The organism is Rhizobium hidalgonense (genome assembly GCF_005862185.2).
In the GTDB taxonomy this organism is placed as follows: Bacteria; Pseudomonadota; Alphaproteobacteria; order Rhizobiales; family Rhizobiaceae; genus Rhizobium; species Rhizobium hidalgonense.
In genome coordinates this window covers 1,405,425-1,462,571 of the sequence record NZ_CP054027.1, presented here as the reverse complement: position 1 = coordinate 1,462,571, position 57,147 = coordinate 1,405,425, and the positions used below count along the sequence as shown (strand labels likewise).

Below are 57,147 nucleotides of genomic sequence, written 5' to 3'. Positions count from 1 at the left end.
CAGCGTCTCGCCGCCGATCGTCAGCCACAGCGTCGAATTCTCGTCCGAGCCGTTGAATTCCGCCAGCCGGAATTCAGCCTTGGCGTGCTGGCCGAAAGAATGAATATGCTCGATGCCGAGCGACTGCGCCGTACGATCGAGGAAATTAAACTGGTCGTTGTCGCGGTTGAGCACGACATGGCCGCCGGGCTCGAGCCCTTCGAAGATCTCCGCTTTGGCGGCAGCGATCTCCTTGATGTTCTTGAAATTGCCGAGATGCGCCGGTGCGATTGTCGTGATGATGGCGACATCGGGACGGATCATCTCGACCAGCGGCCGGATCTCGCCGGGATGATTCATCCCGACTTCGAAGACACCGTAATCCGTATCCTCAGGCATGCGCGCCAGCGTCAGCGGCACGCCCCAATGGTTGTTGAAGGAGGCGACGGAAGCATGCACCTTGCCGGAGGACGACAGCACGTGCCGCAGCATTTCCTTGGTGGTCGTCTTTCCCACAGATCCCGTCACCGCAATGATCCGGGCCTTGGAGCGCTGGCGCGAGACAAGGCCGAGCCGGCCGAGTGCGGCGAGCACATCTTCGACGACGATCATCGGCACCGTCAGCCGGCCCATGGCCGGAAGCCTCGCCTCACTGACGACGAGAAGGGAGGCGCCGTTCGCCATCGCCATCGATGCGTAGTCGTGACCGTCGACTCGGTCGCCCTTGATCGCGAAGAAGGCCTCGCCTGGAGCAATCGAACGGCTGTCGATGGAAATGCCGGTGATGCCTTCGGGCAGGGTGCCGAAGGGGCGCCCCGCCATTGCTGCGATCATATCTTCGGTCGTCCAGAGCCAGCTCAAGATTGCAGTTCCTCCAAGGCCTTGCGCACCTCCGCATGATCGGAGAATGGCAGGGTCACGCTGCCGATTGTCTGCCCTTCCTCATGCCCCTTGCCGGCGACGATCAGCGTATCGCCGGATCTCAACATGCCCACAGCCTCGCGGATCGCGGTGGCGCGATCGGCAATTTCCGAGGCGCCCGATGCTGCCGCCATGATCTCCGCCCGGATCGAGGCCGGCTCCTCCGAGCGCGGATTGTCGTCGGTGACGATAACGACGTCGGCAAGTCGGCAGGCGATTTCGCCCATGATCGGCCGTTTGCCGCGATCACGGTCGCCGCCGCAGCCGAAGACGACAACGACACGGCCTGTGGTGAACGGCCGGACCGAGCCCAGCACGTTTTCCAGCGCGTCAGGCTTGTGGGCGTAGTCGACATAGGCGAGCGCACCGTCTTTCGTATGGCCGACCAGTTCGAGACGGCCGGACGCGCCGACGAGTTTCTCGAGTGCGGCCATCGCAACCTTCGCCGCTACGCCGGTCGACATGGCAAGCCCTGCCGCAACCAGCGCGTTGGCCACCTGAAAATCGCCGGCCAGCGGAATGTCCACCTCGAAGATCTCGCCGCCGATATGGATCTCGGCGGTCTGCTTGTGGCGGAAGTGTTCGACGCGTTTCAGCGAGAGGTAATCGCCCTTCCGCCCGACGGTGCGCACGTCGTGACCGGCTTCGTCAGCCGCCTTGATCGCCTCAGCCGACCACGGATCGTCGGCGAAGATCACCGCCGGCGCACCCTTCGGCAGCAGCGTATCGAAAAGCCGCATCTTGGCGGCCATATAGGCCTCGACCGTGGGATGATAATCCATGTGGTCGCGGCCGAGATTGGTGAAGGCGGCGGCGGCAAGCTTGACGCCGTCGAGCCGGCTCTGGTCGAGACCGTGGCTGGAAGCCTCCATCGCCGCATGCGTGACACCTTCGCCGGCGAGTTCGGCCAGGAGCTTGTGCAGCGACACCGGATCGGGCGTCGTCAGCGAACCATATTCGTTGCGCGTCGGCGAGACGACACCGGTTGTGCCGATCATCGCCGCCGCATGTCCCGCATGCGCCCAGATCTGCCGGGTGAAGGAAGCGACGGAAGTCTTGCCCGCCGTGCCGGTGACGGCGACCATGGTCTCCGGCTGTCTGCCGAAAAAGCGCGAAGCGGCGATCGACAGGAAGCGGCGCGGCTCCCTGACCACAAGCACCGGGATGGAAGCCTCGACGGCCTGGGAGGCGACCGCGACGGCGGCACCCCGGCCGGCGGCATCGGCGATGAAGCCCGCACCATCAGCCTTGGTGCCGGCGACCGCCACGAAGACATTGCCCGGCGCCACATGACGGCTATCTGAAGACAGGCCTGAAATATCGAGCAGACCTGCCGGGCCTTCGAGCTGTGCTTCAATTTCCGGAAACTGATCTCCGGCCAGGTCTCGCAATTTCATCGAATGCATTTTTCTCTCTTGAAGCCGGTCCACCCCTCGCGAATCGGCGTCGATATTCATTCACACTCAATAAGACACCAGCAAGGCCGATCCGCCCTCCCCGAATTTCGGCTCGATGCCGAGGATAGGAGCTGCGCGGCTGATGATCTCGCGGGCGATCGGGCCTGCGGTACCGGCAGAGATCGTTCCGCCATATTGCTTCTCGCCGGTTTTCGGCTCGTCGCAGAAGGTGATCACCGCATATCTCGGATCGTTGATGGGGAATGCGGCAATGAACGAGTTGAAGTTCAAGGTCGCGGAATAGCGGCCGTTCACCACCTTGTCGGCCGTCCCGGTCTTGCTGCCGACGGCAAAGCCCGGCACGCGGGCGACGCGGCCCGATCCCTTGTATCCATTGAAATCGAGCAGATAGCGGATTTCGTCGCTGGTCGTCTTTTTGATGACCTGCGTGGCGATCTCATCGGCCTGGTCGCGCGTGCGCGGCAGGAATGTCGGCTCGATCAGCTTGCCACCATTGACGAGAGCCGCGGCCGCCACCCCTGTCTGCAGTGCCGTCGTCGAGACGCCGTGGCCGAAGGAAATCGTGATCGAGTTGATCTTCTTCCAAACCCTCGGCTGGCTCGGCATCTTCACCTCAGGCAGTTCGGTCTGCATCTTGGTCAGCAGGCCGAACTTGGTCAGATAGTCTTTCTGCGCGTCGATGCCGACGATGTCGATGACGCGCGCCGTGCCGATATTCGAGGAATACTGGAAAATCTCGGGTACGGTCAGCCAGCGGCGCTGACCGTGGAAATCGTGGATGGTGAAGCCGCCGATATAGATCGACTTGCTGGCATCGAAAGTGTCGGTCATCTTCACCTTGCCGGTGTCGAGCGCCATCGCCAGCGAAAAGGTCTTGAAGGTCGATCCCATTTCGAAGGTGCCGTTGGTCATCCGGTTGAGCCAGCCCTCTTTAGCCCCTTCCTGCGGATCGTTCGGATCGAAATCCGGCGCCGAGGCCATGGCCAGCACTTCCCCGGTATGCACGTCGATGACGGCAGCACCCGCCCCCTTAGACTGGAAGTTGTTGACGGCGTTGACGACTGCGTCCCGGACGATGTTCTGGACGCGCAGGTCGATCGAAAGCCGCACCGGTTCAAGCGGCTGGTCGCTGGTCATGCCGACCGAGGCCAAATCGGCAAGCCCCTGATCGTCGATATATTTCTCCATGCCGGCGACGCCGCGGTTGTCGATATTGACGTAGCCGAGGATATGCGCGGCGGTCGAACCGCCCGGATAGAAGCGGCGCTTTTCCGGCCGGAAGCCGATGCCGGGAATGCCGAGTGCCAGGATCTGGCTCTGCTGCTTCGGCGTCAGCTGCCGGCGCAGCCAGGCGAAATGCGAGGTTTTGACCGAGAGCTTCTTATAGGTATCCCGGACGTCGAGTTCGGGCAGAACAGTCGCAAGCTTCTCGACCGCCTCGTCGGCATCGACGATCTTGTTGGGTTCGGCAAACAGCGAGACGGTGCGGATGTCAGTCGCCAGCACCTCGCCGTTGCGGTCGAGTATGTCGGGGCGCGAGGCCATCAGCCGATCGGGCGGCAGGATGCTGGAGACGACTTCCTGATCCTTCATCGCATATTCGACGAGGCGGCCGCCGATAATCACGTAAATCCCCATGAAGCCGAGGATCAGCAGGCCGACACGGCTTTTTGCCTGCCCCGACTTCTTCTTGCGGGATCCTTCGATCGCTAGGCCGGCGGGCGAAGGACCGCCGAACCGGTTATAAACGCCGGCGGAGAAATGCGCTTGGCTCTTCAAAACCATGATGCGGGAAAGAAACGACATTATTCCACCGACCCCGTTTCGATCTCGTCTGCATCGTCCTCCGGCTCGGCGCGCGGCGCGGGCTTGGGAACGGGCTGCGCCTTCGTCGCGACCGTCGCGCCGGCCAGGCTCGCGCCTTTGGCGCCGGCCTTGGCCTCGGTCACGTCGGGCACGGGAACCTCGGACTTCAGCATCGGCAATTCCTTGGCATGCACCAGCGCCGTCGATTGCGTCGGTTGCAGCTGCAGTTCGTCGTCATAGGCCTTGACCAGCCGCTCCAGCCGGTTCGGCTGCGATTGCAGCGCCCAGTCGGCCTTGAGAAGGTCGATCGTGTCTTCCTCGAGCTTGATCTCGGCTTCGAGGCGATGAACCTCCTCGAGCTTCAATTCGGCGCGATGCTTGATCGTGTAGGTGACGGCGGCGGTGGCCGTCATGACGCCGATGAGTACGAGATCGAACGTTTTCAGCATATCAACCTCCAAGCTTTCCGAGACTGGCGAGATTGGGAAACCCGAAGAGCGACATATCCGCAGCCTCGGCGGCGGCATCCGTCCTCAGGCCGGCGCGCAGTTTGGCGGAGCGGGCGCGCGGATTGATCTCCGCCTCCGCCTCGCTTGCCGAAACCATCGGCTTGCCGATCGCCGCGAAAGTTGCCGCCCGCTCGTGCGCGACCGGAAGGTGCCGCGAGCCAGATGCCTTGCCGGCGCGGTCGGAGAAGAATTTCTTGACGATGCGGTCTTCGAGCGAATGAAAAGTGACGACAACGAGCCGGCCGCCCGGCTTCAGCGCCGCTTCCGCCGCAAACAGCGCTTGCGCGAGTTCGCCGAGCTCATCGTTGACGAAGATGCGCAAAGCCTGGAAGACGCGCGTTGCCGGGTGGATCTTGTCCTTCATCTTGCGCGGTGTGACCAGCTCGATGAGGCCGGCAAGATCGCGCGTTGTTTCGAACGGCTTTTCCTCGCGGCGCTTCTCGATCGCATGCGCGATGCGCGGCGACTGGCTTTCCTCACCGAGGAAATGAAAGATGCGGATGAGATCGGCGACCTTGGCGCGATTGACGACATCGGCCGCCGAAACGCCTGCAGCCGACATACGCATGTCGAGCGGCCCGTCCTTCTGGAAAGAGAAGCCGCGCTCGGCCTCATCGATCTGCATGGAGGAAACGCCGATATCGAGCACGACGCCATCAAGCCCACTTTGCGGCGCATGATCGGCAAGATGCGAAAATTGCGAATGAACGAGCTTGAGACGGCCACCATGGGCGGCAACCATTGCCTGGCCCGATGCAATCGCGCTGGGATCACGGTCGAGCGCGATCACCTCGGCGCCGGCCGCAAGAATGGCGAAGCTATAACCACCCGCACCGAAGGTACCGTCGAGGATGAGCTTGCCGGGCGCAGGCGCCAGCGCTGAAAGCACCTCATCGAGAAGAACAGGAATGTGACGAACCGGTCCGCCACCGGCATCAGTTGAACCTCCGCCAGGATTCGCCACCATTCCGTTCCCTCGTTCTTTCAGGAACGCTTGCCCGCCAGCTTGCGCTCCCCTCGTGCCTGCGCCTGCGCAGCCACAAAAGCCTGCGGCTGCCAGAGCTGAAAATGATCCGCCCGACCGACGAAAGTCACTTCGTCCGAGATGCCGGTAAAGCCGCGAATGAAATCCGTGACCATCAGCCGCCCCTCGGCGTCGAGCTTCATGAAGACCCCGCCTCCATGAATGAGAAGCGACATCTCGTTCGCATCCGGCGAAAACGGATCCTCCGCAGCAATCTGCCGTTCGAATCTTTCGAGAAGATCCGGACCCCCGACACTGATCGCCGGAAACACAAAGTCCTGGAAGCAATAGAGCTCCAGAACATTGCGCTGCACCAGCACGGAACGGAACGCCGAAGGCACGGAAACCCTGCCCTTGGCATCGATCCTGTTGGTCGCATTCGAAAGGAAGCGGCTCATCACACGAAACATCCGTTCCCGCAGGGATCCGGACCAAAAGACGCCCGAAACTCCCGATATCAGGCACAGCTTCGCAAGCCGGACGAGTGAAAACCCCTCCGACGCTTCCGGAGAGGAAGACGCCTTTGCTTTGCGATGAATGGGCAGGTGATTGCCCCGGTGCAGTGCACATTTGGGATAGCATGGGACCATATGGGCGTCAATGGGATACGCCCATTTTGCAATAGACGCATGATCAAAAATTTATAAGCCGTTAAGTTTAACAAAGGGTTAGGATCGCCCTCTCGCGATGGCGCGCAGCGGCGCTTTTAAAAAAAGAATTTTCAACAGGCGGAGTGCATAAGCATCCACTTGAAAACATTCTATTTCAGCAGTTTACGGGGAAGTGATTCTTGAAGTCAGGGCTTGATCGCGCCACAAGAGTTAATCGCCAGTTGGCCTGTAAGCCGGGTTCTGTATGGCTCCGGCGTGAACCGGAACGTGGCAGCCATTCCTCTGGGACAGCGCTCGCACGCTGCCTCGCGCAACCCACCCGGATGACTGGCCTGGAAACCGGCCGGAAGGCCTTTCGGCCGCCCGCGTCATCCCTATTCGGTCTTGCTCCCGGTGGGGTTTACCGTGCCATTTCCGTTGCCGGAGATGCGGTGGGCTCTTACCCCACCCTTTCACCCTTACCTGTCATGACAGGCGGTTTGCTTTCTGTGGCACTTTCCCTGAGGTCGCCCTCGCCGGACGTTATCCGGCACCGTGTTTCCGTGGAGCCCGGACTTTCCTCACCCTACCGCCTTTCGGCATTGATAAAGCGCGGCTGCCCAGCCAACTGGCAGGGCTCCCATAAACGACAGAAACGGTAATTGCCACCGAAATCAGAATTTAATTAGCGAAATTGCGGTGTGAAATCCGTGGAGTAGCCCTGTTCAGTGATTCTGCCTGCTAAAAGCAGCTCGGCCCCAAGCCGGCCGATTTCGTCCGAGCTCTTGGCCGAGGTGCCGGCGCAGCCCGTCAGCACCGCGATTCCAGGCGATGAAGTATAACCGATCATCGGGTAGCCGCTTTGCGTCTGCGACACGACGCAGGCTGCCGTCGAAATCGAGAGCGGCGCCATGTCGGGCACGAGAGCTTCGACGATGCGTTCGAGATATGCGCGAACGGTCTCGCGCCCCTCGGTTCTGAACCAGGCGCGCATCTCCATCTCGTCGCCGAGCGCCAGATCGTCTGGGTCACCGCCGATCTTAAGATAGTACTTGCCGTCGGGATAACGGATCGGCGGCAGCAGATAAATATGGATACCGGGCACATCGAGAATGAGCGAGGGCATGGCCGCAAGACGCGCCGCATCGGTCTCGCTCACCTCGAAAAGCGTTACCGTCCGACCATAAACCGTCATCGCAACCGGACGCGCCAACAGATTCTGCGCAATGGAAAATCCGCCCGCTGCCAGCAACACCTTTTCACCGCGATAGCTCCTGCCGCCTGCGGTCCGGACGACAGCCGACCCGCCCTCGCTGCGGATCGAGACGACATGGTCTCGAATGATGGCGGCACCTGCCTTTTCCGCCAACAGCGACTGTGCCTTGACCAGGCTGCGCGGGCTGATATGGCCGGCGCCCTTCGCCTCGAAGACACCGGCGGCGCCATCGGGAAAGACGAAGAAGGGAAAGGCGGTTTTCAATCCGGCCGCGTCGAGAAGACTGGTCTCGACGCCGAGCGAAACGGCGGCCTGCCGGGTTCTTTCGAGATAGTCGCTTCCGTCAGGCGCGACAACGACACAGCCGATTTCTCTATAGAAGTCGATGGCGCTGTCGCGGGCAATCTCGTCGTAGCGGCTGATCGAGCGATTGGCCAGCAGCGCCCAGTCGCGATCCGGATCGATGGTGCGGGTGATGCGGCCTTCGTCGTAATGACTGGCAAAGACGCCTTGATGCCTCCTGCGGTCATCGGGCTCATCAGGGCCGATGACGGCGACGCCATCCGTCTGGCGTGCCAGATATTTTGCGGCCGCGGCACCCATCATGCCGCGGCCGATAACGATGAACCTGAAATCGACTGCCATATCGCACCTCGCTAAATTCGAGCGATACCATGGCAATCATCCTGAATCATCCAGCTCTTGTCAGGGATAAACGCTTCAGGCTCAGAGTATTGCCAGAACCTTGCCGCAATAGGACTTGGACACCGGGTTCATGCGCGTGGCGCCATGGCCGGCATTGTATTTGAGGATGGTGTTGCAGGTCTCGCCACCACCGAGATCATGGGCGGCAGCCAGATATTTCATGCCGTACTTGATGTTGGTTTCCGGATCGAACAGGCCCTTGGCGGCGCCGGAATAACCCATCATGCGGGCCGTTGCAGGCTTGATCTGCATCAGGCCGATTTCACCGTGGCTGCCGCGCGCATTCGGATTGAAATTGCTTTCGACGCGGATGACCGCGGTCGCCAGGGCAACAGGTACATTATATTGGTTCGCATATTTGCTGATCAGCGCGGAATAGGAATTGGCGGAAACATCGGCGACGGGATAGCCGCTCTGGCGCTCGACCGTCTTCAGCGGGCGTTCCGCCGTCTTGAGCGGACGCTTCGCCGGCTTGACCGAACGTTCCGCTTTCTTCAACGGACGCTCTGCCTTCTTCGAAGGACGCTCGACCTTCTTCACCGGCGCATCGGATCGCACACCCCAATCATTCGCGAAGGCAAAGCTATTTCCCGCCAGCACCATGCCAACGCACGTTGCAGCAACAACAATCAGTTTTCTCATGTAGTCTTGAACACTCCGACCCAAAGAATTTCCAGACGGCGCGCCTCGCTGTCATAATGAATTCTAGATCAAAGAGCGATCTGAATTCACGGTAATTCTTATCGTTTCACATAACGCCCGCGGTTTAACTCGAAAACAACCACGAGACCGCTTGGCGGACGTTCTTAGACCATCGCAATGAGGAGATAATAGGGAAATGATGTGGCAGGCCGAATTTCGCGCTGCAATGCGAAATTCGGCGTTTCAGTAATTGCCGAGGAATCAGGAATAACGCGGCAGCGCCGACAGCAGCCGATGCAACGTGTCGATCGTCGAGAAATCGGCGATGCCATCCACCCGTTCAGGCCGGAAATGGCGCTGGAAAGCTTCTACGTCGCCCGCCGTCTTGTCGGAAAATTGGCCTGTGATTTCAGTGCTATATCCATAGAGAGACAGCATTGACTGCAGCGCTTCGACAGGCTGGCCGGCATCACCCCGCTGGAAGAAGCGCCCGCCGGTGATCGTTGCCGGCTCGACCCAGTGCCCGATGCCCGCCCTGTGGAGCTCGGCCCAGGGGAATTTTTCGCCCGGATCGACCTTGCGGACTGGGGCCACATCGGAGTGCCCAAGGACTCGTTCCGGTGCGATCGACCAACGTTTGACACAGTCGCGACACAATTCGATTACCGCGGCGATCTGTTCTTTCGGATAATCGGGAAGCCCGCCGGGGTGGCCGGCATTGGCGATCTCGATGCCGATCGATAGCGAATTGATATCCGTCTCGCCGTGCCAGCTGCTCTTGCCCGCGTGCCAAGCACGCCGGACCTCCGGTACGAGCTGCACCACCTCGCCGTTCTCATGCACGAAGTAATGGCTGGAAACCTGGCTCTCGGCGCGACAGAGCCAGTCGAGCGCGCCGAAAGCCGTCGGCATGCCGGTATAGTGCAACAGGATCATGTCCGGACGACGCCCGTCCGCGCGCTCGCCATGGTTCGGCGAAGGCTGCACGCGGGCACTCCCGCAGTCGGCCTCGAAAGAGGTCATGCGGCGCGGCGTTCCTTCTCGATCGCCTCATAGGCGGCGTTCAGCGCCGCCATGCGCTCATTGGCAATAACATGGAACTCCCTCGGCACGCCGCGCGAGATCAGCCGATCCGGATGATGTTCGCTGACGAGACCATGATAGCGGCGGCGGATGGTCGGGAAATCGTCCGAGGGCAAAACACCGAGCACCTTGTAGGGATCGCCGCCGGACGAGACGTGACGGGCGGCAATCTGCTCGAAGCGCGTCTCGCTCATCTGGAAGATCTCGCCGATATGACTGAGGAAATTCAATTCTTTCTCGTGGATCAGCCCATCGGCTTTGGCGATATGGAAGAGACCGTCGAGCACGTCTTCCAGTACCGTGCAATTGGCCGCGCAGGTAACGCAGAGCGTCGAGAGCCGTTCGGCATAGGCTTCGTAGCCGGCCACGTCCTGGCGTGCGAGGTTGTAAAGCCTGGCGACGTTCTTTGCCTGGTCTTCAGGGAATTCGAAGATTTCGCGGAAGGCTTCGACCTCCTTCTCGCTGACGATGCCGTCGGCCTTGGCCATCTTGGCCGACAACGCGATGATCGCCACGGAGAAAGCCACCTTGCGCCGGGTCTCGGGATCGCCTTCGAAAACCGTTCGGATAGCCTCGACGACCGCAGACAGCGCATTGCCCGCGGTATTGCCAATGGCATTCAACAGTTTTTCCCAGAAGGACATCGAAATCTCTCGCATGCTTGTCGACTTATATGCAAACAGCTTGACCAAAGAATCGTAGCCTTTGCAAGGCGACTATTGGTCGTAGGGCCGAACACAGTTTTCACGATTTGGTAATTGTCGCAACGCAGCAAAGGTTCCTCGTGCGCTCGGCACCTCCGCTTCGCAGCGCGCCGCGCCGGCAATTTCCACAAGAGTTCTCGGCAGTCAGAACGGGCTTGAAACGATTATATCAGCTCTTAGGGTCGCCGCGCGGCAGAAAGGCGCTTTTTCGTAAATTCTTTACTTTACAGGCTCCTTTCCCTGCCGCATCCATGCCCTCATGCATGTTGCCCGGAAGTGTGCAGCGGGTCCGGGATAACGACATGCATGAAAACAATGCACTGAAGCGCGTCACTCGAGTCGAATTCGATGCGACGCCTATAGCTGACGCCGCCGCACCGAAACGCCATAGGAGGGATCATGGCCAAGCAGAAAGTTGCAATGCTGACCGCCGGAGGCCTGGCGCCCTGTCTTTCCTCCGCCGTCGGCGGCCTCATCGAACGCTACAGCGACATTGCCCCCGACCTCGATATTGTCGCCTACAAGTCCGGCTACCAGGGCGTATTGCTCGGCGACAGCATCGCGATCACCCGCGAGATGCGCGAAAAGGCGCCACTGCTGCATCGTTATGGCGGGTCGCCGATCGGCAATAGCCGCGTCAAGCTCACTAATGCCGCCGACTGCGTCAAGCGCGGCCTGGTCAAGGAAGGCGACAACCCGCTCAGGGTCGCCGCCGAACGCCTCGCCAATGACGGCATCACCATTCTCCACACGATCGGCGGCGACGACACCAACACCACCGCCGCCGACCTTGCCGCCTATCTCGCCGCCAACGGCTACAACCTCACCGTAGTCGGCCTGCCGAAGACCGTCGACAACGACGTCGTGCCGATCCGCCAGTCGCTCGGCGCCTGGACGGCCGCAGAGGTCGGCGCACATTTCTTCGACAATGTCGGCAATGAACAGACGGCCGCGCCCCGCACCCTCGTCATCCACGAGGTCATGGGCCGCCATTGCGGCTGGCTGACGGCCGCTACCGCCGGCGCCTATCTCCAGCGCACCAGCCGCAACCAGTATGTCGATGGCCTGATGATGGACGCGCGTCTCAAAAGCATCGACGCCGTCTACCTGCCTGAAATGGCCTTCGACCTCGACGCCGAGGCCGCCCGCCTGAAGGAAAGCATGGACCGCAACGGCCACGCCACCGTCTTCGTCTCCGAGGGCGCTTGCCTCGACGCCATCGTCGCGGAGCGCGAAGCCGCCGGCGAGACCGTCAAGCGCGACGCCTTCGGCCATGTGAAGATCGACACGATCAACGTCGGCGCCTGGTTCCAGAAGCAGTTCGCCAGCCTGCTGAACGCCGAGCGTTCTCTCGTGCAGAAATCAGGCTACTTCGCCCGCTCGGCGCCTGCCAATAGCGACGACCTCCGGCTGATCCAGAGCATGGTCGATCTCGCCGTCGAAAGCGCGCTCAACAAAGTCTCCGGCGTCACCGGCCACGATGAAGCGCAAAACGGTAAATTGCGCACTATAGAATTCCCGCGCATCAAGGGCGGCAAGGCTTTCGACCTGTCGACGGCATGGTTTGCCGAAGTCATGGACAATATAGGCCAGAAATACAAAGAAGCGTGATTGACGGATGGTTAATATGGTGTCTTTGCTTGTTCCTGAGGAATAGGAGGAGACACCATGTCACTTGAAGCCTGGTTCGCTTTTGCGGCCGCATCCGCCATCATGCTGGCCATTCCGGGGCCGACGATACTGCTCGTCGTTTCCTATGCGCTCGGTCATGGACGCAGGACTGCGTTTGCGACGGTGGGCGGCGTGGCACTTGGTGACTTCACCGCAATGACCGCGTCTCTCTTTGGGCTCGGCGCCGTCCTGGCCGCCTCCGCCGCGCTTTTCACCGTCTTGAAGTGGATCGGCGGCGCCTACCTGATCTGGCTGGGAATCAAGCTGTGGCGGGCTCCAATCATCGGCGAACTTGTTGCCGACAACGACAATCTGCCGGAGGAAAAGTCGCTCAAGATTTTCCTCCACGCCTATGTCGTCACGGCGCTAAATCCGAAGAGCATTATCTTCTTCGTCGCCTTCGTGCCGCAGTTCCTCAATCCCGCCTTACCCTTCTTCGGGCAGATGGCGATCATGGAAGCGACCTTCCTGGTGCTGGCGATCCTCAACGCCGCCACCTACGCGTTTCTCGCCCATTCCGCTCGTGGACTGATTCGCAAGGCAAGCGTCCAGCGCGCCGTAAACCGGACGGGCGGCACTCTGTTGATCGCCGCAGGCGCCGTAACGGCCGGCTATCGCCGCATTGCGGCTTAGAAATCCGGGTATCGCCCTGTTTCAGCTTGGAAATAATCCGTGGTTGCCGGAATGCCACAAATAGGTTAATGGGGTCGGCAGGGTTTAAGCTTTTTAGTAACTTTTTTAACGCTGCCGGGGCGGCGCGATTTCACGAAAGTGGCGGAATGGTAGCGATCGGATTGTCCGGCCTGAAACGCAGTCTTGTCGTTTCGACGATACTCTGCGGCGTGATGACGGGATGCGCCAGCGTCGAATACACCTCCCAGGCCGAACTGACAGCCGCCCAGACTGTGGTGCCGATGCCGAAACCCGGTGAAGATGCCACACTTGCGGCTATCCCGACAGCGGAGGGCGCGGCCGGTCAGGTCGCCGGTGCCACCATTCCCCAGGCATCCCCCTCCCTGACCGCAACGGCGATGCCGAGCGTGACAGCCTCTCAGCCTGCCGATCTTCCCATGCAGCCGGCCGCCTATGCGCAGATCCCGCTGACGCCCGAGATGACGGCGATCCAGTCCGTGGTGCCGACGCCGCGTCCGGGAACCCCGGCGCAGCCGACGACGCAGCTCGCCTTTGCGGCGACACCGCAAAACAGTGCGCTTGCAGCACTTGCCGCAGTCGACACCACACCGCGTGCCAGCATGGATTACGGTTTCGACGAATCCGGGCCGATCGATCCGCCGACGGCACCGCCGATGTTCAGTGACGACGACAAAGACGATGCGCCGACGGTCGAAAAGAGCTTCGTCACCAAGCTCATTCAGAAATATTCGAAGCTCTACGAAATTCCCGAGACCCTGCTCCACCGCATTGTCCATCGCGAGAGCCGCTACAATCCCAAGGCTTACAACAAGCGCGGCTATTTCGGCCTGATGCAGATCAAGTACAATACGGCCAAGTCCATGGGGTATGACGGCGCTCCGGGCGGTCTCTTCGATGCCGAGACCAATATCAAATATGCCGCAAAATATCTGCGCGGCGCTTGGCTTGTCTCCGACAGCAGGGAAGACGATGCCGTGCGCCTCTATGCGCGCGGCTATTATTACGACGCCAAGCGCAAGGGCATGACCGACATCGCCCAGGGCAACTATTAAACAATAAACGACTGGAACGACGGAAGTCGCCTATGGCTGCGGCTGCGCTGGCTGTTGCGACACGGCCTGCTGTTGCGGTGCTCCCGTTTGCGGCAAGGCCCCCAGAACAGCCTTGAGAAGCGTCTGCGGCTGATAGCCGAGCCAGCTCGGTGTCAGGCCGAGTCTCACGACGACCAGATCGGCGGACGGCACGATCGCCATGCTCTGCCCATCATGCCCCGTCAGCCAGAACGTATCCTCAGGCAGCCCAGATTTAGCATTTGAACCGCCGGGCGCCAGCCAAGCCTGGCCCTGCGTATAGCGGCCGTTCGACGCTGCCGTCGGCGTGCGCATGGCGCCGACAAAACCCTCCGGCAGCAGCCGCTGGCCGTCCCAAACTCCGTCCTGCAGCAGGAACTGCCCGAAACGCGCCCAGTCATGCGCCGTCGCATAGAGATAGGAGCTTCCGGCAAAGGTGCCGCGCGCATCGAGTTCGAAGACGGCGCTCGTCATGCCGAGCGGCGAAAACAGCGCGTCGCCAGGATAGGAAAAGGCCGCCTGTGCATTGCCGACCCTATCCATCCAGATGCGTGACAAAAGCACCGCCGTGCCGCTCGAATAGCGGAAGCGCTTGCCGGGCTCTGCGTCCATCGGTGCGTTGGCCGGCAGCGATACCATGCCGGGATCGAGATAGAGCATGCGCGTCACATCGGCGACATCGCCATAATCCTCGTTAAAGGCAAGGCCGCTCTCCATGCCGAGCAGATCGGAGACCTTGATCTTGGCGCGCCCGTCGTTCTTCCACTGCGCCAGCAAATCGTCGTCGTCGAAGGAAATCTTGCCGTCGAGCATCAGCCGGCCGACGATCGCAGCATTCACCGTCTTCGTCATCGACCAGCCGATCAGCGGCGTCTTCGCGGAAAAGCCGGGACCATAGGCTTCGGCAACAATGCGACCATTGCGCACCACCACGATCGCCCGCATGGTCGGGCCGGCAAGCCGGGCATCGGTAAGCAGAGCGGCGATCTTCGCGTCACGCCGATCGCCGGCGCCCTCCCCCTCCGGCCATAGGGCCTCGTTCACCTCCACCCCCGCCGGCACATCGAAAGGCACCGCATTTGCCGCCGCCTCGAAATTGCCATCTGGCACGCTCGTACAGCCGAAAGCGCCGCGATAGAGCGCATAACTCGGTGCAAACAGTCCCAGGAAACGCGCCGTCACCCGGCCGTTGTCGCGGTCGACGCTGACGCGCACCAGCCGCAGCAGCGGATTTCCGGGCGCCTGAACATCATCTTCGAGCACCTCCTCGGCCTCCCGGCCGGCGATGAAGACATTGGAACAGACGATCTTGGCGGCATAGCCGTCGCCGACACGCAGCAGTTCCGGCGGCCGGACGAAGAGCCAGCCGCCGTCGCCGATAACGAAGAGTACGACAAGGAGAGCAAGCGCCTTCAGAATACGCAGAACAAATCGCATGGCATTCCTCCATGCCGTGAGAGAAGCAGGAATCACAGGCGCCGGAAAGAGGCTGCAGCCAAGAACAGCCGCCATTGCGATCACTTTACCAGGAGGGCGATCTTTCCGGAGAACGGCGCCACACAGCCCACGTCATCAAACTGTAGCAGTGGCGCGCTACACGCCCTGAACGCTAAAAAGGTGACAGACTCATGTCAGAATTTGCACCGGATGCCGGCTTCCGCAAGAACCGGAAACTCAAGGACGCCCTTCTCCGCCACAAGGCTTTTTCGAAGGATGGATTTTCCGAGCGTCTCTTCGGCCTTCTCTTCTCCGGCCTCGTTTATCCGCAGATCTGGGAGGATCCGGATCTCGACATGCAGGCAATGGAGCTGAAGCCCAACCATCGCATCGTCACCATCGGCTCCGGCGGCTGCAACATGCTCGCTTATCTCTCCAAGGCACCGGCCTCGATCGACGTCGTCGATCTCAACCCGCACCATATCGCGCTGAACCGCCTGAAGCTTGCCACTTTCAAGCATCTTCCCGGCCATACCGATCTCGTCCGCTTCCTGGCCATGCCGAACGAGAAGTCGAACAGCCGCGCCTATGACCAGCATCTCGCCGCCCAGCTCGACGAGGCGACCCGCAGCTATTGGAACGGCCGCAAGTTCGGCCGCCGCCGCGTCACCGTCTTCGACCGCAACATCTACGAAACCGGGCTGCTCGGCCGCTTCATCGGCGCAGCCCACCTTCTTGCCCGCCTGCATGGCGTCAAGCTGCGCGAGATGACCAAGACCCGCTCGATCCGCGAGCAGCGCCAGTTCTTCGAAGAGCAGATCGCGCCGCTGTTCGAAAAGCCGGTGGTCCGCTGGATCACCGGGCGCAAGAGCTCGCTCTTCGGCCTCGGCATCCCGCCGCAGCAATATGACGAGCTCGCAAGCCTCGCCGCCGATCATTCGATCGCCCCGGTCTTGAAGCACCGCCTGGAAAAGCTCGCCTGTCATTTCCCGATGCGCGACAATTATTTCGCCTGGCAGGCCTTCGGCCGCCGCTATGGCACGCAAGAGGAAGGCCCGCTGCCGACTTATCTGAAGTCGGAGCACTACCAGGTGATCCGCGCCAATGTCGATCGCGTCAACGTCCATCATGCAAGCTTCACCGAGCTTCTGGCCCGCGAGCCGGCCGCCTCGCGCGACCGCTACATCCTGCTCGACGCGCAGGACTGGATGACGGACGAGCAGCTGAACGACGTCTGGCGGGAAATCACCCGCACGGCGCGTGACGGCGCCCGCGTGATCTTCCGCACTGCCGCCGAAAAGAGCATCATCGAAGGCCGCCTGTCACCCTCGATCCGCGACCAGTGGGACTATTTCGAGGAGAAGTCGCGTGAACTGACGGCGCTCGATCGCTCGGCAATCTACGGCGGCTTCCACATTTACGGGAAGAAGGCGTGAGCAAGGTCGGTACCGAGACGGCAGGAAAGAGCAACGAACATGCCAGCCTGATGGATGGCATGTACCGCTACCAACGCCATATCTACGACCTCACCCGCAAATATTACCTTCTCGGCCGCGACAGCACGATCCGCAATCTCGACGTGCCGGACGGCGGCACCCTGCTCGAGGTCGGCTGCGGCACCGGCCGCAACATGGCCTTCGCCCACAGGCATTTCCCGACCGCCAAGCTGTTCGGCCTCGACATTTCTCAGGAAATGCTGATTTCGGCGCGCAAGACCTTCGCCATCAAGGCGACGATCCCGGAATTCCGCGTCGCCGACGCCACGGCGTTCACGCCGCGCGAATTCGGCGTCAGCGGCTTCGACCGCATCCTGATATCCTATGCCCTGTCGATGATCCCGGACTGGGAACGCGCCGTCGATGCATCGATCGCCGCACTCAATCCCGGCGGCCAGTTGCACATCGTCGATTTCGGCCAGCAGGAAGGCCTGCCGGGCTGGTTCCGGCGCATGCTGCAGTCATGGCTTGCGAAATTCCACGTCACCCCGCGCCCCGACATGCGCGAGGTCCTGGAAGCGCAAGCCCATGAAAACAGCGCAAGATTGGTGTTTGAAACCGTCGGCGGCGGTTATGCCTGGCGGGCGGCGATTGTCAGCAAGCGCTCATAATTCACTTGAAACTAACCGTTTTTTTACGTTGATATGGTGAAAAGAGGGTTATCCTCTGCTGACTCGTCATTTCCGAAGGTCAAGCTGTGGGGCAAAGAGATCATTCGAGTTACGACGGGACGCCCATGCGCCGGCTTTTGTTTTGCGTTTTGCCCCTGGCCATCATGCTGGCCGGCTGCACCTCCTCTGGTCATGACTATCTCGAAACGGCATCGATCAAGCCCAAGACGCGCTTCAAGGACACCGATCCTCAGGACTTCGGCCCAAAGCATCCGCAGCAGAATGCGATCCATGGCATCGACATCTCCAAATGGCAGGGCGATATCGACTGGGCGACGGTGAGGAATTCCGGCGTCGGCTTCGCCTTCATCAAGGCGACGGAAGGCAAGGACAGGGTCGATCCGCGCTTCGACGAATACTGGCGCGAGGCGCGCGCCGCCGGCATCCCGCACGCCCCCTATCATTTCTATTATTTCTGTTCTTCGGCCGACGAGCAGGCCGACTGGTTCATCCGCAACGTGCCGAAGGAGGCCATGCGCCTGCCGCCGGTGCTCGACGTCGAATGGAACGCCGAATCGAAGACCTGCCGCTACCGCCCCGACGCGGAAACGGTGCGCTCCGAAATGCAGCGTTTCATGAACCGGCTGGAGGCTTACTACGGCAAGCGTCCGATCATCTACACCTCGGTCGATTTCCACCGTGAAAATCTCGCCGGCTACTTCCAGGATTATCATTTCTGGGTCCGCTCGGTGGCAAAACACCCCGAAGTGACCTATTCCGACCGCCGCTGGGCCTTCTGGCAATATACCTCGACCGGCGTCATTCCCGGCATCAAGGGGCCGACCGACATCAACGTCTTTGCCGGCAGTGCAAAGAACTGGAACAATTGGGTCGCGGCCGTTTCCAAGGATAGAAATTCTTAGTAACGTCTTACAATGTTTCTTGCTTCCGTCACATTCCTCTGTGAAAGCGACGGCAATCTGTTTGATATAAGGACCGCATCCATGCACCGCTCGCTCGCAAGCCGCTCTGCACTCGCCCTTCTGTTTGCCCTCGCCCTCGCCGGCGGCGCGGCCGCCCAGCAGGCGCCGGACGCAGCCCCGGCCGCGCCTTGCGGCGGCGATCTTTCCGCCTTCCTTGACGGCGTCAAGAAAGATGCGGTTGCCACCGGCGCAAGTGCTGCAGCCGCCGACGCGGCCCTTGCCGGCGCCGAGATCGACCCCAAGGTCCTCAGCCGGGATCGGGCCCAGGGCGTCTTCAAACAGACCTTCCTCGAATTCTCCCAGCGCACCGTCAGCCAGGCCCGCCTCGACATCGGCCGCCAGAAGATGAAGCAATATGCCGACGTCTTTGCCCGCGCCGAGCAGGAATTCGGCGTTCCCTCCGGCGTCATCACCGCCTTCTGGGCGATGGAAACCGATTTCGGCGCTGTCCAGGGCGATTTCAACACCCGCAATGCCCTGGTGACGCTGTCGCATGACTGCCGCCGCCCGGAGCTTTTCCGCCCGCAGCTGATCGCCCTCATCGAGATGGTCCAGCACGGCGATCTCGACCCCGCCACCAATACCGGCGCCTGGGCGGGCGAGATCGGCCAGGTTCAGATGCTGCCGCGCGACATCATCGCCTATGGCATGGACGGCGATGGCGACGGCCATGTCCGCCTGAAGCAGAGCGGCCCGGACGCCATCCTGACGGCGGCGAAATTCATCCAGCATCTCGGCTTCGAGCGCGGCCAGCCCTGGCTGCAGGAAGTCACCCTGCCCGATAATCTGCCCTGGGAGAAATCCGGCCTCGGCGGCACGATGAAGGCAGGCGAATGGTTCGCGCTCGGCGTCAAGCCGCGCGACGGCAATACCGCCTTCGGCAACCTCGAAGGCGACCTGGTGCTGCCGCAGGGCCGCATGGGACCGGCCTTCATCGCCTACCCGAATTTCAAAATCTATCTCGAATGGAACAAGTCGTTCATCTACACGACCTCGGCCGCCTATTTCGGGACCCGGCTTTCCGGCGCTCCGACCTATCTCAAGGGTGTGCCGGAACAGGGGCTCGCCAACGACCAGATGAAGACGCTGCAGACCAAGCTGCAGTCGCTCGGTCATGATGTCGGCGAGATCGACGGCATCCTCGGCTCCGGCACGCGCGTCGCGATCCAGAAGGAACAGCAGCGTCTCGGCATTCCGGCCGACGGCTGGGCGACGCCTGCCCTGCTCAACGCCCTCTGATCCCACGGATGTCGCACCGCTGCCCGCTTCGCAAGAAACGGGTGGCGCTGGCCGCAGTCTGCCCTAAACATAGTGGTGAAGAATCGCCGCCCATTATCGGCAGACGATAGGGCGGCGAAGCGGCCTTGCGTGGAGGAACCGGCATGGACAGCAGGATGAATGCCTGGACCTGGAGCCTGCTGGTCCTGCTCGGCCTGATCTGGGGCGGCTCCTTCTTCTTTGCCAGCATCGCCGTCCAGCATGTGCCGCCACTGACCCTCGTCTTCCTCAGGCTGCTGCTTGCAGCCCTGGCGCTGCATCTCTATATCGCCGGCCGTTTCGACATCTATTCGATCCTCAAGGCCCGCTGGCGTGAATTCCTGATCCTCGGGCTGATCAACAATGCCCTGCCGCATGCGCTGATCTTCTTCGGCCAGACCCGCATCGGCGCCGGACTCGCGGCGATCCTGAACGCGACGACGCCGATCTGGACCGTGCTCATCGCCAATTATTTCACGTCAGACGAAAAGCTGTCGTCGGCAAAAATCGCCGGCTGCCTCGTCGGCCTGGCCGGAACGATCGTGCTGATCGGCCCCGGCATCTCAGCCGGTGGCGAGGCGCCGCTCTGGGCGCTGCTTCTGCCGGTACTGGCCGCCATCTCTTACGGTTTCGCCGCCACTTACGGCAAACGTTTCAAGACTATTCCCGCCCCGGTCACCGCCGCCGGCCAGCTGACCGCCTCCTCACTGATCACTTTGCCGCTATCGCTGCTGGCCGATCGTCCCTGGACGCTCCCCTTGCCGGAAGTCGATATCCTCCTCGCCATCCTGGCGCTGGCGCTGGTATCGACCGCATTCGCCTATATTCTCTATTTCCGGATCATGGCGGCAGCCGGTGCCACCAACGCCTCGCTCGTCACCCTGCTGGTGCCGCCGAGCGCCATCCTCCTCGGCGTGCTATTCCTTGGCGAAAGGCTGGCACTCGGCGAACTCGCCGGCATGGCGCTGATCGGTTTCGGCCTCGTCATTCTCGATGGCCGCGCCTATCGCCTGCTGATACGCACCGCCTGAAAGTCGGTTGCAGTTTCCCTATATTTTCAACCGCTTGCGCGCCGGCCATGTTTTAGGCGCATAGGTAAATCTGGATCGCCGGATTTAACGCCACGTTAAAAATTGTGAACAAAAATTTCGCGATAATTACATATTGATTTCAATGGCTTGCGGAAACGCTGTTCGACTTATCCACCGCACCCCTCTGCAGCGCAGCATAGAATTCGCTTTCCAACCGACATATTTCAGACATATTATCGACCGGTTAACGCGAGGAGACAGACATGGGACTCACGCAATCCTTGAATGTTCTGTTGGTCAGTGCAGCGTTTGCTTTCGTCTTGTCCATGCTCTTCATCTGAGCCGGCCGATACCGAGGCGTAATGACTGGTAGTACCTGAACTCCCCTGATCAATCCGCCAATAAAAAAGCGCATGTCCCGCCCGACATGCGCTTTTCACTTTTGAACTCGAAAGATCAGGCGGCCGCGCCCGCACTTTTCGCCGCCCGCCGCGAGAGACCGAGATTGTCGAGCACAGCGGAAACCAGCGGCGAACGGTTCATTGTATAGAGATGGAACTCATGAAGGCCCCGCCGGACGAGATCGTCGATCTGCTCGGCGGCGACATCGGCTGCGACCTTCGCCCGTTCTTCGGGCTTGTCGTCGAAGCCGGCGAAGCGCTCGTCGAGAAAGGCCGGGATGATCGTGCCGCAGGCACCGGCGAAACGCTTCAACTGCGTCAGGTTCTGGATCGGCATGATACCCGGCACAATCGGGATCGAGATGCCGGCAGCGCGCACCTTCTCCAGGTAGCGCTCGAAATTGTCGTTGTCGAAGAAGAACTGCGTCAGCGCCCGGTCGGCGCCATTATCGGCCTTGCGCTTGAGCATGTCGATATCGGCAGCCGTATCGCGGCTCTCCGGGTGTTTTTCAGGATAGGCGGAGACCGAAATCTCGAAATCGCCGACCGCCTTGAGGCCAGCCACCAACTCCGCCGCATTGGCGTAGCCGCCGGGATGCGGCTGGTAGGGCGCGCCTGCGCCTCCGGGCGCATCGCCGCGCAACGCCACGAAATGCGTCACGCCGACCTTGCGGAAGGTCTCGATCATCTGATGCGTCTCTTCCTTCGTCGCGCCGACGCAGGTCAGGTGCGAGGCGGTGGCAAGCGGCGTCTGCGACAGGAACCGTGTGACGGCAGTCAGCGTCGGCGCCTTGGTGGTGCCGCCGGCCCCATAGGTCACCGAGACGAAATCCGGATCCCAATCCTGCAGTTCGCTGACCGTCTGCCAGAGCTGGCCCTCCATCTCTTCCGATTTCGGCGGAAAGAATTCGAAGGAAATCCCGATATTGCGGCCGCGTGCCTCGTTATTCAAAGCCATGTCATACTCTCCCGGCAAATGTAGGTTCGGCGCCTTCGCTTAGTTGCGAAGCCATGAGGCGCCTCGGATCGCGCGCGAGCCAGACGGTGACCGTCAACCCCTGCCCGCTCTGCTGACCCGGATGAAGATCGACGACCTGCTCGACGTCGAGCCCGGCCCTGTGCAGCCAGTCGGATATCGCCTGGTGCGAAAAACCGAGACGGACATGCGCATGCTCGTCGCGGAGATATTCGAGCGTGTGCGGCGCAAGGTCGATGACCACGAGCCTGCCGCCCGGCCGCAGCATGCGCGCCGCTTCGGCGATCGCAATCTCCGGCTGGTCGAAGAAATGCAGTACCTGATGGATCGTCACCAGGTCGAAATCCTGGCCTTCGAACGGCAGGTTGAGGATATCGGCGTGGCGCACGGTGGCCTTGGTGATGCGGGATTTGTCGAGATTGGCGCGCGCCACGCTTAGCATGTCGCGGCTGGCATCGACGCCGATCGCCCGGCGGTAGAGCCCCGACAAAAGCTCGAGGATGCGGCCGGTGCCGGTGCCGAGATCGAGCAGCGAATCGATCGGCTGGCTGCCGAGCAGCCGGATGACGGCGGCGTCGACCTCTTCATCGGCGGCATGCAGGCGGCGAAGCTCGTCCCATTCCGCCGCGTTGCGGCTGAAATAGGCCTGTGCCCGCTCGGCCCGCTGACGCTTAACCTGCGACAGCCGTTCGCCGTCGCGAAGCACGGTCGGATCGTTTTCGGAGACATGCTTGAGCAATGCCCGCACCAGCATGGCCGCCTTGCCGTCCTGCTTGAGGCGGAAATAGGCCCAGGCGCCTTCCTGGTAGCGTTCGATCAGTTCGGCCTCGCCGAGCAGCTTCAAATGCCGGGAGATGCGAGGCTGGGATTGGCCGAGAATTTCGGTAAGATCGGTCACCGTGAGGTCGCCGCCGTCGAGAAGCGCCAGAAGACGCAGGCGCGTGGGCTCGCCGGCCGCCTTCATGACGTCCACCAGGCCATCCAGTCCTAGCTTCAAGGGTTCGCTCATCTCTAGTCCAATCAAGATATAAAGATATCTTTATGTGATTTGGATTACGGTGACAAGCGACAATTCGCACTTGAGCGAAATTGCCTGCTCAAATTGCGACAGCGGGAATACAAAAAAAGCCCCGGCCGAACCGGGGCTTCTCGACTGCAAAAACGGCTGCGATCAGCGCGTCAGGCGCTTATGAGCCTGGCTGCCTGGGTTGAGCGCGTCGGGACCGAGACGGCGAATCTTGTCCTGTTCATAATCCTCGAAGTTACCTTCGAACCATTCGACATGGCCTTCGCCTTCGAAAGCCAGAATGTGCGTCGCCAGACGGTCGAGGAACATGCGATCGTGGCTGATGATGATGGCGCAGCCGGCGAACGCCTCAAGCGCGCTTTCCAGCGCACCCAGGGTTTCCGTATCGAGGTCGTTGGTCGGTTCGTCGAGCAGCAGAACGTTGCCGCCAGCCTTCAGCATCTTGGCAAGGTGAACGCGGTTGCGCTGGCCGCCCGAGAGGTTGCCGACCTTCTGCTGCTGATCGCCGCCCTTGAAGTTGAAAGCGCCGCAATAGGCTCTGGAGTTCATATCGAACTTGCCGAGCTTGATGATTTCGGCGCCGCCCGAGATTTCCTCCCAGACGGTCTTGCTGCCATCCAGTGCATCGCGGCTCTGGTCGACGTAACCGAGATGGACCGTCTCACCGATGCGCACGGATCCGGCGTCCGGCTTTTCCTGGCCGGTGATCATCCGGAACAGCGTCGTCTTGCCGGCGCCGTTCGGGCCGATGATGCCGACGATGCCGCCCGGCGGCAGCTTGATCGACAGGTCGTTGATCAGCGTGCGGCCCTCGAAGCCCTTGGTGATGCCTTCCATCTCGATGACCACCTGGCCGAGGCGCTCGCTGACCGGGATGATGATCTGTGCGTCGCCGGGGCGCTGCTTTTCAGCCGCTTCCACCAGTTGTTCATAGGACTTGATACGCGCCTTGGATTTGGCCTGACGGGCTTTCGGGCTAGAGGCGATCCATTCCTGTTCGCGGCTGATCGCCTTCTGGCGTCCTGCCTCTTCCCGGTTTTCCTGCTGCATGCGCTTGGCCTTGGCGAGCAGGTAGGCCGAGTAATTGCCTTCGTAGGGAATGCCGCGGCCGCGGTCGAGTTCGAGGATCCAGCCAGTGACGTTGTCGAGGAAGTAGCGATCGTGGGTGATCATCATCACGGCGCCCGGATAGTCACGCAAATGCTTTTCGAGCCAGGCAATCGTCTCGGCGTCCAGGTGGTTGGTCGGTTCGTCGAGCAGCAGCAGGTCCGGCTGCGAAAGCAGCAGGCGGCAGAGCGCGATACGGCGGCGCTCGCCACCCGACAGGCTGGTGACATCGGCGTCGCGTGGCGGGCAGCGCAAGGCTTCCATCGCCATCTCGACCTGGCTTTCCAGATCCCAGAGGTTCTGGCTGTCGATGATGTCCTGGAGCTTTGCTCCCTCTTCCGCCGTCTCGTCGGAATAGTTCATCATCAGCTCATTGTAGCGCTCGAGTACGGCTGTCTTCGAGGCAACGCCTTCCATGACGTTTTCGAACACCGTCTTGTTGGGATCGATGTGCGGCTCCTGCTCGAGGTAGCCGACCGTCGCTCCTTCGGCGAGCCAGGCTTCGCCGGTATATTCCTTGTCCTGGCCGGCGATGATGCGCAGCACAGTGGATTTACCGGCGCCGTTTGGCCCGAGAATACCGATCTTGGCATCCGGGTAGAAGGAAAGGTGGATGTTCTCCAGGATCTTCTTGTTGCCATAGGCCTTGTTGAGGCCGGACATATGATAGATGAACTGACGTGCCATGCTGCGCTGCTCCGGGCGGGAAACTTCGATTGTGCCGCTATGTAGGCGAAACAGCGCCTGCGGGCAACGCCGAAACCCGGTTTAGGCAGGATTTCCGGTCAGAAGCCCGCAGCGTCGACGACGCCCTCGTCGCAGCCGAACGTCGTTTTTCCCGCGCCCTGGATCAGATCCGCAAGGCCGGCGCTTTTCGCCGACGCCGCCCCGGCGGCTTCAGAAAGCCCGATCGTCAACCCGCTGACCATTTTGACATTGCCGGCCCGCCGGCAGCTCATCTTGACGCGATCGCCGGCACCAGGGCCGAAGCTCTTGTCGAAAGCCGCCTTGATTGCCTCGGCCTTAACCGGCTTGCCGATATTGGCGGCGAAGAGATCGCGCACGGCCGAGGTGTTGAGCGCGCCCAGAAGATGCACCCCGACGCCGAAATAATCTTCGGCGCTCATTTTCGTACAGGTGCCGTGCTTCGTCCATTCATGCCGTTCCAGGCCGGATTGTGTGCCGGGCATCGCCTTGGACAGCGCCGCCTGCGTCTCGGCCGAAAGCGTCACCTCAGGCAATGTGTTCCACTTGCCGTCCTTGTCGGCAGCCTTCTGCTCGGCGCTCACGCCGCAATAATCCTGCCGCATCGGCCAGAGCCCGTGCAGCGAAAAATTCGTCGCATCGGGGCGCTCGCCGGTCTGGCTGGCGCATTCAGCTTTCTTCTGGTTCGTCTGGCAAAAGGCCGGCTGCCAGCTCGCCGCCAGAATAAAGCGGGTCGTCCCGCCGCCCTCCTGCGCCATGGCGGCGCCGGCAATTACCATCGATACGGCGACCGTCAAGGTACGCAACTGCATGCTGCTCATTTCAACCCCCAAAAAAGAACAATACAGGAACAAATAAGCACGAAGATGAAAAGCCCGCAACCCTGAATCGTAGCGTTGCCGCATTTTGTTATCGGATGAACCCGGAATGGATGTTGCTTTTGGACGCTGATCTGGTCTGTTGCGTCGGGGAGGATCCAGATGTTTTCTGAAACGCAAAGGCTCGCGGCGCCGGGAGCATCGCTCGCCTATCACCATGCCGAGGCCGCCGGCCCGGGGCGCGGCATCCTGTTGATATCGCACGGTCTCGCCGAACATTCGAAACGCTATCTCACTTTTGCCGAAGCGATGGCGGCGCGCGGTTATCACGTCTATGCCCATGACCACCGCGGCCACGGCGAGACGACGGCGCCCGACGCGCCGGTCGGCCGTTTCGCCCGGCGGGGCGGCGTCGACAGGGTGATCGGCGACGTCCTTACCATGCGCGCCCACGCGGCCATGCTCCATCCCGGCCTGCCGGTCATCCTCTTCGGCCATTCGATGGGCGGCCTCATCGCCCTCAATACAGCCGTCACGGCGCCGGCCGATTTCGACGCCGTCGCCGTCTGGAATTCGAATTTCGCCGTCGGCCTGGCCGGCCGCGCCGCCCAGGCGATCCTTTTGGCCGAGCGCATGCTGAAGGGCTCCGATGTGCCGAGCGGCCTGTTGCCGAAGCTCACCTTCGCAGCCTGGGGAAAATCGATTCCGGGCCGCCGCACCGAGTTCGACTGGCTGTCGCGCCTTCCCGGTGAAGTCGACAAATATATCGCCGATCCGCTCTGCGGCTTCGATGCTTCGGTGTCGCTGTGGCTCGATCTCTTCGAACTGACGTTTCGCGCGCCGCAGAAGCTCTATCTGGACCGGCTGCCGCGCGATATGCCGATCCATCTTGTCGGCGGTGGAGAGGATCCGGCCACCGAACGTGGAAAAGCCATCCTCTGGCTGTCAAACCATTTGAAAGCCTGCGGCTTCTCTCGTATCAGCACTCAGATATATCAGGACATGCGGCACGAAACGCTGAACGAGATCGGCGCTGATGCAGCGATTGCAGCCTTCGCGGAATGGTGCGACGAGGCCGTCGTAAGATCCTGAGCGAGAGAGATTCCGTCATGAGCAGCACCTCCGCCCGCCCTGCTTCCTCAGCCTCCGAGGTGACGACGGGGCTCGCGCTGATGTTTCTGTCGGTGATGTTTTCGCCGCTCATCGATATTTTCGCCAAGCTTGCGGTTGTCACCATCCCGTCCGCCGAGGTCACCGCCGGCCGCTTCGTCGTGCAGGCGCTGTTCATGCTGCCGATCGTCATCTGGCGGCAGAGCTTTGCTGATTTCTCCTGGCGCCAGAGCCTGTTCCACGCTATCCGCGGCTTAATCATCACCGTCTCGATGATCTCTTTCGTCACCACGCTGAAATACATGGCGGTTGCGGACGCGATTGCGATCTTCTTCGTCGAGCCGATCATGGTGACGATCCTCGGCGGCATTTTCCTGAAGGAGACTATCGGCTGGCGGCGCTATACCGCCTGCGGCGTCGGCTTTTTCGGGGCCATGCTGATCATCCAGCCGAGTTTCCAGGAGGTCGGCTTTATCGCCCTTCTGCCTGTCCTTAGCGCCCTCTGCATCGCGATCTTCGTGCTGATGACCCGCGTCCTCTCGCACCGGGAAGATCCCTGGGCGATGCAGTTCCAGATGGGCATCTGGGGTCTACTCTTCTGCACTATCCTGCTTTTTATCGGCGAAGGAAGCGGCTCCGATCTTTTCGACCCCGTCATGCCGGTGGGTAGCGCCTGGTTCTACCTCGCCGGCGTCGGCGCCATGGCCGCGATCGCCGGCATCTTCGGCGTCTATGCCTATCGCGCAGCACCGGCCTCGACGCTGGCGCCGCTGCAATATTTCGAGATCGTCTCGGCGACGATCTTTGCCTGGCTGGTTTTCGGCGACTTTCCGAATGCGGTCAAATGGCTCGGCATCATGATCATCATGGCATCGGGCTTCTACATCCTCTGGCGCGAGCGCCGCTTTGCTTCAAAGCCTGTATCCGATACATCTGAGGTGACGCTGGCGCCGTAGAAACGGACGAGGGAATATGACGGAGACGACGAAGAAGCCGCCGCTTGCCGGCATCCGGGTGATCGAGCTTGCCCGGGTGCTCGCCGGCCCCTGGGCGGGGCAGATGCTCGCCGATCTCGGCGCCGACGTCATAAAGGTCGAAAACCCGGACGGCGGCGACGATACCCGCCAATGGGGCCCCCCCTTCGTCGAAGGTGCCGATGGCAAAAACCTCTCGGCCGCCTATTATCACGCCGCCAATCGCGGCAAGCGCTCGATCACCGCCGATCTGAAGACCCCCGAAGGCCAGGATCTCGTCCGCCGTCTCGTATCGACTGCCGATGTAGTGATCGAAAATTTCAAGCTTGGCGGCCTCGTCAAATACGGCCTCGATTACGACAGCCTGCGCAAGCTGAATCCGAAGCTCGTCTACTGCTCGATCACCGGCTTCGGCCAGACAGGCCCCTATGCCGGCCTCGCCGGCTATGATTACATCGTCCAGGGCATGTCCGGCTTCATGTCGATAACAGGCGAACCGGACGGCCAGCCGATGAAGGCCGGCGTTGCCGTCGCCGATATCTTCACCGGCATCTATGCCGTCTCGGCGATCGAAGCTGCGCTGATCCACGCGTTGAAAACGGGCGAAGGCCAGCTCGTCGACATGGCGCTGCTCGACGTGCAATCGGCCGTGCTCGCCAATCAGAACATGAACTACCTGGTCTCCGGCGCAGCACCCACCCGCCTCGGCAATGCCCATCCGAATATCTCGCCCTATGAGGTCGTGCCGGTGGCGGACGGTTATCTTATTCTCGCGGTCGGAAACGACGGCCAGTTTCGCCGCCTCTGCACCATCCTCGGCTTGGAGACAATTGCCGGCGACGAGCGCTTTTCCACCAACAAGGCCCGCGTCGCCAATCGCGGCGATGTCCGCCTTCTCATCTCCACCGAGACGCTGAAATGGCAGAAGGCGGATCTCCTGAAAGCCTGCGAGGAGAATGCGGTTCCATCAGGCGCGATCAATACGATCGAGGAGATGTTCGCCGACCCGCAAATTGAGGCCCGCGGCTTGCGCATCGACCTTACGGACGCCGCCGGCACCGTAATCCCCGGGGTCAGGACGCCCGTGGTGCTGTCGGAGACGCCGTTGCGTTACACCAGGCCAAGCCCGCGTCTCGGCGAGCATCAAACAGAAATTCTGGCGGAACTCACCGAGCTTGAGAGGAAGGCATCGTCATGAAAAAGGCATCACTATGAAAAAGACGGGCGGGGAACTGATTGTCGAGGCGCTGAAGGCGAACGGCGTCAAGCGTCTGTCCTGCGTACCAGGCGAGAGTTTCCTCGCCGTCCTCGACGCGCTGCGCGACAGCGAGATTGACGTGCTCGTCTGCCGCCAGGAGGGCGGGGCGGCGATGATGGCGGATTGCTGGGGCAGGCTGACCGGAGAACCCGGCATTTGCATGGTCACCCGCGGCCCCGGCGCCACCAACGCCTCCGCCGGCCTGCATATATCGAAGCAGGATTCGATCCCGATGATCCTCTTCATCGGCCAGGTGCAGCGCGAAGCCCGCGAGCGCGAGGCCTTCCAGGAGGTCGAATTCCGCCGCGCCTTCACCGAATTCGCCAAATGGGTGGGCGAGATCGATGATGCCGCCCGCATCCCCGAATTCGTCACCCGCGCCTTCGCGATCGCCACCTCCGGCCGCCCCGGCCCCGTGGTGCTGACGCTGCCGGAGGATATGCTGCGCGACGAGGTCGAAGTGCCCCGCGCCAAACACTATGTCAGCGTCGAGGCCCATCCCGGCCGCCGCCAGATCGACGACTTTTATCTAAGACTCTTGAAGGCCGAGCGGCCGATGGTGATCCTCGGCGGCACGCGCTGGGATGCCGATGCCGTCGCCGATTTCGCCATCTTTGCCGAGCGTTTCCAACTGCCGGTCGGCTGCTCCTTCCGCCGGCAAATGCTGTTCGATCATCTCCATCGCTGCTATGCCGGCGATGTCGGCATCGGCATCAATCCGGCACTCGCCAAGGAGATCAAGGAGAGCGACCTGCTGATCCTGCTCGGCGCCCGCATGTCGGAAATGCCCTCCTCGTCCTACACGCTGATCGACATCCCCTACCCCCAGCAATCGCTCGTGCATATCTACCCCGATGCCTCCGAACTCGGCCGTCTCTACCGCCCGGATCTTGCGATCTGCGCCGCACCTGCCGATTTCGTCGCGGCACTTGCCCATCTGGAAGCACCGGCCGAGCCGCACTGGGCGGAACGCACGCAGCGCATGCACCAGGCCTATCTCGCCTGGTCGAAGCCGCCGGCGACAGGCCCAGGCGCCGTCCATATGGGGCCGATCATGGAGTGGCTGGAGGCCAATACCGGGCCGGACACGATCTTCACCAACGGCGCCGGCAACTACGCCACCTGGGTGCATCGCTTCCATCGTTTTCGCCGCTTCAATACCCAGGCCGCCCCCACCTCCGGATCGATGGGTTACGGCCTACCCGCCGCCGTCGCCGCCAAGCGGTTGTTTCCCGAACGTGAAGTCATCTGCTTTGCCGGCGACGGCTGTTTCCTGATGCACGGCCAGGAATTTGCCACCGCCATCCGCTACGGCCTGCCAATCATCGCGGTCGTCGTCAATAACGGTATCTACGGCACGATCCGCATGCATCAGGAGCGCGAATATCCCGGCCGCGTCAGCAATACCGATCTGACCAATCCCGACTTCGCAGCCCTGGCCCGCGCCTATGGCGGCCATGGCAAGACGGTGGAAAGCACGGAGCAATTCGCGCCCGCCTTTTTGCGGGCGCGCGAAAGCGGCAAGCCGGCGATCATCGAGGTGAAGCTCGATCCTGAAGCGATCACGCCGACACGCACGCTGTCGGAAATCGCGCAAACAAAAAGCCGGTAGGTCCGTGACTGACCCCAATCAGGGTCAGTTCACGCACCCACCGGCTTCGAGGAACAGACCTGCGGCGACCTTTAGTCGATCGCGGCCGTGACGATGAACTCGACCTTGTATTTCGGGGCGGCGAGCTTGGCTTCGCTGGTGGCGCGGGCCGGCGGATTGGCCGGATCGATCCAGGCTTCCCAGGCGGCGTTCATCTCGGCAAAATAAGCGATGTCGGAGAGATAGATGATCGTTTGCAGGATCTTCGACTTGTTGCTGCCGGATGCAGCCAGCAGCCGGTCGACTTCGGCAAGCGAGGACTTGCACTGATCGGTGACGCTTTCGCCCTCGCCGACCTGGCCTGCGAGATAGACCGTGTTGCCATGAATGACGGCGCCGCTCATGCGCGCGCCGACGTCGATACGCTTAATGCTCATTGTAGTCTCCTGAGTGAATGGAAGGTGGCGGCGCTGCGGTCCAGCGCCGGAAAATCGGCAGCCGGAACGAGCTTAGCTACGGATATGGTGGGTCTTTTGGTAGATCGCCGTCGAGCGGGCGCCGGAGCGGCAATAGCCGAGCATCGGCCGCGGGAATTCGTCGAGCGCATCGACCATACCCTGCACCGCTTCTTCGGTCACCCCCATCGGCCCGACAGGCACATGAGCGATATCGAGTCCAAGTTCTCTAGCGCGCGACTCGATGACCGAGAACGACGTCTGATCGGGGCTCTCATGGTCGGGGCGATGGCAGACGATCGATTTGAACCCCAGCGCCTTGATCTCGTCGAGCTCCTCAAGCGTGATCTGGCCCGAAACAGAATATTCATCGTCGATCTGGCGAATATCCATCGTCTTGTCTCCTCAAAATCGTGGGCTGAAGGTCTACGACGGGAGGCCGGCAAGCGTCAACAACACTTCACTTACACAAAGGCAAAGGTTAGCGCGTAGCTGCGGCTTTCGCCGGGCGCCAGCATGTTGAACTCGCCGGCTGCCTCAAGCTCGTCGCGCAACACCCAGCGATGCGAAACCGGCTCGATGCCGATGATATGAGCCGGCGCCTTCTGGTTTCGCCAGACCTGCAGATAGGGCAGCGTGTCGGCGCGGAAACGGACACGGAGCGTCCTGCCGCCGATCGCAGCGATCGGTCCGAGGCGGATTTCCGCGAAGCCCTCCTCCGTCGCCGGCGCCGGCACGCAGAAGATGCCGCCCGGCTCCTCGCCGAACGTCCAGGGGAAACCGCCATTTTCCAGCATCTGGCCTTCGAGCCGTGTGTCCTCGTCCAGCCATTTGCCGCCGGTGTTCATGTGGTACATCAGGAAGGTCGGCACCGTCTGGTCGCTGGTGTTGACGACCCGGTCCTCGAGCTGCACCTCACCGGTCGCCCCGTCGATCCGCCATAGCCGCTCGATGCGCTGCGGCAGTCCCTCGATGGTTACGATGTCGATGTCGGCGCGGCATTCGGCATTGCCCTTCTCAAACTTCGTCCACAGCACCTTGGCCGCATGGCCGGAGGCCGATCCGTGCAGCGGATAGACATTACCGTGGGCGCGGCCGGCGATCGGCTGGCGATGGCGGATATGGTCCGGCCCGCAGGTGAAGAGGAAGCCTTCGAGCGAGTGATCGATTCGCGGATCGCCGTCGTCGGGAATGGCGCGCTTCGGCGCGATGTCGACACCTTCGACGATGCATCCGCCGATATCCAGCACCGATGTTTCATCCAGCATCAGGCGCGGCCCGCTTGCGGCGGCAAATTCGATCATCGCAGTCTCCTTGAGGGTTTATGCCCGCCTCAGCGTTAGGTTTTGCGCCGTCATTCGTCAATCGGCGCCATTCCCATCTTGTGTTTTTGCCGCAACCAGGGATTTTGCGGAACTGACACGGAGACGCAAACGTTTATGAGTAAAAGGAAATCTTAGTGATTTTCATATTTTGTTCAGCACGCTTTCATAAATTCCACACTAGCGTCAAAATTCGCAGGTGTGTGTCGGCCAGTCACTGTTCGAGGTGTGAGACGTGAATCGCTTTTTGAAGTCGGCATTTTCGCTTGCGGCCGTGCTGGCAGCCATTACGGGTGCAGCACCGGAGGCCGGCGCGCAACAGTTCCGCGACCGCCGCCAGAGCGACGTCGTGCTGGTGACGCCGACCGGCGAGATCCTCGATTATGTCCCGCGCGGCTATAACTACGCCCGCGACCGCAGCGGCAACCGCGTGCTGATCGATGACTACGGCAACGTTGTCGCCACCGAGATGCGCGCCCGCGGCTACTATCCGCCGCGGCCCGGTCCGCGCGATGTCTATGCCGACCAGGGCGGCAACGATCCCTATTATGCCGACGACAACACCTATGGCGACACGCGTTATTCCGAGCGTGGTGCGGTCACCGGCGGCATCCCGCGCGATGCGGCGATCGAACGCCGGCCGCTCGGCGAGCAGCCTTATTCCCAGGACAACAGCATCGGCAATCCGCAGTCCGGCGACAACTATGCCTCGATCGACCCCGACCAGCAGATCCCGCCCGCCGACGCGCCCACGGCCGCGCCTGATGAACCGGTTATCACGCTGAAGAACAAGTCGAAGCCCGAGATCGTCGCGTTGCAGGTCTTTCTCGATCGCGCCGGCATCTCGCCCGGCGTCATCGACGGCCATATGGGCTCGAATGTCACCAAGTCGATCTATGCCTATGACCAGATGACCGGCTCCAAGCTCGACCCCAACGACACGGATGCCATTCTGGAAGAACTACGCATGAACGGAGGCCTGCCCGTCGTCAGCTACACGATCACCCCGGCCGATGCGGCAGGCCCCTTCGTCGCACAGATCCCGGAAGACTATTCGCATAAGGCGCTGCTACCGTCGCTTGCCTATACATCGACCACCGAAATGCTGGCCGAGCGCTTCCACATGGACGAGGCCTTCCTGAAGGAGATGAACCCCGGCGCCGATTTCAGCGTTGCCGGCACCGTCATCAAGGTCGTCAATCCGGGCGAGCCGAAGAGCGGCGAGGTCGCCCGCATCATCGCCGACAAAGCCCGCAAGCAGGTCTTTGCCTATGACGGCGCCGGCAATCTCATTGCCGCCTATCCGGCATCGATCGGCTCCACCGACACGCCCTCGCCGTCAGGCACCGTGACGGTCGAGCGCGTCGCATTCAATCCCGGCTACACCTATAATCCGAAGATCAATTTCCAGCAGGGCGCCAACGACAAGATCCTCAACATTCCGCCCGGCCCGAACGGCCCCGTCGGCACCGTCTGGATGGCGTTGTCCAGGCCGACCTACGGCATCCACGGCACGCCAGAGCCTTCCAAGATCGGCCGCACCCAGAGCCACGGCTGTATCCGCCTGACCAATTGGGATGCGACCGAGCTTGCCAAGATGGTTAAGCCGGGAGTGACGGTCGAATTCGTCGATTGAACCCTATTGCAGCAATGTGGCCGCCGGATCGCTCCACAGACCGCAACTGAAATGTGTCGCGAAACTCCAACCGTTGCGAGTGAGTTTCTCGACGGCCTACAATGGCTTTCGGAAGAACACGACGCGCTGCGTCTCCTCAAACCCTAAAGCGGTATGGAGCGCATGGCTGGCTGAATTCTCAAGCAGCGCGTCAGAGCCAAACTCGACACAGCCAAGCGACTTCCCCCAATCGGCAACGGAATTGCAAAGCAACCGTGCGATACCCTTTCGCCTGTCAACGGGGCGGACATAAATGCCTTCGAGAAACAGAACGGGTGAACTGCTGCATCCGTTCACATAATCATGTCGCAGAGTGGCCTCAGCAAACCCGACAGCTTCATTCGCAGCATTTCGAGCTATGAACGCGACGGCTTCTCCACTTTCTGAAAGAAACGCCCGGCCCAACTCTGCTCGATGATCTTCAAGCGAGTGATGCGGCCATAGCGCAAGGCGAAGCTGCGCCCATGGCTCAACATCCTTTATAGTCCCAGCCTCAATAATCGCTTCCATATTGCGGTTCCCTTCTTGTCGGAAAAAACCCAATCAAAGCGACAGTTTTGCGTCCCATGCCACAAGGGATTCGGCACCAGTATCTACTGGATTTCACATTTCGGTTAGGGGCTGGGGATCGCTTCGACGGCCTTTTTCGTGCGAAGGATGTTCAGGCCGCCGTGGCCATACGGGCCGAGGCCGTTAGCCTGACCGGCATTTTGCTCATTATTTCCTCGGCAAAGCATGTGGCATTCTCACGCGCCTTGTCGAGATTGCTGACGCGCGCGGGGTCGACCGTGTGCAGCGTGCCGCCACAGTCGAAGATGTCGCGGAAGGCCGAGCGTTCGATGATCGCGGTGTCCAGCACCGGCACATGCCGCTCGCTGAGCAGCGACTTGACGAGCTGCAGCGCCCGGGTCGTCACCATCGAGTTGACGCGGGTCAGCACCACCGAATGACCGATCTTGATGCCCGCCTTTTCGTCCAGATACTGCAGCAGCTCGAGCACCTGTGCGCCGCCGCGCGCATCCATTGCACAGCCCTGGATTGGGATCAGCACATGATCGGAAAGGCCGACGGCTGTGGCAAGCAGCGGATTGCGCGCACCCGGCAGGTCGACGATGAAATAGTCGGTATTGTGCTTGTTCTCGCTGATATGCAGCGGCAGCGAGGCCGTGGTCACGAAATCGATCACCGAAACATTGGGCACATGACCGGATATGTCGTGCCAGCGCGAAATCCAGTGCTGCGGATCGGCGTCGAGAACGGTGACGCGGTAACCCTTGCGGGCAAGCTCGGTGGCGAGCAGGAGAACAGCGGTCGTCTTGCCGGCGCCGCCTTTGGTGTTTGCGAATGTAATGACAGGCATGTTCGGTCCTCGGGAGGAAATAGCGCGAGCCGGTATCGCTCTCTTACGCACTGTCGGAGCATCGTGCGGTTAAGCTATCCTTTACAATCATGGTTAACAAATCCCAAACGCGCCCGCCGAAATTGCAGCCTGTATTTTTCACATCCATAATATTGGGGATGCCGCCACTACAAAAAAGCCCGGAAGACCAAAGCCTTCCGGGCCTATCCGCAGGCTCGGCATCTAGCTCAGAAGCAATCCCTGAAAAGCGCCTTGGTATTTTCGAGCGTCAACGCCACCGGGTTGCCGCCCGCGCTCGGATCCTCGATTGCCATGGCCGACAATTCGTCGATGCGGTCGGGGGCGATTCCCATCGCCGACACAGTCTCCGGCACGCCGAGCTCGGAGCGGAGCTTCAATACATAGTCGTAGAAGCCGTCGAAGCCGCCCGAAATACCGAGATAAGCGGCGGCGCGGCAAATCTTCTCCTCGATCGCCTTGCGATTGAAGCGCAGCACCGCCGGCATCACCACCGCATTGGTCATGCCGTGATGGGTATTGTAGACGGCGCCGATCGGGTGCGACAGCGCATGGATGGCGCCGAGCCCCTTCTGGAAGGCGACCGCACCCATGGCGGCAGCCGCCATCATGTTGGCGCGGGCTTCGAGATCGGTGCCTTCCCTGTAGGCGCGCGGCAGGAATTCCTTGACGAGCCGCATGCCTTCGAGCGCGATGCCGGCCGACATCGGGTGATAGAAGGGCGAAGAATAGGCCTCCAGGCAATGGGCGAAGGCATCCATGCCGGTGCCGGCCGTGATGATTTTCGGCATGCCGACCGTCAGTTCTGGATCGGAGATGACGACGCCGGGCAGGAACTTCGGATGGAAGATGATCTTCTTTACATGCGTTTCGGAATTGGTGATGACGCTGGCGCGCCCGACTTCCGAACCGGTTCCGGCCGTCGTCGGCACGGCGACGATCGGCGCGATGCCGTCGATACTCGCCCGCGTCCACCAGTCGCCGATATCCTCGAAATCCCAGACCGGCCGGGTCTGGCCGGCCATGAAGGCGACGCACTTGCCGAGATCGAGACCAGAGCCGCCGCCGAAGGCAACGACACCGTCATGACCGCCATCCTTGAAAGCCTTGACACCGGCCTCAAGGTTCTTCTCGTTCGGGTTCGGATCGACATCGGCAAAGATCGCCCGGCCAAGGCCGGCATCTTCGAGGATGTCGAGCGCATTCTTGGTGATCGCCATCGAGGCGAGACCGCGGTCGGTGACGAGCAACGGCTTTTTGATGCCGAGGCTCTTGCAGGCGTCCGCCAGTTCCTTGATCCGGCCCCGGCCGAGCTTGACCGAAGTCGGGTAGCTCCAGTTTGCGGTGATGTTGCTGCTCATGCTGTGACTTTCTTCAGGTGGAAGGATTTCGGACGCGTCAGATTCTGGAAACCGATGATCGACAGCGAGCCGCCGCGGCCGGTCTCCTTGACGCCGGTCCAGCAGAGCGCCGGATCGAGATAGTCGGCGCGGTTCATGAAAACGGTGCCGGTTTCGATTTCACGGCCAAGCCGCGCCGCCCGCTCGACATCCTTGGTCCAGAGCGAGGCGGTCAGCCCATACTGGCTGTCGTTCATCAAGGCCAGCGCCTCCTCGTCGCTCTTCACCTTCATGATGCCGACCGCCGGACCGAAGGTCTCTTCGCGCATGAAAGCCATCGAATGGTCGACATTGACGAGAACCTGAGGCGCGAGATAGGCGCCGCCGTCATCCTGAGGAAAAAGCTTCGGGTCGACAAGCGCCTTGGCGCCCTTGGAAACCGCGTCCGCAATCTGCTCGCGCACCACCTTGGCGAAGCGCTTGTTCGCCATCGGTCCAAGCGAAGTCTCGGGATCGAGCGGATTGCCGAGCTTGTAGTTCGACACCCAGGCGACCGATTTTTCGACGAAGGCGTCATAAAGCGACTCGTGCACATAGATGCGCTCGATGCCGCAGCAGCACTGGCCGGAATTGTAGGTCGCGCCGTCCATCAGCGTATCGACGGCCGCCTCGAGATCGGCGTCTTCCATGACGTAACCCGGATCCTTGCCGCCGAGTTCGAGGCCGAGGCCGGTAAAGGTGCCGGCAGCGGCCCGCTCCATCGAACGCCCGCCCTCGACCGATCCGGTGAAGTTGACGAAATTGAAGCTGCCGGCGGCAATCAGCGCCGATGTGGTGGCATGATCGAGGAAGACGTTCTGGAAGACGTCTTCGGGAACGCCGGCCTCGACGAAGGCCTGCACCAGCCGCTCGCCGACAACAAGCGTCTGCGAAGCATGTTTCAGCACCACGGTATTGCCGGCCATCAATGCCGGCGCGATCGTGTTGATCGCCGTCATATAGGGATAGTTCCAGGGTGCAACGACGAAGACGACGCCATGCGCTTCGCGTTCGATACGGCGCTCGAAACGGTCGCTCTCCTCGACAACAACAGGAGCCAGCGCATCCGCCGCGATCGAGGCGACATAGTTGGAGCGCTCGTTGAAGCCCTTGTATTCGCCGCCGTATTTGATCGGCCGGCCCATCTGCCAGGCAAGCTCCGGCACGACGACATCGGACATCTCGTTCAGCCGCGCGGCACCCTTCAGGACAAGCTGAACACGCTCTTCAAGCGGCCGTCTCGCCCAGGCCCTCTGCGCCTTGCGGGCGCGCGCCACCACGTCTTTGGCGGCATCGAGCGAAAGCGCTGCGCGCTCCGCGTAAACCGATCCATCGACCGGTGAAATGCATTGGATCATTGCCATGATCGATTTCCTGTCCTCGTATTCATCAAAAAATTGAGTGAGGCCGCAGCCCCTCATCCGCCTGCCGGCACCTTCTCCCCGCTTACGGGGAGAAGGGATATGCAGCACCGTTTTCCTCAACCGCCAACCCCGCGCAGGGCACGTCCCCTCTCCCCGTTTCTACGAGGAGAGGCTTGGGGTGAGGGGCAATCCCGCAAAACGCTATTAAGCCCTTTCGAACCCGCGCGCCACTTCCCAATCGGTGATGCGGCGGTCGTATTCTTCCTGCTCCCATTCGGCAGCACGCGTATAGTGGTCGATGACGTCGTCGCCGAAGGCTTTGCGCAGCATCGCCGATTCGGTCATCTCAGTTGTCGCCGCACGCAGCGTGCGCGGGATTTCGCGAACACCCTTGCCGCCATAGGCGTCGCCGACGAAGGGAGCTTCGAGCTCCAGCTTATTCTCGATGCCATCGATGCCGGCCGCCAGCAGCGCGGCGAAGGCGAGATAAGGGTTGAGGTCAGAGCCGCCGACGCGGCATTCGATGCGGATCCCTTTGGTCTCTTCGCCGCAGAGGCGATAGCCGGCAGTGCGGTTGTCCTTGCTCCAGATCGCCTTGGTCGGCGCAAATGTGCCGGCCATGAAACGCTTATAGGAATTGATGTAGGGCGCCAGGAAATAGGTGATCTCGCTCGCATGGGCGAGAAGCCCGGCGATGTAATTGTGCATCAGCGGCGACATGCCATATTTACCGGTGTGATCGAAGAACAGCGGCTTTTCTTCCAGGCTCCAGAGCGACTGATGGATATGCGAGGAACTGCCGGCGGCGTTGTAATTCCACTTGGCCAGGAAGGTGATGGCCTTGCCCTTCGACCAGGCGATTTCCTTGCAGCCGTTCTTGATGATCGCATGCCGGTCGGCCATCGCGAGCGCGTCGGCGTAACGCACGTTGATCTCCTCCTGGCCGGCGGAAGCCTCGCCCTTGGAGTTTTCGACCGGAATGCCGGCGCCTTGCAGCCCGGTACGGATCGCCCGCATCACCTCTTCTTCCTTGGTGGTCTGGAAGATATGGTAGTCCTCGTTATAGGCGCTGGCGAGCTTGAGATTTCGGTAGCCCGCGGTATGCGCGGCCTCGTAGCTCTGGTCGAACAGGAAGAATTCGAGCTCGGAGGCCATATAGGCCTTCATGCCCATATCTTCGAGCCGCTTCACCTGCTTCTTCAGGATCGCACGCGGCGAATGGGCGACTTCCTCATGGGTGTGATGATCGAGCACGTCGCAGAGCACCAGCGCCGTGCCTTCGAGCCAGGGAATGCGGCGCAGCGTCGCAAGATCCGGCTTCATCGTGTAATCGCCGTAGCCCTTCTCCCAGCTCGTCGCCTTGTAGCCGGAGACGGTCTCCATCTCCATATCGGTAGCTTGCAAGTAGTTGCAGCTATGCGTTTCCTTCCAGGCGCTCTCGACGAAATATTCCGCCTGAAAGCGCTTGCCCATCAGCCGGCCCTGCATGTCCACCTGGCAGGCCAAAACCGTATCGATGCGCCCTTCGGCAACATCCTTCCTGAGATCGTCGATTGTGTAGCTGCTCATGATTGATCCGCCTGAACGAGAAATGGGAAAATCGGAAATCGGGGCAACGAAACGGCATACCATTGCCGGCTTTTCCCGGCCGGATGCCTTTTCGTTGGACCGCTGGTGGGGCCGCGAAAGCGGCCCCACCACTTGAGAGGGAAGCCTCGATGCTCAGTGTCCGCCACTTTCACCGACGGCTGCTTCGGCCGCTGCGATCTCGGCCTGGCGTTTTGCTACGTCGGCTCCGATCGGTGGGCCTTTGAAGCGCCGGCTTTCAAAGCCGAACCAGACAATCGCGGTGACGAGCAGAAAGCCGACGGTAATGTAGAGCGCCCATTCGTTCGGCGGCTGAATGCCGAGGATGAAGATCAGGATCATCGCGATCACAGTCAGCACGGCAAACAGCTTGAAGACCCCTTCGCCGAGGTTCCACGGACCCATCTTGTCCCACTTCGATGTACCCCAGGCGAAGAGACCGAGCGTGATCGGGATCGCGAAGGAGAAGAACAGGAAGATGACCGTGCAGGAGACGACGATCGTATAAACAGGCGTGTCGCCGATCGTAACGAGCGAGGAGCCCCAGACAAACAGGACCGACAGGATCGAACCGGTCCAGATCGCAGCCACCGGCGTGCGGTACTGCGGGCTGACCTTCGACAGCGCCTTCGAGGCTGGCAGGCCACCGTCACGCGAGAAGGCGAAGATCATCCGCGAGACCGAGGTGACGGTCGCAAGGCCGCACAGCCACTGGCTGACCAGGATGGCGAGATAAAGAATGTCCTTGACGATCGGGTTGACCTGGCTGTCCATCGCCCAGAAGAACACGTTCCAGCCCTGCTTTGCCGCATCATCCATATTCGGCAGCATCAGAACGAAAGCGCACAGCATGATGTAGCCGAACAGCGCCGACCACAGGACCGAGGCGACCATGCCGCGCGGCACCGATTCGGCGGCCTTGACCGTCTCTTCCGACGTATGCGCCGAGGCGTCGTAGCCGGTGATGGTGTAGATCGGAAGCAGCAGGCCGAGAAGGAAGACCCAGGCACCGGAGGTGGAAGGCCAGACGTTGCCGCCGACTTCGCCGGAATAGTTGGCGAAGGTGAAGAGACGGCCGAATTCATAGGAGGGTGCCGCCGCCAGGCAAACCACTGCCAGCGCGATCGAACTCGCAAAGATCAGATAACCTGAAAAGTCGGTCAGCTTGGCGGTCAAACCGATACCCATGTGGTTCACGAGCGCCTGCGCGCCGGTGATGATCACCAGGAAGATGATGCGCACCGTCGTCGTGTCGGTCAGGCCGAAATAGGTGGTGCCGAAGGAGCCCATGAAGAAATAATAGGTACCAACGTTGATGGCGCCGAGCACGGTGACGAGACCGAGCAGGTTGAACCAGGCGGTCAGCCAGCCGGTGAAGCGGTTACCGAGGATCGAGCCCCAATGATAGAGCCCGCCGGCCGTGGGATAGGCCGAGCTGATCTGCGCCATGGCAATGGCGAAGACGAGCGAGATGAAGCATCCCACCGGCCAGCCGATGCCAATGGCGGCTCCGCCGGCACCGGAAGTGGCCTGCGCCAGCGAATTGATGCCGCCGGAAAGAATGCAGATGATGGAAAATGAGACGGCGAAGTTCGAGAACGAGCTCATGCGTCGTTCGAGTTCCTGGGCATAACCCATGGAATGCAGGATGTGCACATCCTGCTTCTTGTCCAGATCGGTATAGTCCGACATGACTTCCCCCTGTTCACGATCGGCCGCGGGATTGCGGGCCGGTTCAGTGCCAAATTGCCCGCGGCATTTGCGCCGTGCGGACGTCCGCAGTTAGACTGCTCCCTCGGGTCTTCTTTTTATCAGGCGTCCAGGCTTTGCTGGATCAGCCCTTTTAGATAGTCGGCCATGACCCCTTGGCCGACATCGTCTGCGACGAGGTCGTTGCGGACCTCGATCATCACATTGCGCAAGCCGTTCGAAAGCCCGTGCAGGATCAGCGTGTGGGTCACGCCGTCCTCGGGCCCGTAAGGCTGGTTGCGTTCCGTCCTGTAGAGCGGCGCCTCGGTCGCAGCCGCCAGCATGCGGTCGGCGAGCCGGCTGTCCTCATCGTGCAATATGCCGAGTTCGACGGCACGTTCGCGGCCATGATAGACCGGCGTGAAGCTGTGGACCGTCACGATAATGCTGTCCTGCCCCCTCGCCCGGCGATCGCGGATCAGCCCGCGAATGGCGTCGTGGAAGGGCACGTAGAGCGCGTCGGTACGGGTAAGGCGCTCTTCGGCGCTCAGATCCTTGTTGCCGGGAATGGCGTAGATCTCGCTCGTCTCCGGCATGGCGCCGGGAGAACTGGGTGGCCGGTTGCAGTCGTAGATCAACCGTGAGAACCGCTGATAGACGAGCGTCGCGTCAAGGCCTTCCGATATGCCGCGAGCGACTGCGAGAGCCCCTGGATCCCAGGCGATATGGCTCGACAGGGCTTCGTCAGGCAAGCCGAGATCGCCGAAAGATGCGGGAAGCGCGTTCGAAGCGTGCTCGCAGACGATCAACACCGGGCTCCGGCCGTCGACCCGCTCCATTCCGACGCAGTCGCCGTCCGCTTCGCTGAGGATTTTCGGCCGGGCCAGCACCAAAGGCGCCACTCCTTATCCATTAATAAAATATTTAAGAAAAGAATTCTTCAGGTTTCGCCCCCTGTCAAGCGTCCTCTGAAAATTTCTTTTCATGACAGCAGTTGACATGGATTATGACAGCGTTGTTAAATTTGGTTGGGAAAGTGGCGCTAGACCATCCCGGGGAGCATTTAGGTGACAGTTGCGTCGAAGACGGTTTCGGACGTTATACACTCGCATTTCGGGGTCTTGACGCGCGCCGAAAAACAACTGGCCGAAAGCCTTCTCGACAACTATCCGGTTTCCGGCCTCGGCAGCATCACCACCATCGCCGAGAACGCCGGCGTCTCGACGCCAACAGTCGTGCGTATGGTGCAGAAGCTTGGCTTCAAGGGCTATCCGGACTTTCAGGCGCATCTGCATCTGGAGGTCGAGGCGACGATCTCGAACCCCATCGCCAAGCACGATCGCTGGGCCCAGAACGCGCCGGGCACTCACATCCTCAACCGTTTCGCCGATGCCATCATGGGCAATCTGCGCCAGACGCTGACCGATCTCGACACCGCGACCTTCGACAGCGTCGCCGCGCTGCTGTCGGACCGCAAGCGCGGCCTCTATTTCGTCGGCGGCCGCATCACCGGCGCGCTTGCCGAGTATTTCTTCACCCACATGCAGGTGATTCGGCCGGCGACGACGCTGCTATCGTCGAACTCCAGCAGTTGGCCGCAATATGCCCTCAACATGAATGCCGGCGACATCCTGATCATCTTCGACATCCGCCGCTACGAGCAGGAGATGGCGAGCCTTGCCACCGCCGCCCGCAAACGCGGGGCCGAAATCGTCGTCTTCACCGATCAATGGGGCTCGCCCGCCGCCAAGCTCGCCCGACATGCCTTCCGCGTCCGCATCGAGGCGCCGTCGGCCTGGGATTCCTCCGTGGTCACCCTCTTCATCGTCGAAGCGCTCATCGAGGCCGTTCAGAATTCCACTTGGGACGAGACGAAGGAGCGCATGAAGACGCTTGAGGGCTTGTTCGAGCAGACCAAGCTTTTCCGCAAACCGGGTTAGGAGGGACAAGACAAACAGAGGGGAATGAAGGACGGATTTTCGCAGAAACAGGTAGTGCCGTCGCAAATAAAACACGTGTCGCAAACGCCTGCTATTCATAGCAAAGTTAACGTCATCCACCCGTCACACAAGCTTCATGTAAGCTGATTAACAGCATCGCCAGACACTGAAAACCCGAAGGAGAACAACAGTGATCTCTAACATTTCTCGACTTCTGTCGCTCTCTACTGCGATGATCGTGGCTTCGACCGCGATTGCCGCTGCTGAGCCGAGCGCTGAACTTATCGCTGCCGCCAAGAAGGAAGGCACACTGACGACGATCGCTCTTCCGCACGACTGGTGCGGCTATGGCGATGTCATTGCCGGCTTCAAGGCCAAGTATGGCCTCGAAGTCAACGAACTGAACCCGGATGCCGGTTCGGGCGACGAAGTCGAAGCCATCAAGGCCAACAAGGGCAACACCGGACCGCAGGCTCCCGATGTCATCGACGTCGGCCTCTCCTTCGGCCCATCCGCCAAGAAAGACGGCTTGATCCAGCCTTACAAGGTCTCAACCTGGGATTCCATTCCGGATAGCGCCAAGGATGCCGAAGGCTACTGGTATGGTGACTATTACGGCGTCCTCTCGTTCCTCGTGAACAAGGACCTCGTCAAGGAATCACCGGCCGACTGGGCCGACCTGAAGAAGAGCGACTATGCAAACACCGTCGCCCTCGCAGGCGATCCGCGCACCGCCAACCAGGCTGTCCAGGGGGTCTATGCTGCTGGTCTTTCCGCATCCGGCGGTGACGCAGCCAAGGCTGGCGAAGAAGGTCTGAAGTTCTTCGCCGAACTCAACAAGGCCGGCAACTTCGTACCGGTTGTCGGTAAGGCGGCTCCGTTCGCACAGGGCTCCACGCCAATCATCGTCGCTTGGGACTACAACGCCCTTTCTTGGGGCCAGAGCCTCAAGGGCAATCCTCCGTTCGAGGTCATCGTTCCGAAGACGGGCGTCGTTGCCGGTGTTTACGTCCAGGCGATTTCGGCTTTCGCTCCGCACCCGAACGCTGCCAAGCTCTGGATGGAATACCTCTATTCCGACGAAGGTCAGCTCGGCTGGCTGAAGGGCTATTGCCATCCGATCCGCTTCAACGATCTTGCCAAGAACAACAAGATCCCGAAGGACCTGCTCGACAAGCTGCCGCCGGCAGCTGCCTATGAAAAGGCCGTCTTCCCGACGCTCGAAGAACAGGCCGCCGGCAAGGAAGCCATCACCAAGAACTGGGATTCCGTCGTCGGCGCCGCCGTCAAGTAATCTCCGATCCGGCCTCCCCGCTCAAAAGGCGGGGAGGTTTTCTCACTCCGACGCCCCAGGATGAGCTTTTCCATGAGCACCGTTTCAACGCCTATGGTGCGCAGTGCCCCCTTGATCAACAGAGATCGCGTGATCGACTGGCTGGGCATTGCACCCTTTATTATTTTCTCTTTGCTGTTCCTGATCATCCCCACGCTTTATCTTGTGGCGGGCGCGTTTCTGACGCCCGAAGGCAATCTCACGCTGAAGAATATCGGCGATCTCTTTACTCCGTCCATCATGAGCGCTTACTGGATCAGTATCCGCGTCTCGGTCGCCTCCGCGCTCGGCGGTGCACTGATCGGCTTCTTTCTCGCCTGGGCCGTTGTGCTCGGTGGCCTGCCCCCCTCGGTCCGCTCGACGCTTCTGACCTTTTCCGGCGTCGCCTCGAATTTTGCCGGCGTGCCCCTTGCCTTCGCCTTTCTCGCAACGCTCGGCCGCACCGGTCTTGTGACGATGTTCCTGCGCGAGTGGTTCGGTTTCAATCTCTACGGCACCGGTTTCAACCTTCTGTCCTTCCTCGGACTCACCATCACTTACATGTATTTCCAGATCCCGCTGATGGTGCTGATCCTGACGCCGGCCCTCGACGGCATGAAGAAGGAATGGCGCGAAGCCTCTGAGATTCTCGGCGCCACCAACCGCCAATACTGGACCATGGTTGCCCTGCCGATCCTGTGGCCGAGCCTGCTCGGCACGACGCTGCTGCTCTTTGCCAATGCTTTCGGCGCCATTGCCACCGCCTTCGCGCTGACCGGCAGCTCGCTCAACATCGTGCCGATCCTGCTCTACGCACAGATCCGCGGCGACGTCCTGCACAATGCCAACCTCGGCTATGCCATCGCGCTCGGCATGATCGTCATAACAGGCGTCTCGAACATCCTGTACCTCATGCTGCGCATGCGCGCCGAACGGTGGCAGAAATGAAAGCTCAACGTTTCGGAGCCTGGCTCGCCATCATTCTGGGCGCTTCCTATTTCGTCATTCCGTTGATCGGCACCATCGAGTTTTCGCTGCGCATGCGCCGCGGAGAATACAGCCTGGATGCCTATGAGTCGGTTTTCTCAGACATTCAGTTCCGCGAGACCTTCGGTTATTCGATGTTGATGGCGTTGCTGACCATTGTCTTCGGCATGCTGCTCGTCGTGCCGACCGCCTATTGGGTGCGGCTGCGCCTGCCGCAGATGCGCCCCGTCGTCGAATTCATCACGCTGCTGCCGCTCGTTATTCCGGCGATCGTCATCGTCTTCGGTTACCTCAGGATGTACAACTCGTCATCCTACCTGCCGATGACCGGTTCGACGACCGGCACCAACATCCTGCTGGTCTTCTCCTATATTACGCTGTCGCTGCCCTATATGTACCGCGCCGTCGATACCGCCATGCGCGCCATCGATGTCCGCACGTTGACGGAAGCGGCCGAGAGCCTCGGTGCCCGCTGGACGACGATCATGTTCAAGTGCATTTTTCCCAACGTCATGAGCGGGGTGCTCTCGGGCGCCTTCATCACGCTGGCGATCGTCATGGGCGAATTCACCTTCGCCGCCCTGCTCAACCGCCCGGCCTTCGGCCCCTACCTGCAGCTTGTCGGCGCCAACAAGGCCTACGAGCCTTCAGCGCTCGCCGTCATCGCCTTCTCGATCACCTGGCTCAGCATGGGCCTGCTCAACCTCGTTTCCCGCTTCGGCAAAGCCCGCCCGGCAAAGGCTTAAGGTATCCGGCTCATGTCTTTTCTCACTCTGAACAACATCCAGAAGTCCTTCGGCCCGGTTCAGGTCGTCAAGAACTTCAACATGAACATCGAGAAGGGTGAGTTCGTCTCCTTCCTCGGACCGTCGGGCTGCGGCAAGACGACCGTTCTGCGCATGATCGCCGGCTTCGAAACGCCGACCGGCGGCACGCTGACCATCAACGGCAAGGACCAAAGCGCGCTGAAGCCGAACCAGCGCAATATCGGCATGGTCTTCCAGGCCTACGCGCTGTTTCCCAACATGACGGTGCACGACAACGTCGCCTTCGGCCTTAAGGTCGCCGGCGCCCCCAAGCCGGAGATTGACGCCCGCGTTAAGGAAATGCTCGGCCTGATCAAGCTCGATCACCTGGCCGACCGCTTCCCCTACCAATTGTCGGGCGGCCAGCAGCAGCGCGTTGCGCTCGCCCGCGCGCTTGCCGTCAAGCCGCAGGTGCTGCTGCTCGACGAGCCGCTCTCAGCACTTGACGCCAAGATCCGCGTGTCGTTGCGCGAGGAAATCCGTCAGATCCAGCAGCAGCTCGGCATCACCACTGTTTTCGTCACCCACGATCAGGAGGAGGCGCTATCGATCTCCGACCGCATCGTCGTTATGAATGCGGGCAAGGCTGACCAAATCGGCTCGCCTTTCGAGATTTACAACACGCCGGCAACACGCTTCGTCGCTTCCTTCGTCGGCACGTTGAACCTGATCGAAGCCAAAGTCGTCGATCCCGACGCCAATCTCATCCAGATCGGCGATCAGAAGATCACGCTAAAACAGTCGGTCGCAGCCCAAAAGGCCGGCGAAACCATCTCGCTGGCACTGCGCCCGGAAGCGGGATCGCTCTCCGACACCGCCAGAAGCGATACCGCGCTGACCGGCCAGGTCGTCTCGGCTCACTTCCTGGGCTCGGTCATCCGTACCCGCATGAATGTCGGCGGCAACGTCATCTCCTTCGATATGTTCAACAGCCCGGGCGTAACTCCGCCGCAGGCCGGCGAGACTGTGACGCTGCGTTTCATGGCGGCCGATCTGCTGGTCATCCGCGACTGAGCTTGACAGACCAGCATGCAAAGGGCGCCGCAAAAACGGCGCCTTTTCCGTTACTCAGATGAACCCGTATCGGTGAATCTAAGGGTGCGGCCATGTTCCGATGGCATCCCGTCTCCTTACAGGTCCATCGGCCAGGTATCGGAGAGGCGGTAGCCGGCCTGGAACGGATCGGCCGGATCGACCATGAGCTGCTTTGTGCCGATGACCCATGCACGACCCGAGATAATCGGGATGATGCCGGGCTTGCCGTTGATGTCGACTTCGCTATCGATGCTGCAATGGAACTCCGTGTCCAGCAGCGACGTGCCGACGAATTTTTCGCCTGCCTTCATCTGACCCTTGGCGTGGAGCACGGCCATGCGAGCCGAACATCCCGTGCCGCAGGGGGAACGGTCAATTTTGCCCGGACGGATGGCGACCGCGTTCTTACCCCAGAACGCGCCATCCCTCATCTCAACCGGATCGGTAATTTGGCAGAAGGAGATGTGGCCCCAATCATTGCCTGGGTGCTTGAAGCCAAGCTGCTCGTTGGCGGCTTCGGTGATCTTGACGCCCATGCGGGCGATATCGCGGGCGTGGTCCGGTCGAAGGCTGAGCCCTACGGACGCCGCATCGGCGATAACGAAACTGTCCCCGCCATAGGCCGTATCGACCGTGACCGTGCCGATACCTTCTACCTCAATCCTGGCATCGAGCTTATCGGCAAAGGACGGGACGTTACGGACGCGGATGCGTTCGGCCTTGCCGTTTCGGCACTCGGCCTCGACCTCTATCAGGCCGCCTGGGGGTTCGAGGATCATCCGCGTGATCGGCTCCTGCATCGGGATGATGCCGGTATCGAGCAGCACAGTCGATACGCACATGGAGTTTGAACCCGACATTGGCGGGGTGTCGGCCGGCTCCATGACGATCCAGCCCATCTGCGCCTTGGGGTGCTTCGGTGGGACAAGCAGATTGACATGGCGGAACACGCCGCCGCGGGGCTCGTTCAGTACGAAATTTCTAAGCGTCTCATCCTTAGCAATCCACCGCGACTGCTCCCACACCGTTGCGCCGGGTGGCGGCGCGACGCCGCCAACGATGACGTCACCGACCTCACCTTCCGCATGGCAGCTGACGATATGCACGATCTTGGAAGTACGCATTGGTGTTCCCCGCTCTTATTGATCGAGACCGAAGCAATTCCAGCAAGCGTCGCAGCAGTTTTGCAGCCGCAGCGCACGAAAATCTCATGAAGGAGGTTATGCTGCGACAATTAGAATAACGTATACGATCTACAATAACGGAGTCAAGCGTAAGTCTACCGGGCAGAGCGATAGCCGATGCCAGACGGCGGCTTCCGACAGGACTTTCGCTGGTAACCTGAGGTCGACCAGCTAAAGGAATGGACGCAGTGCCGTTTGTAAGCCGGGAGCGCTTATGCAGAGTCGGACACCCTTGGCATCAGAGGGGCCTGCCTGTCTCTCCCGCAGGCATCCGCAGCGACGCGCGCCGGAGGCGTGCGACGTCAGCAGTGCCGACACCGACCCGATCATCACCGCGCCGTGATTTGGAATTTGCGCCAATGCCTTCCGAAAAGGACCCGGTTTTCGGCCTATGCTCGGATCGCCTGGTCGTCCACATCGAAACGGTGGACACGAGCCTGATCCGGCGTCGCATAGACGATCTCGTCGGGCTCGTACTGGTGTTCGCCGAAGAGGCGCGCCGTCAGCAGGCCGCATTGATCGGATTCCAGATAGATGATCGTATCGGCGCCGAGATGCTCGACATGCACGACCTTCGCCGCCCAGGTCCCCTGCTCGCGCGACAGCGTCATATGTTCGGGACGCACGCCGATCGTCTTGGCGCTGTGGTCGCCGACCTTCTCGGCCGCGATGAAATTCATCTGCGGCGAACCAATGAAGCCGGCGACGAAGACATTGGCCGGGCGATTGTAAAGCTCCATCGGCGAGCCGATCTGCTCGATCGCGCCGGCATTCAGCACCACGATCTTGTCGGCAAGCGTCATCGCCTCGACCTGGTCATGGGTGACATAGATCATCGTCGCCTTCAGGCTGCGGTGCAGCCGTGCGATTTCGAGGCGGGTCTGGACGCGCAAGGCCGCATCGAGGTTCGATAGCGGCTCGTCGAACAGGAAGAGTTCCGGTTCGCGCACGATGGCGCGGCCGATCGCGACGCGCTGGCGCTGGCCGCCCGAAAGTTCGGCCGGCCGCCTTGCGAGGTAGGGCGCCAGCGACAGCATGCCAGATGCCTTGCCGACGCGCTTGTCGATCTCGTCCTTGGCAGTGCCGGCCTGCTTGAGGCCGAGCCCCATATTGTCCTTGACCGTCAGGTGCGGATAAAGCGCATAGGACTGGAACACCATGGCGATGCCGCGCTTGGCCGGCGGCGTCAGCGTCTCGTCACGGCCGTTGATGACGACGGCGCCCGACGTGACGTCCTCGAGGCCGGCGATGCTGCGCAAGAGCGTCGACTTCCCGCAGCCCGACGGCCCGACGAAGATGACGAATTCGCCGTCCTCGACCTCGAGATCGATGCCCTTTAGCACCTCATGCGTGCCATAGGTTTTGCGGATGGATTTGAGTTGAAGTGATCCCACTGATTTTTCCTTACAATCTGACCGGCTGGCCGGTACGCACGCTCTCGTCGGCGGCAAGGCAGACGCGTAGCGACGCTATCGCATCCGCCATATGGCGATTGAGGTCGAGATCCTCGCGGATCGCCCTCAGCACGAATCCCTGTTCCAGGTCGCAGAGCGCCTGATGACCGGGCTCGCCCGTCATCTTCATATCCTGGTCGGGCCGGATGAATTTGCCGTCCGGGCCGGTCTCGGCGGTATGCAGACGGATCACGGAGGTCTTGGTGTGCGTGTCGATATCGTCGGACTTGGCGTTCGGATCCATGACGATCGAGACCGCGCCCTTCGGCGACATCACATCCTTCACGAAGAAGGCCGTCTCCGAGATCATCGGTCCCCAGCCGGCCTCGTACCAGCCGACCGAACCGTCTTCGAACAGCACCTGCAGCTGACCGTAATTATACATGTCGGCGGCGATCTCGTCGGAGAGGCGCAGCCCCATGCCGCGCACCTCGACTGCCCTGGCATCGGTGATCTGGCACATCACGTCGACATAGTGCACGCCGCAATCGACGATCGGCGAAGTGGTCTGCATCAGCGACTTATGCGTCGCCCAGGTCGGTCCGCTGGACTGCTGGTTGAGGTTCATGCGGAAAACGTAAGGCGGGCCAAGCTTGCGCGCCTCTTCGATCAACTTCGTCCAGGAAGGGTGATGGCGAAGGATATAGCCGATCACCAGTTTGCGGCCCGCCTTCTTCGCGGCCGCGACCACGCGCTCGGCGTCGGCGACGGTTGTCGCCAGCGGCTTTTCCACGAAGACGTCGCAGCCGGCCTCGAAGGCGGCGACGGCATAATCGGCATGGCTGTCGGAATAGGTGTTGATCGAGCAGAGATCGGGCTGCAGCTCGGCAAGCGCCGTCGTGAAGTCGGGATGGATCGTATAGGCCTGCAGCTCGGGCTCCAGCTTCGGCGTCGAGCGGTTGACGAGCCCGACGATCTCGAAACCCGGATTGTTGTGATAGGCAAGCGCATGGCTGCGGCCCATGTTGCCGAGGCCGGCAACGAGGACGCGGATCGGTTTTTCCTGACTCACTTGACGGCTCCTGACGTGATGCCGCGGATCAGCTGCCGCGAGAAGATGACGTAGAGAACGAGGATCGGCAGGATCGCCAGCGACAGCGCCGCCAGCACCGCATTCCAGTTGGTAACGAACTGGCCGATGAAGATCTGCGAGCCGAGCGTCACCGTCTTGGTCGCCTCGGACGGCGCCAGGATCAGCGGAAACCAGAGGTCGTTCCAGATTGGGATCATCGTGAAGACGGCGACCGTCGCCATGGCCGGGCGCACCAGCGGCAACACCAGGCGGAAGAAGATCGCATATTCCGAGAGCCCGTCGATGCGCCCGGCATTCTTGAGATCGTCCGAAACCGTGCGCATGAATTCCGACAGGATGAAGATCGCCAGCGGTATGCCCTGCGCGGTATAGACGAGGATCAGCGCCGTCAGCGTATTGACGAGGCCCGCCGCCACCATGCCCTGCAGGATCGCCACCGTGCCCAGACGGATCGGGATCATGATGCCGATCGCCATGTAGAGCCCGAGCAGCATATTGCCGCGGAAGCGATATTCCGAGAGCGCGAAGGCTGCCATCGCACCGAAGAGCAGCACCAGCAAGATCGAGACGATCGTGACGACGAAGCTGTTCTGGAAATAGACGGCGAAATCGCCCTGACCCAGCACCGTCTGATAGCCGACTAGGCTGAAGGTCGACGGCGTCGGGATCATCAGCGGCTCGCGGAAGATCGAGGCGCGATCCTTGAACGAGTTGACGATGGTCAGGAATACCGGAAACAGCGCGACCAGCGTATAGGCGCTGAGCGCCAGGTGCACGAGGCCGGTGCGGATGGGAGATGTGCGTGCTTTGGACATGCGCGCTCCTCAGAACTGGTAGCGGCGCATGCGCCGCTGGATGACGAAGAGATAGAGCGAGACGCCGGCGAGGATGATGAGGAACATCACCGTGGCGATCGTCGCGCCCATGGAGCGGTCGCCGAGCTGAAGCTGGAAACCGAAGAAGGTGCGGTAGAGCAGCGTGCCGAGAATATCGGTCGACATGTCAGGTCCGGCAAGCGCTCCCTGCACGGTGTAGATCAGGTCGAAGGCATTGAAATTGCCAACAAAGGTCAGGATCGAGATGATGCCGATCGCCGGCAGGATGAGCGGCAGCTTGATCTTCCAGAACTGGGCCCAGCCGGTGATGCCGTCGCATTCGGCCGCCTCGATCACCTCTTCGGGAATGCTGAGGAGCGCCGCATAGATCAGCATCATCGGAATGCCGATATATTGCCAGTTAGAGATCAGCGAAACGGCGATCAGCGCAGGACCGGACTGGCCGAGCCAGGGCGCAAAAAGCCATTTCGCACCGACAAGGCTCATAAGCCAAGGCGCCACGCCCCAGATCGGCGAAAGGATCAGCTTCCAGATGAAGCCGACGATGACGAAGGAGAGCAGCGTCGGCAGGAACATAGCCGTGCGGTAAAAGGCGACCCCGCGCAGCTTCGGCACCGAAAGCAGGGCGGCAAGCGCCACTCCGATCGGGTTCTGAACGCACATATGGATGGCAAAAAAGATCAGGTTGTTGACGAGGGCATTCCACAAATCATGCGCCCAGCGCGGGTCGCCGAACAGCACCTTGAAATTCGCCAGCCCGACGAAGGCCGGCTGCCCGTCGACGATATTGTAGAGCGAAAGCCTGAGCGTTTCGATGAGCGGCAGCACCATGACGGCGGAATAGACGATCACGGCGGGCAGCATGAAGACGAAGATGTGCCAGCGCACCGGGCGCTTGATCGGGACGATATCGATCGCGTTGTCGGTTTGGCTCATGGCTTCTGCCTGTTCTTGTCGACTGGCCGCAAGGCGCAGCTGAGATGGAAAACGTTGCGCCTCGCCTCAGCCTTTCTCCGCTTGGCGGGGAAGGCAATATACCCTGCTTGAATGCCAGTCGGGTTGGGAGGTCGCTTGCGAGTCTCCTTCTCCCCGCTCGCGGGGAGAAGGTGGCCGGCAGGCCGGATGAGGGCTGCAAACGCCGCCCCTCGTCACATCACTTGGCCGGCTTGTACCAGCTGTCGAGGCCCTTCTGCAGCTTCTCGGCGGCGACCTTCGGCGTATCCGTGCCGTTGATCACGTTGGCCGATTCCACCCAGGTCTCGTTTTCGAGGTTCGGCGTGCCGCGCGACAGGATCTGATAGGTCGAGCGCATGGTCGACTTGTACGGGCCGCGCCAGGAGACGAACTCCTGAGCGAGCGGATCGGACATCTTGACCGGGGTGGAGTTCAGGCTGAAGAAGCCCGGCAGTGAGTTCGCATAGATGTCGGCGAACTCGGGCGAAGCCACCCAGCTGAGGAACTTCTTGGCTTCCTCGGCATGCGTGCTCTTGGCGTTCAGGGCGACGCCGATGTCCGGATGGTCGGAGATGTAGCCGGTGTCACCGGCCTTCGGAACCGGCGGCGGGAAGGCGCCCATCTTGAACTGCGCTTGGCTGTTGAACAGCGAGATTTCCCACGAACCGGCCGGGTAGATGGCGGCGCGGCCGAGTGTGAAGAGATTCTGGCTGTCCGAATAGGTCTGGGCTTCGAAACCGTCGCCGAGATAGGGCTTCCACTTGGCAAGCTCTTCATAAGGCTTGACCCATTCGGCGTCGGTCAGCTTCTGCTTGCCTTCGATCAAGGCCTTACGGCCTTCCTCACCCTCCCAGTAGTTCGGGCCGATATTCTGGTAGCCCATGGTGGCGGCCTCCCAGAGATCCTTGGTGCCCATGGCGAGCGGGATGTAGGTGCCGTCGGCCTTGATCTTGTCGAGCGCTGCGTAGAACTCGTCCTGCGTCTTCGGCACGGAGATGCCGAGCTTGTCGAAGGCGTCCTTGTTGTAGATGAAGCCGTGGATGACCGATGCCATCGGCACGCAGAAGGTCGACTTGCCGTCGTCCGTAGACCAGGCGGCCTTGGCGACCGGAGAGAAGTTCTCCATGCCAGGCAGACTGGTGATGTCGACGAGCTGCTTCTTGTTGAAGAGCTCGAGCGACGTGAACGGACGGCAGGTGATGATGTCGCCTGCGGAACCGGCATCGAGCTTGGCGTTCAGCGAAGCATTGTATTCGGTCGGCGCGGTCGGCGAGAAGACGATCTTGATGCCCGGGTTCTTCGCTTCAAACGCCGGAATGATCTTTTCCTGCCAAATCTGCAGGTCGTCGTTGCGCCAGCTTTCGAGCGTCAGCGTGACGTCGGCGGCATGGACGAGACCTGCCGATGTCAGCAGGCTCGAGGCAAGCAGGAAGCTTTTCAGAGCAGTGTTTTTCATTTCCCTCTCCTGTGTTTTAAGCGCCCGACGGCGCTGTTTTGATCTGAAACAAGCAGTTGGCGTGCCTGAGGAAACACCCAAACGCCCCTTGGAGGACCGCCAGCGACTGCCGGTCCCGAAAGCTCGATGGACGCGAAGGCGGATCGCCTGCGGCCGGACTGCACGCGCATTTCGGTGACCTGCACCGGACGCGCCGAAAATGACGGAAAGCCGATGCATGCCTGAATTCCACGCCGGCCCGACAGGGCCGCTGGCATTCTGGCAATCATCCTCGAAGCGGTTCCGGCTTGGCTTTGCTGCCGGTTTTCGTGGGCTTCGAAACGCTGTTCCCTTTTGTCGAATTAAGGCCAAAAAAATACCAATTGTCCAGCCGAATTTTAACTTTTTGGCTTGCAAAGCTACATTAAAAATTTTTATCAAATAAAATCAAATAGATAAAAAGATGATATTTCTCCTCCGTTCCCACTTGGTAAATGGTATTTTTTTGGTATTGTATCAAAACCCAAGGGAACGGCGCATTCGGAGGTCCGATGACTGAGCTTGCAATCGGCATAGATGGCGGCGGAACGAGCTGCCGGGCCGCGGTCGCGGACAGAAACGGCAACATCATCGGCCGCGGTAAATCGGGGCCAGCCAATATTCTGTCTGATCTGGATAATTCTCTCCTCAATATCGTCGAATCCGCCCGGCAGGCCTTGCGCGATGCCGGGCTCGCCGCGGAAACCATCTCCTCCGTTGCAGCGGTGGTCGGCGTCGCCGGCGCCAACGTCACGGATTACGGCCGACGCATTGAACAGGCCCTGCCCTTCGCCGGAGGCCGCGTCGTCACCGATGCACTGATCGCGCTGCAGGGTGCACTCGGCGATGCCGACGGCATCGTCGGCGCCTTCGGCACCGGCTCGGTCTATAATGCCCGGAAAGATGGTCGGCTGAATGGCATCGGCGGCTGGGGCTTCGTCGTCGGCGACCAGGCAAGCGGCGCCCGCCTCGGTCGCGACCTCATGGAGCGGTCGCTGCTCGCCCATGACGGCGTGCGCCCGGCATCGCCGATCACCGATGCGGTCATGGCCGAATACGGCAATGATCCCGAGCGCATCGTCGAATTCGCCCATTCGGCGCGACCGACGGATTTTGCCCGTTACGCGCCTGTCGTTTTCGAACATGCCGCCAAGGGCGATGCGGTTGCGGCGGGCATCGTCACCGATGCCGCAACGGCGATCGGCGAGAGCCTCGAAGCCTTGCTTTGGCCAAATTGCCCATCGATCTGCCTGCTTGGCGGTCTTGCCGAAGCCTATGAACCTTGGCTTTCCCGCTACAGGCCGCTGCTTGCCAAACCGAAAAACGATGCCCTTCACGGCGCCGTGGAACTTGCGGTCAAGCTTCTGAACGATCGACAGAGAGGTGCGGCATGACCGACGACCTCGCGACAATCCTCTCCCTTGAACGCCTGCAGGCGGCCGGAACCGGCCCGCTCTATGTCAAGCTGCGCCGCACGCTCGAAGAGGCCGTGCGCACCGGCACGCTCGGCCACGGCGATGCGCTGCCGCCGGAGCGCGACATCGCCGAACTTGCCGCCGTCAGCCGGGTCACCGTGCGCAAGGCGATCGACGAACTCGTCGCCGACGGCCTGCTGGTGCGCCGCCACGGCTCGGGCACCTTCGTCGCCAAGCCGGTGTCCAGGGTCGAGCAGCGGCTGTCGCAGCTCACCTCCTTCACCGAGGACATGGCGCGCCGCGGCATGTCCTCTCGCTCCGAGTGGCTGCATAAGGGCATCCATACTCCCTCACCCGATGAAATGATGATCCTCGGTCTTGGCACCGATGTGAAAGTTTCGCGCCTCTCCCGCCTGCGCATCGCCGACGACCAGCCGCTGGCAATCGAGAATGCCAGCGTCTCCGGCGAATTCCTCCCCGATCCCTCCGTCGTCACCACGTCGCTCTATGCCGAGCTCGAACGCCTGCAGGTCCGCCCGGTGCGCGCCGTTCAGCGCATCTCGGCGACCAATATGAAGGAAGCCGACGCCCAGCTTCTCGGCGTTTCCGTGGGTGCGGCCGGCCTGTCGATCGAACGCATTTCCTATCTCGGCTCCGGCCGCGCCGTAGAGTTCACCCGCTCGCTCTATCGCGGCGACGCCTATGATTTCGTCGCCGAGCTGACGATCGGGGTGAGCTAAGGCTGAACATCTATCAAGCAGAAGGAATTCACTATTTCCTTTTCCAGGCCGCGAGCGCCCCTTCGTCCATCAGCTCGAAGAAATCCGGCCCGTCTCCAGTGATTCGCCCTTTGAGTAGGCCGATTTTGAAAGAAGATCTTTCAATCGGAACGACCCTCGCCACGGGCTTGCCCCCTTTGGCGATGATCACCTCATCACCTGAAAGAGCGGCATCGATCAATTTCGACAGGTCGGCCTTTGTTGCGCGGATGGTTACTTGCATTGCGGCCTCATTCCTAAGAATGCCATTCCATCGTCATTCCCGCTATCGAATTCAAACAGTCTGACCACGGGAAGTTATCAAGCCACATCAAA

At 61.1% G+C, this 57,147-nt stretch carries 52 protein-coding genes and 1 other RNA gene (1 of these 53 cut by a window edge); 20 read left to right on the top strand and 33 right to left on the bottom strand.

Annotated features, from left to right (window positions below; genetic code table 11):
* From FFM81_RS06895 to FFM81_RS06845, 11 genes are all read right to left on the bottom strand, one after another.
* Positions 1–840: the 5' portion of a UDP-N-acetylmuramoylalanyl-D-glutamyl-2,6-diaminopimelate--D-alanyl-D-alanine ligase gene (locus FFM81_RS06895; protein ID WP_138385712.1), read on the bottom strand. It extends 600 nt beyond the left edge of the window; only the first 840 of its 1,440 coding nucleotides appear in the window; the start codon lies at positions 838–840; its stop codon lies off the left edge, out of view.
* A complete protein-coding gene (locus FFM81_RS06890; RefSeq protein WP_173883762.1) occupies positions 837–2,357 on the bottom strand; it encodes a UDP-N-acetylmuramoyl-L-alanyl-D-glutamate--2,6-diaminopimelate ligase in 1,521 nt (506 codons plus the stop codon). Before FFM81_RS06890 ends, FFM81_RS06895 begins: the two co-directional genes overlap by 4 nt.
* Before the next feature lie 6 nt (positions 2,358–2,363).
* Positions 2,364–4,124: a peptidoglycan D,D-transpeptidase FtsI family protein gene (locus FFM81_RS06885; protein WP_025416637.1), complete on the bottom strand. Its 1,761-nt coding sequence runs from the start codon at positions 4,122–4,124 to the stop codon at positions 2,364–2,366.
* Positions 4,124–4,573, bottom strand: a complete 450-nt coding sequence (ftsL, locus tag FFM81_RS06880) for a cell division protein FtsL (RefSeq protein WP_003565063.1) — start codon at positions 4,571–4,573, stop codon at positions 4,124–4,126. The genes FFM81_RS06885 and ftsL overlap by 1 nt, the downstream gene beginning before the upstream one ends.
* Before the next feature lies 1 nt (position 4,574).
* Positions 4,575–5,600: a 16S rRNA (cytosine(1402)-N(4))-methyltransferase RsmH gene (gene rsmH / locus FFM81_RS06875; RefSeq protein ID WP_138385710.1), complete on the bottom strand. Its 1,026-nt coding sequence runs from the start codon at positions 5,598–5,600 to the stop codon at positions 4,575–4,577.
* Between the two features lie 17 nt (positions 5,601–5,617).
* On the bottom strand, positions 5,618–6,055 hold the full coding sequence (mraZ, locus tag FFM81_RS06870) for a division/cell wall cluster transcriptional repressor MraZ (protein WP_003565068.1): 438 nt from the start codon (positions 6,053–6,055) through the stop codon (positions 5,618–5,620).
* Between the two features lie 426 nt (positions 6,056–6,481).
* An RNA gene (gene rnpB, locus FFM81_RS06865) (RNase P RNA component class A) lies at positions 6,482–6,879 on the bottom strand.
* 53 nt (positions 6,880–6,932) lie between these two features.
* Positions 6,933–8,108: an NAD(P)/FAD-dependent oxidoreductase gene (locus FFM81_RS06860; protein ID WP_138385709.1), complete on the bottom strand. Its 1,176-nt coding sequence runs from the start codon at positions 8,106–8,108 to the stop codon at positions 6,933–6,935.
* 81 nt (positions 8,109–8,189) lie between these two features.
* Entirely contained in the window at positions 8,190–8,810 is a 621-nt protein-coding gene (locus FFM81_RS06855; protein WP_003565072.1) for a lytic transglycosylase domain-containing protein, read from the bottom strand.
* Between the two features lie 261 nt (positions 8,811–9,071).
* A complete protein-coding gene (locus FFM81_RS06850) occupies positions 9,072–9,833 on the bottom strand; it encodes an N-acetylmuramoyl-L-alanine amidase (protein WP_003565074.1) in 762 nt (253 codons plus the stop codon).
* The gene (locus tag FFM81_RS06845; RefSeq protein WP_003565076.1) at positions 9,830–10,537 is read right to left on the bottom strand and encodes a J domain-containing protein; all 708 of its coding nucleotides are present in this window, start codon (positions 10,535–10,537) and stop codon (positions 9,830–9,832) included. Before FFM81_RS06845 ends, FFM81_RS06850 begins: the two co-directional genes overlap by 4 nt.
* Before the next feature lie 459 nt (positions 10,538–10,996).
* Here FFM81_RS06845 and FFM81_RS06840 point away from each other — a divergent pair, with 459 nt between their 5' ends.
* From FFM81_RS06840 to FFM81_RS06830, 3 genes are all read left to right on the top strand, one after another.
* On the top strand, positions 10,997–12,208 hold the full coding sequence (locus FFM81_RS06840) for a pyrophosphate--fructose-6-phosphate 1-phosphotransferase (protein ID WP_138385708.1): 1,212 nt from the start codon (positions 10,997–10,999) through the stop codon (positions 12,206–12,208).
* 57 nt (positions 12,209–12,265) lie between these two features.
* Entirely contained in the window at positions 12,266–12,901 is a 636-nt protein-coding gene (locus tag FFM81_RS06835; RefSeq protein ID WP_003565080.1) for a LysE family translocator, read from the top strand.
* Between the two features lie 146 nt (positions 12,902–13,047).
* Positions 13,048–13,974 carry a lytic transglycosylase domain-containing protein gene (locus tag FFM81_RS06830; protein WP_003565082.1) on the top strand — a complete coding sequence of 309 codons (927 nt, stop codon included), beginning with the start codon at positions 13,048–13,050 and terminating at the stop codon, positions 13,972–13,974.
* Positions 13,975–14,004: 30 nt separating this feature from the next.
* Here the strand turns inward: FFM81_RS06830 and FFM81_RS06825 are convergent, their stop codons facing one another.
* Positions 14,005–15,429: a serine hydrolase domain-containing protein gene (locus FFM81_RS06825; RefSeq protein ID WP_138385707.1), complete on the bottom strand. Its 1,425-nt coding sequence runs from the start codon at positions 15,427–15,429 to the stop codon at positions 14,005–14,007.
* A gap of 191 nt (positions 15,430–15,620) precedes the next feature.
* Between FFM81_RS06825 and FFM81_RS06820 the strand changes: the two genes are divergently transcribed.
* The 5 genes from FFM81_RS06820 (at position 15,621) to FFM81_RS06800 (ending at position 20,807) form a co-directional block, all read left to right on the top strand.
* Positions 15,621–16,865 carry a BtaA family protein gene (locus tag FFM81_RS06820; protein WP_138385706.1) on the top strand — a complete coding sequence of 415 codons (1,245 nt, stop codon included), beginning with the start codon at positions 15,621–15,623 and terminating at the stop codon, positions 16,863–16,865.
* Positions 16,862–17,536 (top strand): class I SAM-dependent methyltransferase, encoded by a 675-nt coding sequence (locus FFM81_RS06815; protein WP_138385705.1) that lies wholly within the window; start codon positions 16,862–16,864, stop codon positions 17,534–17,536. The genes FFM81_RS06820 and FFM81_RS06815 overlap by 4 nt, the downstream gene beginning before the upstream one ends.
* A 125-nt stretch (positions 17,537–17,661) precedes the next feature.
* Positions 17,662–18,459, top strand: coding sequence for a glycoside hydrolase family 25 protein (locus FFM81_RS06810; RefSeq protein WP_025416643.1), 798 nt, complete (start codon positions 17,662–17,664; stop codon positions 18,457–18,459).
* 81 nt (positions 18,460–18,540) lie between these two features.
* Positions 18,541–19,758: a lytic murein transglycosylase gene (locus FFM81_RS06805; protein ID WP_003565090.1), complete on the top strand. Its 1,218-nt coding sequence runs from the start codon at positions 18,541–18,543 to the stop codon at positions 19,756–19,758.
* 143 nt (positions 19,759–19,901) lie between these two features.
* Positions 19,902–20,807: a DMT family transporter gene (locus FFM81_RS06800; RefSeq protein ID WP_128398025.1), complete on the top strand. Its 906-nt coding sequence runs from the start codon at positions 19,902–19,904 to the stop codon at positions 20,805–20,807.
* A 456-nt stretch (positions 20,808–21,263) separates the two neighbouring features.
* Here FFM81_RS06800 and metF read toward each other — a convergent pair whose 3' ends face one another.
* The 4 genes from metF to FFM81_RS06780 all read right to left on the bottom strand — a co-directional run bounded on the left by metF (position 21,264) and on the right by FFM81_RS06780 (position 25,844).
* Positions 21,264–22,166, bottom strand: coding sequence for a methylenetetrahydrofolate reductase [NAD(P)H] (gene metF / locus FFM81_RS06795; RefSeq protein ID WP_025416646.1), 903 nt, complete (start codon positions 22,164–22,166; stop codon positions 21,264–21,266).
* Between the two features lies 1 nt (position 22,167).
* On the bottom strand, positions 22,168–23,193 hold the full coding sequence (locus FFM81_RS06790) for an ArsR/SmtB family transcription factor (RefSeq protein ID WP_128398026.1): 1,026 nt from the start codon (positions 23,191–23,193) through the stop codon (positions 22,168–22,170).
* 162 nt (positions 23,194–23,355) lie between these two features.
* Positions 23,356–25,005 (bottom strand): energy-dependent translational throttle protein EttA, encoded by a 1,650-nt coding sequence (gene ettA, locus FFM81_RS06785; protein ID WP_003565098.1) that lies wholly within the window; start codon positions 25,003–25,005, stop codon positions 23,356–23,358.
* A 98-nt stretch (positions 25,006–25,103) separates the two neighbouring features.
* Complete coding sequence (locus FFM81_RS06780; RefSeq protein WP_003565100.1) at positions 25,104–25,844, bottom strand: ribonuclease T2 family protein; 741 nt, start codon at positions 25,842–25,844, stop codon at positions 25,104–25,106.
* Between the two features lie 159 nt (positions 25,845–26,003).
* Between FFM81_RS06780 and FFM81_RS06775 the strand changes: the two genes are divergently transcribed.
* From FFM81_RS06775 to FFM81_RS06760, 4 genes are read left to right on the top strand one after another with little or no spacing between them, the layout of a single operon-like run.
* On the top strand, positions 26,004–26,933 hold the full coding sequence (locus FFM81_RS06775) for an alpha/beta fold hydrolase (RefSeq protein WP_138385704.1): 930 nt from the start codon (positions 26,004–26,006) through the stop codon (positions 26,931–26,933).
* A gap of 17 nt (positions 26,934–26,950) precedes the next feature.
* Positions 26,951–27,907 (top strand): DMT family transporter, encoded by a 957-nt coding sequence (locus tag FFM81_RS06770; RefSeq protein WP_025416649.1) that lies wholly within the window; start codon positions 26,951–26,953, stop codon positions 27,905–27,907.
* A 16-nt stretch (positions 27,908–27,923) separates the two neighbouring features.
* Entirely contained in the window at positions 27,924–29,123 is a 1,200-nt protein-coding gene (caiB, locus tag FFM81_RS06765) for a succinate--glutarate CoA-transferase (RefSeq protein ID WP_138385703.1), read from the top strand.
* A 13-nt stretch (positions 29,124–29,136) separates the two neighbouring features.
* Positions 29,137–30,795, top strand: a complete 1,659-nt coding sequence (locus FFM81_RS06760) for a thiamine pyrophosphate-binding protein (protein ID WP_138385702.1) — start codon at positions 29,137–29,139, stop codon at positions 30,793–30,795.
* 71 nt (positions 30,796–30,866) lie between these two features.
* Here FFM81_RS06760 and FFM81_RS06755 read toward each other — a convergent pair whose 3' ends face one another.
* From FFM81_RS06755 to FFM81_RS06745, 3 genes are all read right to left on the bottom strand, one after another.
* Positions 30,867–31,211 carry a RidA family protein gene (locus FFM81_RS06755; RefSeq protein WP_003565109.1) on the bottom strand — a complete coding sequence of 115 codons (345 nt, stop codon included), beginning with the start codon at positions 31,209–31,211 and terminating at the stop codon, positions 30,867–30,869.
* A gap of 72 nt (positions 31,212–31,283) precedes the next feature.
* Positions 31,284–31,622, bottom strand: a complete 339-nt coding sequence (locus tag FFM81_RS06750) for a protein tyrosine phosphatase family protein (RefSeq protein WP_138385701.1) — start codon at positions 31,620–31,622, stop codon at positions 31,284–31,286.
* A gap of 71 nt (positions 31,623–31,693) precedes the next feature.
* A complete protein-coding gene (locus tag FFM81_RS06745; RefSeq protein WP_138385700.1) occupies positions 31,694–32,533 on the bottom strand; it encodes a DUF4432 family protein in 840 nt (279 codons plus the stop codon).
* 253 nt (positions 32,534–32,786) lie between these two features.
* Here FFM81_RS06745 and FFM81_RS06740 point away from each other — a divergent pair, with 253 nt between their 5' ends.
* The gene (locus tag FFM81_RS06740; RefSeq protein WP_138385699.1) at positions 32,787–34,187 is read left to right on the top strand and encodes a L,D-transpeptidase; all 1,401 of its coding nucleotides are present in this window, start codon (positions 32,787–32,789) and stop codon (positions 34,185–34,187) included.
* A 96-nt stretch (positions 34,188–34,283) separates the two neighbouring features.
* Here the strand turns inward: FFM81_RS06740 and aac(6') are convergent, their stop codons facing one another.
* The 7 genes from aac(6') to FFM81_RS06705 form a co-directional block, all read right to left on the bottom strand.
* Positions 34,284–34,736, bottom strand: a complete 453-nt coding sequence (gene aac(6') / locus FFM81_RS06735; protein WP_003565116.1) for an aminoglycoside 6'-N-acetyltransferase — start codon at positions 34,734–34,736, stop codon at positions 34,284–34,286.
* 151 nt (positions 34,737–34,887) lie between these two features.
* Entirely contained in the window at positions 34,888–35,586 is a 699-nt protein-coding gene (locus FFM81_RS06730) for a ParA family protein (protein ID WP_003565118.1), read from the bottom strand.
* A gap of 227 nt (positions 35,587–35,813) precedes the next feature.
* Positions 35,814–36,965: an iron-containing alcohol dehydrogenase gene (locus FFM81_RS06725; RefSeq protein ID WP_138385698.1), complete on the bottom strand. Its 1,152-nt coding sequence runs from the start codon at positions 36,963–36,965 to the stop codon at positions 35,814–35,816.
* Positions 36,962–38,347, bottom strand: a complete 1,386-nt coding sequence (locus FFM81_RS06720; RefSeq protein WP_138385697.1) for an aldehyde dehydrogenase family protein — start codon at positions 38,345–38,347, stop codon at positions 36,962–36,964. The genes FFM81_RS06725 and FFM81_RS06720 overlap by 4 nt, the downstream gene beginning before the upstream one ends.
* Before the next feature lie 204 nt (positions 38,348–38,551).
* A complete protein-coding gene (locus tag FFM81_RS06715; RefSeq protein ID WP_025416658.1) occupies positions 38,552–39,916 on the bottom strand; it encodes a glutamine synthetase family protein in 1,365 nt (454 codons plus the stop codon).
* A gap of 153 nt (positions 39,917–40,069) precedes the next feature.
* The gene (locus FFM81_RS06710; protein ID WP_097534075.1) at positions 40,070–41,626 is read right to left on the bottom strand and encodes an amino acid permease; all 1,557 of its coding nucleotides are present in this window, start codon (positions 41,624–41,626) and stop codon (positions 40,070–40,072) included.
* Between the two features lie 119 nt (positions 41,627–41,745).
* A complete protein-coding gene (locus tag FFM81_RS06705; RefSeq protein WP_003565131.1) occupies positions 41,746–42,516 on the bottom strand; it encodes an N-formylglutamate amidohydrolase in 771 nt (256 codons plus the stop codon).
* Between the two features lie 174 nt (positions 42,517–42,690).
* On the opposite strand from FFM81_RS06705, the gene FFM81_RS06700 reads away from it, so the two are divergent.
* From FFM81_RS06700 to FFM81_RS06680, 5 genes are all read left to right on the top strand, one after another.
* On the top strand, positions 42,691–43,563 hold the full coding sequence (locus FFM81_RS06700) for a MurR/RpiR family transcriptional regulator (RefSeq protein ID WP_003565133.1): 873 nt from the start codon (positions 42,691–42,693) through the stop codon (positions 43,561–43,563).
* Between the two features lie 190 nt (positions 43,564–43,753).
* Positions 43,754–44,857: an ABC transporter substrate-binding protein gene (locus tag FFM81_RS06695; RefSeq protein WP_003565135.1), complete on the top strand. Its 1,104-nt coding sequence runs from the start codon at positions 43,754–43,756 to the stop codon at positions 44,855–44,857.
* Positions 44,858–44,929: 72 nt separating this feature from the next.
* Positions 44,930–45,823 carry an ABC transporter permease gene (locus tag FFM81_RS06690; protein WP_003565137.1) on the top strand — a complete coding sequence of 298 codons (894 nt, stop codon included), beginning with the start codon at positions 44,930–44,932 and terminating at the stop codon, positions 45,821–45,823.
* A complete protein-coding gene (locus tag FFM81_RS06685; RefSeq protein ID WP_003565138.1) occupies positions 45,820–46,608 on the top strand; it encodes an ABC transporter permease in 789 nt (262 codons plus the stop codon). The genes FFM81_RS06690 and FFM81_RS06685 overlap by 4 nt, the downstream gene beginning before the upstream one ends.
* 12 nt (positions 46,609–46,620) lie before the next feature.
* Positions 46,621–47,682 carry an ABC transporter ATP-binding protein gene (locus tag FFM81_RS06680; RefSeq protein ID WP_003565140.1) on the top strand — a complete coding sequence of 354 codons (1,062 nt, stop codon included), beginning with the start codon at positions 46,621–46,623 and terminating at the stop codon, positions 47,680–47,682.
* Positions 47,683–47,798: 116 nt separating this feature from the next.
* Here FFM81_RS06680 and FFM81_RS06675 read toward each other — a convergent pair whose 3' ends face one another.
* The 6 genes from FFM81_RS06675 to FFM81_RS06650 form a co-directional block, all read right to left on the bottom strand.
* Positions 47,799–48,827: a trans-3-hydroxy-L-proline dehydratase gene (locus tag FFM81_RS06675; protein WP_138385696.1), complete on the bottom strand. Its 1,029-nt coding sequence runs from the start codon at positions 48,825–48,827 to the stop codon at positions 47,799–47,801.
* 449 nt (positions 48,828–49,276) lie between these two features.
* Complete coding sequence (locus FFM81_RS06670) at positions 49,277–50,281, bottom strand: ABC transporter ATP-binding protein (protein WP_003565144.1); 1,005 nt, start codon at positions 50,279–50,281, stop codon at positions 49,277–49,279.
* Between the two features lie 10 nt (positions 50,282–50,291).
* Positions 50,292–51,353: a Gfo/Idh/MocA family protein gene (locus FFM81_RS06665; RefSeq protein ID WP_003565146.1), complete on the bottom strand. Its 1,062-nt coding sequence runs from the start codon at positions 51,351–51,353 to the stop codon at positions 50,292–50,294.
* Positions 51,350–52,189: a carbohydrate ABC transporter permease gene (locus FFM81_RS06660; RefSeq protein ID WP_003565148.1), complete on the bottom strand. Its 840-nt coding sequence runs from the start codon at positions 52,187–52,189 to the stop codon at positions 51,350–51,352. Before FFM81_RS06660 ends, FFM81_RS06665 begins: the two co-directional genes overlap by 4 nt.
* Positions 52,190–52,198: 9 nt before the next feature.
* Positions 52,199–53,146: a carbohydrate ABC transporter permease gene (locus FFM81_RS06655; RefSeq protein WP_003565150.1), complete on the bottom strand. Its 948-nt coding sequence runs from the start codon at positions 53,144–53,146 to the stop codon at positions 52,199–52,201.
* Between the two features lie 217 nt (positions 53,147–53,363).
* Entirely contained in the window at positions 53,364–54,620 is a 1,257-nt protein-coding gene (locus FFM81_RS06650) for an ABC transporter substrate-binding protein (protein ID WP_138385695.1), read from the bottom strand.
* A 530-nt stretch (positions 54,621–55,150) separates the two neighbouring features.
* Here FFM81_RS06650 and FFM81_RS06645 point away from each other — a divergent pair.
* Positions 55,151–56,032 (top strand): glucosamine kinase nucleotide-binding domain-containing protein, encoded by an 882-nt coding sequence (locus FFM81_RS06645; RefSeq protein WP_128398035.1) that lies wholly within the window; start codon positions 55,151–55,153, stop codon positions 56,030–56,032.
* Positions 56,029–56,793, top strand: a complete 765-nt coding sequence (locus FFM81_RS06640; protein ID WP_003565155.1) for a GntR family transcriptional regulator — start codon at positions 56,029–56,031, stop codon at positions 56,791–56,793. Before FFM81_RS06645 ends, FFM81_RS06640 begins: the two co-directional genes overlap by 4 nt.
* 31 nt (positions 56,794–56,824) lie before the next feature.
* Here the strand turns inward: FFM81_RS06640 and FFM81_RS06635 are convergent, their stop codons facing one another.
* Positions 56,825–57,055, bottom strand: coding sequence for a type II toxin-antitoxin system Phd/YefM family antitoxin (locus tag FFM81_RS06635; protein WP_003565158.1), 231 nt, complete (start codon positions 57,053–57,055; stop codon positions 56,825–56,827).
* Between the last annotated feature and the right edge of the window lie 92 nt (positions 57,056–57,147).

What these genes read in the sequence shown, in the direction of transcription:
- FFM81_RS06890 (WP_173883762.1), bottom strand. Translation starts at nt 2,357, where the DNA reads ATGAATATCGACGCCGATTCGCGAGGGGTGGACCGGCTTCAAGAGAGA.
- FFM81_RS06885 (WP_025416637.1), bottom strand. Translation starts at nt 4,124, where the DNA reads ATGTCGTTTCTTTCCCGCATCATGGTTTTGAAGAGCCAAGCGCATTTC.
- ftsL (WP_003565063.1), bottom strand. Translation starts at nt 4,573, where the DNA reads ATGCTGAAAACGTTCGATCTCGTACTCATCGGCGTCATGACGGCCACC.
- rsmH (WP_138385710.1), bottom strand. Translation starts at nt 5,600, where the DNA reads ATGGTGGCGAATCCTGGCGGAGGTTCAACTGATGCCGGTGGCGGACCG.
- mraZ (WP_003565068.1), bottom strand. Translation starts at nt 6,055, where the DNA reads ATGAGCCGCTTCCTTTCGAATGCGACCAACAGGATCGATGCCAAGGGC.
- FFM81_RS06860 (WP_138385709.1), bottom strand. Translation starts at nt 8,108, where the DNA reads ATGGCAGTCGATTTCAGGTTCATCGTTATCGGCCGCGGCATGATGGGT.
- FFM81_RS06855 (WP_003565072.1), bottom strand. Translation starts at nt 8,810, where the DNA reads ATGAGAAAACTGATTGTTGTTGCTGCAACGTGCGTTGGCATGGTGCTG.
- FFM81_RS06850 (WP_003565074.1), bottom strand. Translation starts at nt 9,833, where the DNA reads ATGACCTCTTTCGAGGCCGACTGCGGGAGTGCCCGCGTGCAGCCTTCG.
- FFM81_RS06845 (WP_003565076.1), bottom strand. Translation starts at nt 10,537, where the DNA reads ATGTCCTTCTGGGAAAAACTGTTGAATGCCATTGGCAATACCGCGGGC.
- FFM81_RS06840 (WP_138385708.1), top strand. Translation starts at nt 10,997, where the DNA reads ATGGCCAAGCAGAAAGTTGCAATGCTGACCGCCGGAGGCCTGGCGCCC.
- FFM81_RS06835 (WP_003565080.1), top strand. Translation starts at nt 12,266, where the DNA reads ATGTCACTTGAAGCCTGGTTCGCTTTTGCGGCCGCATCCGCCATCATG.
- FFM81_RS06830 (WP_003565082.1), top strand. Translation starts at nt 13,048, where the DNA reads ATGGTAGCGATCGGATTGTCCGGCCTGAAACGCAGTCTTGTCGTTTCG.
- FFM81_RS06825 (WP_138385707.1), bottom strand. Translation starts at nt 15,429, where the DNA reads ATGCGATTTGTTCTGCGTATTCTGAAGGCGCTTGCTCTCCTTGTCGTA.
- FFM81_RS06820 (WP_138385706.1), top strand. Translation starts at nt 15,621, where the DNA reads ATGTCAGAATTTGCACCGGATGCCGGCTTCCGCAAGAACCGGAAACTC.
- FFM81_RS06810 (WP_025416643.1), top strand. Translation starts at nt 17,662, where the DNA reads ATGCGCCGGCTTTTGTTTTGCGTTTTGCCCCTGGCCATCATGCTGGCC.
- FFM81_RS06805 (WP_003565090.1), top strand. Translation starts at nt 18,541, where the DNA reads ATGCACCGCTCGCTCGCAAGCCGCTCTGCACTCGCCCTTCTGTTTGCC.
- FFM81_RS06800 (WP_128398025.1), top strand. Translation starts at nt 19,902, where the DNA reads ATGGACAGCAGGATGAATGCCTGGACCTGGAGCCTGCTGGTCCTGCTC.
- metF (WP_025416646.1), bottom strand. Translation starts at nt 22,166, where the DNA reads ATGGCTTTGAATAACGAGGCACGCGGCCGCAATATCGGGATTTCCTTC.
- FFM81_RS06790 (WP_128398026.1), bottom strand. Translation starts at nt 23,193, where the DNA reads ATGAGCGAACCCTTGAAGCTAGGACTGGATGGCCTGGTGGACGTCATG.
- ettA (WP_003565098.1), bottom strand. Translation starts at nt 25,005, where the DNA reads ATGGCACGTCAGTTCATCTATCATATGTCCGGCCTCAACAAGGCCTAT.
- FFM81_RS06780 (WP_003565100.1), bottom strand. Translation starts at nt 25,844, where the DNA reads ATGAGCAGCATGCAGTTGCGTACCTTGACGGTCGCCGTATCGATGGTA.
- FFM81_RS06775 (WP_138385704.1), top strand. Translation starts at nt 26,004, where the DNA reads ATGTTTTCTGAAACGCAAAGGCTCGCGGCGCCGGGAGCATCGCTCGCC.
- FFM81_RS06770 (WP_025416649.1), top strand. Translation starts at nt 26,951, where the DNA reads ATGAGCAGCACCTCCGCCCGCCCTGCTTCCTCAGCCTCCGAGGTGACG.
- caiB (WP_138385703.1), top strand. Translation starts at nt 27,924, where the DNA reads ATGACGGAGACGACGAAGAAGCCGCCGCTTGCCGGCATCCGGGTGATC.
- FFM81_RS06760 (WP_138385702.1), top strand. Translation starts at nt 29,137, where the DNA reads ATGAAAAAGACGGGCGGGGAACTGATTGTCGAGGCGCTGAAGGCGAAC.
- FFM81_RS06755 (WP_003565109.1), bottom strand. Translation starts at nt 31,211, where the DNA reads ATGAGCATTAAGCGTATCGACGTCGGCGCGCGCATGAGCGGCGCCGTC.
- FFM81_RS06750 (WP_138385701.1), bottom strand. Translation starts at nt 31,622, where the DNA reads ATGGATATTCGCCAGATCGACGATGAATATTCTGTTTCGGGCCAGATC.
- FFM81_RS06745 (WP_138385700.1), bottom strand. Translation starts at nt 32,533, where the DNA reads ATGATCGAATTTGCCGCCGCAAGCGGGCCGCGCCTGATGCTGGATGAA.
- FFM81_RS06730 (WP_003565118.1), bottom strand. Translation starts at nt 35,586, where the DNA reads ATGCCTGTCATTACATTCGCAAACACCAAAGGCGGCGCCGGCAAGACG.
- FFM81_RS06725 (WP_138385698.1), bottom strand. Translation starts at nt 36,965, where the DNA reads ATGAGCAGCAACATCACCGCAAACTGGAGCTACCCGACTTCGGTCAAG.
- FFM81_RS06720 (WP_138385697.1), bottom strand. Translation starts at nt 38,347, where the DNA reads ATGGCAATGATCCAATGCATTTCACCGGTCGATGGATCGGTTTACGCG.
- FFM81_RS06715 (WP_025416658.1), bottom strand. Translation starts at nt 39,916, where the DNA reads ATGAGCAGCTACACAATCGACGATCTCAGGAAGGATGTTGCCGAAGGG.
- FFM81_RS06710 (WP_097534075.1), bottom strand. Translation starts at nt 41,626, where the DNA reads ATGTCGGACTATACCGATCTGGACAAGAAGCAGGATGTGCACATCCTG.
- FFM81_RS06690 (WP_003565137.1), top strand. Translation starts at nt 44,930, where the DNA reads ATGAGCACCGTTTCAACGCCTATGGTGCGCAGTGCCCCCTTGATCAAC.
- FFM81_RS06685 (WP_003565138.1), top strand. Translation starts at nt 45,820, where the DNA reads ATGAAAGCTCAACGTTTCGGAGCCTGGCTCGCCATCATTCTGGGCGCT.
- FFM81_RS06680 (WP_003565140.1), top strand. Translation starts at nt 46,621, where the DNA reads ATGTCTTTTCTCACTCTGAACAACATCCAGAAGTCCTTCGGCCCGGTT.
- FFM81_RS06675 (WP_138385696.1), bottom strand. Translation starts at nt 48,827, where the DNA reads ATGCGTACTTCCAAGATCGTGCATATCGTCAGCTGCCATGCGGAAGGT.
- FFM81_RS06660 (WP_003565148.1), bottom strand. Translation starts at nt 52,189, where the DNA reads ATGTCCAAAGCACGCACATCTCCCATCCGCACCGGCCTCGTGCACCTG.
- FFM81_RS06655 (WP_003565150.1), bottom strand. Translation starts at nt 53,146, where the DNA reads ATGAGCCAAACCGACAACGCGATCGATATCGTCCCGATCAAGCGCCCG.
- FFM81_RS06650 (WP_138385695.1), bottom strand. Translation starts at nt 54,620, where the DNA reads ATGAAAAACACTGCTCTGAAAAGCTTCCTGCTTGCCTCGAGCCTGCTG.
- FFM81_RS06645 (WP_128398035.1), top strand. Translation starts at nt 55,151, where the DNA reads ATGACTGAGCTTGCAATCGGCATAGATGGCGGCGGAACGAGCTGCCGG.
- FFM81_RS06640 (WP_003565155.1), top strand. Translation starts at nt 56,029, where the DNA reads ATGACCGACGACCTCGCGACAATCCTCTCCCTTGAACGCCTGCAGGCG.
- FFM81_RS06635 (WP_003565158.1), bottom strand. Translation starts at nt 57,055, where the DNA reads ATGCAAGTAACCATCCGCGCAACAAAGGCCGACCTGTCGAAATTGATC.